General features: G+C 57.3%; 53 protein-coding genes (1 of these 53 cut by a window edge). 38 read left to right on the top strand and 15 right to left on the bottom strand.

The window, feature by feature from the left end:
• A protein-coding gene (folX, locus tag V1587_RS18030; RefSeq protein ID WP_023616057.1) for a dihydroneopterin triphosphate 2'-epimerase crosses the window boundary here: on the bottom strand, positions 1-155 show its 5' end (the start). It extends 214 nt beyond the left edge of the window; 155 of the gene's 369 nt are visible here — the first part of the coding sequence; it begins with the start codon at positions 153-155; its stop codon lies beyond the left edge, outside the window.
• Between the two features lie 75 nt (positions 156-230).
• Positions 231-860 carry a GSH-dependent disulfide bond oxidoreductase gene (gene yfcG / locus V1587_RS18025; RefSeq protein ID WP_032646621.1) on the bottom strand — a complete coding sequence of 210 codons (630 nt, stop codon included), beginning with the start codon at positions 858-860 and terminating at the stop codon, positions 231-233.
• A 140-nt stretch (positions 861-1,000) separates the two neighbouring features.
• Here yfcG and yfcF point away from each other — a divergent pair, with 140 nt between their 5' ends.
• Genes yfcF through yfcD form a run of 3 tightly spaced genes read left to right on the top strand, consistent with a single transcriptional unit; the run spans position 1,001 to position 2,863 of the window.
• A complete protein-coding gene (gene yfcF / locus V1587_RS18020) occupies positions 1,001-1,645 on the top strand; it encodes a glutathione transferase (protein ID WP_371897341.1) in 645 nt (214 codons plus the stop codon).
• Between the two features lie 56 nt (positions 1,646-1,701).
• Entirely contained in the window at positions 1,702-2,253 is a 552-nt protein-coding gene (yfcE, locus tag V1587_RS18015; protein WP_371897340.1) for a phosphodiesterase, read from the top strand.
• Positions 2,254-2,308: 55 nt separating this feature from the next.
• Positions 2,309-2,863, top strand: a complete 555-nt coding sequence (yfcD, locus tag V1587_RS18010) for an NUDIX hydrolase YfcD (protein ID WP_023312551.1) — start codon at positions 2,309-2,311, stop codon at positions 2,861-2,863.
• 3 nt (positions 2,864-2,866) lie between these two features.
• Here yfcD and V1587_RS18005 read toward each other — a convergent pair whose 3' ends face one another.
• On the bottom strand, positions 2,867-3,886 hold the full coding sequence (locus V1587_RS18005) for a LacI family DNA-binding transcriptional regulator (RefSeq protein WP_024908958.1): 1,020 nt from the start codon (positions 3,884-3,886) through the stop codon (positions 2,867-2,869).
• Positions 3,887-4,120: 234 nt separating this feature from the next.
• On the opposite strand from V1587_RS18005, the gene V1587_RS18000 reads away from it, so the two are divergent.
• From V1587_RS18000 to V1587_RS17980, 5 genes are all read left to right on the top strand, one after another.
• Positions 4,121-4,564: a PTS sugar transporter subunit IIA gene (locus V1587_RS18000; RefSeq protein ID WP_371897339.1), complete on the top strand. Its 444-nt coding sequence runs from the start codon at positions 4,121-4,123 to the stop codon at positions 4,562-4,564.
• An 80-nt stretch (positions 4,565-4,644) separates the two neighbouring features.
• The gene (locus tag V1587_RS17995) at positions 4,645-4,917 is read left to right on the top strand and encodes a PTS sugar transporter subunit IIB (RefSeq protein ID WP_023336413.1); all 273 of its coding nucleotides are present in this window, start codon (positions 4,645-4,647) and stop codon (positions 4,915-4,917) included.
• A gap of 21 nt (positions 4,918-4,938) precedes the next feature.
• A complete protein-coding gene (locus V1587_RS17990; RefSeq protein ID WP_023617386.1) occupies positions 4,939-6,330 on the top strand; it encodes a PTS ascorbate transporter subunit IIC in 1,392 nt (463 codons plus the stop codon).
• Positions 6,327-7,157 carry a transketolase gene (locus tag V1587_RS17985; protein WP_371897338.1) on the top strand — a complete coding sequence of 277 codons (831 nt, stop codon included), beginning with the start codon at positions 6,327-6,329 and terminating at the stop codon, positions 7,155-7,157. The genes V1587_RS17990 and V1587_RS17985 overlap by 4 nt, the downstream gene beginning before the upstream one ends.
• Positions 7,150-8,103, top strand: coding sequence for a transketolase family protein (locus V1587_RS17980; RefSeq protein WP_371897337.1), 954 nt, complete (start codon positions 7,150-7,152; stop codon positions 8,101-8,103). The genes V1587_RS17985 and V1587_RS17980 overlap by 8 nt, the downstream gene beginning before the upstream one ends.
• A gap of 117 nt (positions 8,104-8,220) precedes the next feature.
• Here V1587_RS17980 and pta read toward each other — a convergent pair whose 3' ends face one another.
• Both pta and ackA read right to left on the bottom strand, forming a co-directional pair.
• Positions 8,221-10,362, bottom strand: a complete 2,142-nt coding sequence (gene pta / locus V1587_RS17975) for a phosphate acetyltransferase (protein ID WP_047174245.1) — start codon at positions 10,360-10,362, stop codon at positions 8,221-8,223.
• A 76-nt stretch (positions 10,363-10,438) separates the two neighbouring features.
• Positions 10,439-11,641, bottom strand: a complete 1,203-nt coding sequence (ackA, locus tag V1587_RS17970; RefSeq protein WP_063145415.1) for an acetate kinase — start codon at positions 11,639-11,641, stop codon at positions 10,439-10,441.
• Positions 11,642-11,978: 337 nt separating this feature from the next.
• On the opposite strand from ackA, the gene yfbV reads away from it, so the two are divergent.
• The 4 genes from yfbV (at position 11,979) to V1587_RS17950 (ending at position 15,599) form a co-directional block, all read left to right on the top strand.
• On the top strand, positions 11,979-12,434 hold the full coding sequence (gene yfbV, locus V1587_RS17965) for a terminus macrodomain insulation protein YfbV (RefSeq protein ID WP_023312543.1): 456 nt from the start codon (positions 11,979-11,981) through the stop codon (positions 12,432-12,434).
• 91 nt (positions 12,435-12,525) lie between these two features.
• Positions 12,526-13,020, top strand: a complete 495-nt coding sequence (locus V1587_RS17960; RefSeq protein ID WP_008502874.1) for a YfbU family protein — start codon at positions 12,526-12,528, stop codon at positions 13,018-13,020.
• 11 nt (positions 13,021-13,031) lie between these two features.
• Positions 13,032-13,691 (top strand): sugar phosphatase, encoded by a 660-nt coding sequence (locus V1587_RS17955; RefSeq protein WP_371897336.1) that lies wholly within the window; start codon positions 13,032-13,034, stop codon positions 13,689-13,691.
• A gap of 75 nt (positions 13,692-13,766) precedes the next feature.
• On the top strand, positions 13,767-15,599 hold the full coding sequence (locus tag V1587_RS17950) for an SLC13 family permease (RefSeq protein WP_371897335.1): 1,833 nt from the start codon (positions 13,767-13,769) through the stop codon (positions 15,597-15,599).
• Positions 15,600-15,653: 54 nt separating this feature from the next.
• Here the strand turns inward: V1587_RS17950 and yfbR are convergent, their stop codons facing one another.
• Positions 15,654-16,253: a 5'-deoxynucleotidase gene (gene yfbR / locus V1587_RS17945; RefSeq protein WP_090419955.1), complete on the bottom strand. Its 600-nt coding sequence runs from the start codon at positions 16,251-16,253 to the stop codon at positions 15,654-15,656.
• A 118-nt stretch (positions 16,254-16,371) separates the two neighbouring features.
• A complete protein-coding gene (gene alaA, locus V1587_RS17940) occupies positions 16,372-17,586 on the bottom strand; it encodes an alanine transaminase AlaA (RefSeq protein ID WP_008500204.1) in 1,215 nt (404 codons plus the stop codon).
• A gap of 938 nt (positions 17,587-18,524) precedes the next feature.
• Here alaA and lrhA point away from each other — a divergent pair.
• The 14 genes from lrhA (at position 18,525) to nuoN (ending at position 35,034) form a co-directional block, all read left to right on the top strand.
• The gene (gene lrhA / locus V1587_RS17935; RefSeq protein WP_021241557.1) at positions 18,525-19,463 is read left to right on the top strand and encodes a transcriptional regulator LrhA; all 939 of its coding nucleotides are present in this window, start codon (positions 18,525-18,527) and stop codon (positions 19,461-19,463) included.
• A gap of 630 nt (positions 19,464-20,093) precedes the next feature.
• A complete protein-coding gene (nuoA, locus tag V1587_RS17930) occupies positions 20,094-20,534 on the top strand; it encodes an NADH-quinone oxidoreductase subunit NuoA (RefSeq protein WP_006176516.1) in 441 nt (146 codons plus the stop codon).
• 15 nt (positions 20,535-20,549) lie between these two features.
• Positions 20,550-21,224, top strand: a complete 675-nt coding sequence (gene nuoB / locus V1587_RS17925; RefSeq protein ID WP_003861482.1) for an NADH-quinone oxidoreductase subunit NuoB — start codon at positions 20,550-20,552, stop codon at positions 21,222-21,224.
• 89 nt (positions 21,225-21,313) lie between these two features.
• Entirely contained in the window at positions 21,314-23,116 is a 1,803-nt protein-coding gene (gene nuoC / locus V1587_RS17920; protein WP_023312537.1) for an NADH-quinone oxidoreductase subunit C/D, read from the top strand.
• Between the two features lie 2 nt (positions 23,117-23,118).
• Positions 23,119-23,619, top strand: coding sequence for an NADH-quinone oxidoreductase subunit NuoE (gene nuoE / locus V1587_RS17915; protein WP_006176513.1), 501 nt, complete (start codon positions 23,119-23,121; stop codon positions 23,617-23,619).
• A complete protein-coding gene (nuoF, locus tag V1587_RS17910; protein ID WP_023312536.1) occupies positions 23,616-24,953 on the top strand; it encodes an NADH-quinone oxidoreductase subunit NuoF in 1,338 nt (445 codons plus the stop codon). The genes nuoE and nuoF overlap by 4 nt, the downstream gene beginning before the upstream one ends.
• Before the next feature lie 55 nt (positions 24,954-25,008).
• Positions 25,009-27,732, top strand: coding sequence for an NADH-quinone oxidoreductase subunit NuoG (gene nuoG / locus V1587_RS17905; RefSeq protein WP_371897334.1), 2,724 nt, complete (start codon positions 25,009-25,011; stop codon positions 27,730-27,732).
• Entirely contained in the window at positions 27,729-28,706 is a 978-nt protein-coding gene (gene nuoH / locus V1587_RS17900) for an NADH-quinone oxidoreductase subunit NuoH (protein ID WP_008500211.1), read from the top strand. The genes nuoG and nuoH overlap by 4 nt, the downstream gene beginning before the upstream one ends.
• Before the next feature lie 13 nt (positions 28,707-28,719).
• The gene (nuoI, locus tag V1587_RS17895) at positions 28,720-29,262 is read left to right on the top strand and encodes an NADH-quinone oxidoreductase subunit NuoI (protein ID WP_003861491.1); all 543 of its coding nucleotides are present in this window, start codon (positions 28,720-28,722) and stop codon (positions 29,260-29,262) included.
• Between the two features lie 10 nt (positions 29,263-29,272).
• Entirely contained in the window at positions 29,273-29,827 is a 555-nt protein-coding gene (nuoJ, locus tag V1587_RS17890) for an NADH-quinone oxidoreductase subunit J (RefSeq protein WP_008500212.1), read from the top strand.
• Positions 29,824-30,126: an NADH-quinone oxidoreductase subunit NuoK gene (gene nuoK / locus V1587_RS17885; RefSeq protein ID WP_003861496.1), complete on the top strand. Its 303-nt coding sequence runs from the start codon at positions 29,824-29,826 to the stop codon at positions 30,124-30,126. Before nuoJ ends, nuoK begins: the two co-directional genes overlap by 4 nt.
• Positions 30,123-31,964 (top strand): NADH-quinone oxidoreductase subunit L, encoded by a 1,842-nt coding sequence (nuoL, locus tag V1587_RS17880; protein ID WP_023325763.1) that lies wholly within the window; start codon positions 30,123-30,125, stop codon positions 31,962-31,964. Before nuoK ends, nuoL begins: the two co-directional genes overlap by 4 nt.
• 76 nt (positions 31,965-32,040) lie before the next feature.
• Complete coding sequence (gene nuoM, locus V1587_RS17875) at positions 32,041-33,570, top strand: NADH-quinone oxidoreductase subunit M (RefSeq protein WP_008500214.1); 1,530 nt, start codon at positions 32,041-32,043, stop codon at positions 33,568-33,570.
• A 6-nt stretch (positions 33,571-33,576) separates the two neighbouring features.
• Positions 33,577-35,034, top strand: coding sequence for an NADH-quinone oxidoreductase subunit NuoN (gene nuoN, locus V1587_RS17870; protein WP_044597877.1), 1,458 nt, complete (start codon positions 33,577-33,579; stop codon positions 35,032-35,034).
• A gap of 92 nt (positions 35,035-35,126) precedes the next feature.
• On the opposite strand, the gene V1587_RS17865 is transcribed toward nuoN, so the two are convergent.
• Together V1587_RS17865 and rbn are read right to left on the bottom strand one after the other, a co-directional pair.
• The gene (locus V1587_RS17865; protein ID WP_032652809.1) at positions 35,127-36,131 is read right to left on the bottom strand and encodes a chemotaxis protein; all 1,005 of its coding nucleotides are present in this window, start codon (positions 36,129-36,131) and stop codon (positions 35,127-35,129) included.
• Positions 36,132-36,195: 64 nt separating this feature from the next.
• A complete protein-coding gene (gene rbn, locus V1587_RS17860; protein WP_371897333.1) occupies positions 36,196-37,113 on the bottom strand; it encodes a ribonuclease BN in 918 nt (305 codons plus the stop codon).
• Positions 37,114-37,185: 72 nt separating this feature from the next.
• Here rbn and V1587_RS17855 point away from each other — a divergent pair, with 72 nt between their 5' ends.
• From V1587_RS17855 to V1587_RS17810, 10 genes are all read left to right on the top strand, one after another.
• A complete protein-coding gene (locus V1587_RS17855; protein WP_371897332.1) occupies positions 37,186-37,647 on the top strand; it encodes a GNAT family N-acetyltransferase in 462 nt (153 codons plus the stop codon).
• A gap of 53 nt (positions 37,648-37,700) precedes the next feature.
• Positions 37,701-38,006 carry a stress response protein ElaB gene (gene elaB / locus V1587_RS17850; protein WP_008500219.1) on the top strand — a complete coding sequence of 102 codons (306 nt, stop codon included), beginning with the start codon at positions 37,701-37,703 and terminating at the stop codon, positions 38,004-38,006.
• Positions 38,007-38,092: 86 nt separating this feature from the next.
• Complete coding sequence (gene menF / locus V1587_RS17845; RefSeq protein WP_371897331.1) at positions 38,093-39,388, top strand: isochorismate synthase MenF; 1,296 nt, start codon at positions 38,093-38,095, stop codon at positions 39,386-39,388.
• Between the two features lie 88 nt (positions 39,389-39,476).
• Positions 39,477-41,147, top strand: a complete 1,671-nt coding sequence (gene menD, locus V1587_RS17840) for a 2-succinyl-5-enolpyruvyl-6-hydroxy-3-cyclohexene-1-carboxylic-acid synthase (RefSeq protein ID WP_371897330.1) — start codon at positions 39,477-39,479, stop codon at positions 41,145-41,147.
• Positions 41,144-41,920: a 2-succinyl-6-hydroxy-2,4-cyclohexadiene-1-carboxylate synthase gene (menH, locus tag V1587_RS17835; protein ID WP_371897329.1), complete on the top strand. Its 777-nt coding sequence runs from the start codon at positions 41,144-41,146 to the stop codon at positions 41,918-41,920. The genes menD and menH overlap by 4 nt, the downstream gene beginning before the upstream one ends.
• Positions 41,917-42,774: a 1,4-dihydroxy-2-naphthoyl-CoA synthase gene (gene menB / locus V1587_RS17830; RefSeq protein ID WP_008500223.1), complete on the top strand. Its 858-nt coding sequence runs from the start codon at positions 41,917-41,919 to the stop codon at positions 42,772-42,774. Before menH ends, menB begins: the two co-directional genes overlap by 4 nt.
• A complete protein-coding gene (gene menC / locus V1587_RS17825; RefSeq protein WP_371897328.1) occupies positions 42,774-43,739 on the top strand; it encodes an o-succinylbenzoate synthase in 966 nt (321 codons plus the stop codon). The genes menB and menC overlap by 1 nt, the downstream gene beginning before the upstream one ends.
• Positions 43,736-45,097 carry an o-succinylbenzoate--CoA ligase gene (menE, locus tag V1587_RS17820; protein WP_371897327.1) on the top strand — a complete coding sequence of 454 codons (1,362 nt, stop codon included), beginning with the start codon at positions 43,736-43,738 and terminating at the stop codon, positions 45,095-45,097. The genes menC and menE overlap by 4 nt, the downstream gene beginning before the upstream one ends.
• Positions 45,098-45,221: 124 nt before the next feature.
• Positions 45,222-45,761, top strand: coding sequence for a YfaZ family protein (locus V1587_RS17815; protein ID WP_257260627.1), 540 nt, complete (start codon positions 45,222-45,224; stop codon positions 45,759-45,761).
• Between the two features lie 93 nt (positions 45,762-45,854).
• On the top strand, positions 45,855-47,054 hold the full coding sequence (locus V1587_RS17810) for a nicotinamide mononucleotide deamidase-related protein YfaY (RefSeq protein WP_371897325.1): 1,200 nt from the start codon (positions 45,855-45,857) through the stop codon (positions 47,052-47,054).
• A gap of 33 nt (positions 47,055-47,087) precedes the next feature.
• On the opposite strand, the gene glpC is transcribed toward V1587_RS17810, so the two are convergent.
• Genes glpC through glpA form a run of 3 tightly spaced genes read right to left on the bottom strand, consistent with a single transcriptional unit; the run spans position 47,088 to position 51,110 of the window.
• Positions 47,088-48,278 (bottom strand): anaerobic glycerol-3-phosphate dehydrogenase subunit GlpC, encoded by a 1,191-nt coding sequence (gene glpC / locus V1587_RS17805; protein WP_371897324.1) that lies wholly within the window; start codon positions 48,276-48,278, stop codon positions 47,088-47,090.
• Positions 48,275-49,492 carry a glycerol-3-phosphate dehydrogenase subunit GlpB gene (glpB, locus tag V1587_RS17800; RefSeq protein ID WP_371897323.1) on the bottom strand — a complete coding sequence of 406 codons (1,218 nt, stop codon included), beginning with the start codon at positions 49,490-49,492 and terminating at the stop codon, positions 48,275-48,277. The genes glpC and glpB overlap by 4 nt, the downstream gene beginning before the upstream one ends.
• Positions 49,482-51,110 carry an anaerobic glycerol-3-phosphate dehydrogenase subunit A gene (gene glpA / locus V1587_RS17795; RefSeq protein WP_371897322.1) on the bottom strand — a complete coding sequence of 543 codons (1,629 nt, stop codon included), beginning with the start codon at positions 51,108-51,110 and terminating at the stop codon, positions 49,482-49,484. The genes glpB and glpA overlap by 11 nt, the downstream gene beginning before the upstream one ends.
• Before the next feature lie 251 nt (positions 51,111-51,361).
• Here glpA and glpT point away from each other — a divergent pair, with 251 nt between their 5' ends.
• Together glpT and glpQ are read left to right on the top strand one after the other, a co-directional pair.
• The gene (gene glpT, locus V1587_RS17790; RefSeq protein ID WP_045354273.1) at positions 51,362-52,714 is read left to right on the top strand and encodes a glycerol-3-phosphate transporter; all 1,353 of its coding nucleotides are present in this window, start codon (positions 51,362-51,364) and stop codon (positions 52,712-52,714) included.
• A gap of 11 nt (positions 52,715-52,725) precedes the next feature.
• Positions 52,726-53,784: a glycerophosphodiester phosphodiesterase gene (glpQ, locus tag V1587_RS17785; protein ID WP_371897321.1), complete on the top strand. Its 1,059-nt coding sequence runs from the start codon at positions 52,726-52,728 to the stop codon at positions 53,782-53,784.
• 105 nt (positions 53,785-53,889) lie between these two features.
• On the opposite strand, the gene yfaE is transcribed toward glpQ, so the two are convergent.
• The 3 genes from yfaE to nrdA all read right to left on the bottom strand — a co-directional run bounded on the left by yfaE (position 53,890) and on the right by nrdA (position 57,660).
• A complete protein-coding gene (gene yfaE / locus V1587_RS17780) occupies positions 53,890-54,144 on the bottom strand; it encodes a class I ribonucleotide reductase maintenance protein YfaE (protein ID WP_008500234.1) in 255 nt (84 codons plus the stop codon).
• Positions 54,144-55,274, bottom strand: coding sequence for a class Ia ribonucleoside-diphosphate reductase subunit beta (nrdB, locus tag V1587_RS17775; RefSeq protein WP_111965288.1), 1,131 nt, complete (start codon positions 55,272-55,274; stop codon positions 54,144-54,146). The genes yfaE and nrdB overlap by 1 nt, the downstream gene beginning before the upstream one ends.
• Before the next feature lie 100 nt (positions 55,275-55,374).
• Positions 55,375-57,660, bottom strand: a complete 2,286-nt coding sequence (gene nrdA / locus V1587_RS17770) for a class 1a ribonucleoside-diphosphate reductase subunit alpha (RefSeq protein WP_045908710.1) — start codon at positions 57,658-57,660, stop codon at positions 55,375-55,377.
• Positions 57,661-57,671 lie beyond the last annotated feature (11 nt).

Here is a 57,671-nt window from a genome sequence, read left to right as displayed (position 1 = left end):
TTGATGTCTTCGCTGGCCCGCGCTTTGTCTGCGGGGTAGTGAATCACCACGTTAATGACAATATCCTGACGGTTGGCGATCTCTTCCTCTTTGATACCGATAAAGGTACGCAGGCGTAAATTTTTTATACGAATAATGGCGTCTGGCTGTGACATTGCAGGTCTTCTCCGTGTCAGTATTTCCTGCCCATAATACATGAGTGCCTCACAGGCACCCAGCCTCATACCGGGTTAAATTTGCTGGATTTTTTGCATAGCCCGCTCGGTGGCCGGGCGGGTCCGGATGCGCTCGAACCAGTTGTTTACCGCCGGGTAAGAGGCCAGATCAATTCGGTGTTTTTCATGCGTATTCACCCATGGCCAGCAGGCGATGTCGGCAATACTGTAATGATCGCCCCCGAGCCACGGCGTTTTCTTCAGCCGGCGGTTCAGAACGTCATAGAGCCGCTGCGTCTCGACCTGATAGCGTTCTATCGCGTAAGGAATGGGCTGCGGGGCGTATGCGGTAAAGTGATGATTCTGACCCAGCATTGGGCCCAGCCCGCTCGCCTGCCAGAAAAGCCACTGCAGGGTATGATGACGCTCACGCAGCTCGCCGCTCAGCAGCTTGCCGGTTTTCTCCGCCAGATAGAGCAAAATCTCACCGGATTCAAACAGGCTCAGCGGTCTGCCCCCGTCCGCGGGCTGGTTATCAATAATGGCCGGGATTTTGTTATTCGGCGAGATAGCCAGAAAAAGGGGGCTGAACTGTTCGCCTTTGCTGATATCCACGCGAATGATCCTGTAATCCAGCTCGGCTTCTTCAAGAAAGAGGGTGATCTTATGGCCGTTTGGGGTAGGGGCGTAATAAAGGTCGATCATTCTCAACTCCTGTCCATGCGAAGAGTGGTGCCATGACAAATGAGTATAGGTGGTTGTTGTAAATCGTGAGTTTTCATCAAGTGACAGCGAGGCAAAGAGATTATATGTTGAGTAAAAACCGATCAGCCTATGAGGATGTTATGAACCAGCCCGTCATCACGTTGTGGTCCGATGCGAACTTCTTTTCTCCCTATGTTATGAGCGTATACGTTGCGCTGGCCGAAAAAGGGCTCACCTTTACGCTGAAGACCGTTGATCTTGACGGTGGTGAGCATCTTAAACCGCACTGGCAGGGCTACGATCTGACCCGACGCGTGCCGGTGCTGGAGATTGATGGATTTGCCCTGAGCGAATCGTCGGCGATCGATGAGTATCTGGAAGATCGGTTCGCCCCACCGGAGTGGGAACGTATCTATCCTCACGACCTGCAAAAACGCGCGCGGGCGCGGCAGATCCAGGCGTGGTTGCGAAGCGATCTGGTGCCGATTCGCGTGGAGCGCTCGACGGACGTTGTGTTTGCCGGGGTTAAAAAGCCAGCGCTCAGCGCAGAAGGCCGTGAAAGCGCGCAAAAACTGATTGAAACCGCCACCTCGCTCCTCGCACACGGCAACCCGAACCTGTTCGGCGAGTGGTGCATTGCCGATGCCGATCTGGCGTTGATGCTAAACCGCCTGATCCTCAACGGCGATGAGGTGCCGCAGCTGCTGGGGGATTATGCCGCGTTTCAGTGGCAGCGTGCCTCCGTGCAGCGCTATGTGGCACTCTCGGCTAAGCGCGCGGGCTGATAAGCCCTGCCGCTTCAGGTATGATGGGGGCAGTCTGTTTTCCCGAGGAGTGACTGATGAAACTGATGTTTGCGTCGGATATCCATGGATCGCTGCCCGCTACCGAGCGTGTCCTCTCCCTGTTTGCACAAAGCGGCACGCAGTGGCTGATTATTTTGGGCGACGTGTTGAATCACGGCCCGCGCAACGCGCTGCCGGAAGGCTACGCCCCTGCGCAGGTCGCGGAAAAGCTCAACCCGTATGCCTCGCGCATCATCGCCGTTCGCGGGAACTGCGACAGCGAAGTTGACCAGATGCTGCTGCATTTTCCCCTTACCGCACCGTGGCAACAGGTGCTGCTGGAACAAAGCCGCCTGTTCCTGACCCACGGGCATCTTTTTAGCCCGGATAATCTCCCGGCGCTCGCGGCTGGCGATGTGCTGGTTTACGGTCATACTCATATTCCGGTTGCTGAAAAGCGCGGTGAGATTTATCACTTTAACCCGGGTTCGGTCAGCATACCGAAAGGCGGTTATCCTGCGAGCTATGGCATGCTGGATGGACATACCCTGAGCGTTATCGCACTTAATGATCAGCAAGTTATTGCGCAGGTAGCGATTAATCCGTAAGTTACACCTCAACTGCAAACGCGCCGAAAGAGCGCTTAGAAGAGAAGGTTTCCCGATGGTGGAGCAGAGTCATTTGGCAAGTACAGAGTGGGTTGACATTGTCAGCGAAGAGAATGAAGTGATCGCGCAGGCCAGCCGCGAACAAATGCGTGCGGAGCGTTTACGCCACCGCGCAACGTATATCGTTGTGCATGACGGGATGGGCAAAATTCTGGTCCAGCGCCGCACGGACACCAAAGATTTTCTCCCGGGTATGCTGGATGCCACCGCAGGCGGTGTTGTCCAGGCTGATGAAGTGCTGCTGGATTCCGCGCGTCGAGAAGCAGAAGAAGAGTTAGGCATCGCCGGCGTGCCGTTTGCCGAGCACGGTCAGTTCTATTTTGAAGACGAAAACTGCCGCGTCTGGGGCGGGCTGTTTAGCTGCGTTTCTCACGGCCCGTTCGCCCTGCAGGAAGAAGAGGTGAGCGAAGTCAGCTGGATGACGCCGGAAGAGATCACCGCGCGCTGCGATGAGTTTACGCCGGATTCATTAAAAGCGTTGGCGCTGTGGATGACCCGCAACGCCAAAAACGAATCGACCAAATCAGAGAAAGAGGAAGAGGCTGAGTAAGCTTCAGCAACTCTCTCTCAGACACAGACTGGACGCGATGGGCTTTTGATCGCGCCAGTCTCCGCCATTCAGGCGCTCCAGTAACGCTTTCCCGGCTTCAATTCCGATCTTACGATGCGGCACCGCCATGGTCGTCAGCGGGGGCTGACAGACGCGGCTCACGTCGCTATCGCCAAAGCCTACTACCGCCAGATCGTCCGGCACCTTGATTCGCCTGCGCTGGCACTCGTACAGCGCGCCGCAGGCCAGCTCGTCAGAGACGCACACCAGCGCATCCAGCTCCGGCCAGGCCAGCAGGAACTCGGGCAGCTGCGCCGCGCCGGTCGAGAAGCTCGGCGGCATCGCCGCGTTAATGACCCGGTTCGGCGACATATGGTGGCGAAGCATGGCCTTGTACCAGCCCTGCAGATGCTGCTGGAAAATCCACTGCTCCTGGTTGGCACATAGCAGGCCAATATTTTGGTAGCCGCGCTTAATCACCATTTCCGTGAGTTCATACATGGCCGCCACGTTATCAATCCCGATATTCATATCAATCGGATCGGCGCGCATGGCACCCATCTCCATCACCGGAATTGAGGCGTTTTTCAGCCAGTGGCGAACGGTGTCGGTATGTTCAACGCTGAGCAGGATAGCGGCGGCAATATTCGACGCCAGCAGCGTCTCCAGCAGTTTCTCCTCCTGCTCAAGACGATGCTGGGATTCAGCCAGCATGATTTGATACCCGGCAGGCTGCAGTACCTGCTGTAGCCCGGCGAACATCTCCGAGCAGCCGGCTTCGGAGAGATTAGGCACCACCATGGCGATCGTCCATGACGACGCCGAGGCCAGCGCGCTGGCGGCAAGATTAGGCATATAACCCAGCTCCTGCACGGCAGCTTCAATTTTTTCTCGTAGTTTATCGGAAACCTGTTCGGGAGTGCGGAGTGCACGGGACACGGTCATCGTGCCTACACCGGCAAGCTGTGCGACATCGGCGAGTGTCACTTTACCAGTACTGCGCCGTTTTCGGGTTAGAGACATACACCTTCCTGCTGACCAGACGCGTTCTTCATTTCCTTCGCTTCACGTGACAGGCAGTATACGCCTTAAATCCCTTTTTTTGCTGTGATTTAGCGCCGTGATTGCAATTTGATAGCGCTATCACATTTCTGCATGATAACGATTGGTAGCGCTATCTTTGTGATCCCGATCGCAGTCATCCAGCGATGTGTTGAATAAAGTTTGCTCATCTTTAGCGTGTCGCGGGAGTGAAAAGTGCTCAAAAAATGGATATATGATACAACCATTACGCTGCAGGATAGCGTGGAAAACTGGCCGCAGGCGCTGGAGCTGTGCGCGAAGCCGCTGCTGGATATGCAGGTGATTGAGCCTGAATACGTCACGGCCATCATCCAGCAGCACCACACGTTAGGACCTTATTATGTGCTGGCACCAGGGCTGGCGATGCCGCATGCGCGGCCGGAGGAAGGCGCCAAAGGACTGGGGTTGTCGTTATTAAAACTAAAACAGGGCGTCTCGTTTGGTGCCGGTGAGTTTGACCCTGTCGATGTCATTATTATGCTCGCGGCACCGGACAAACATAGCCATATCGAAATGATATCCGCACTCGCAGAATTATTTTCCAGCGACGAGGATATGGAGAAACTGCATCAGGCGAATACCCTGGAGGAAATTAAAACGATTATTAACCGCTTCTGATTTAATTCTTTAATCCGGTTTTTCACAACATTACGCGTCGGCGTGATGGGGCGTACTCTACTCAAAATAAGGGGAAAACAATGAAAATCATGGCTATTTGCGGTTCTGGCCTGGGCAGTAGTTTTATGGTCGAAATGAATATTAAAAAGGTGCTCAAAAAGCTCGAGATTGAAGCTGAAGTTGAACACTCCGATCTCTCCTCAGCCACACCCGGCGCGGCCGATCTGTTCGTGATGGCAAAAGACATTGCCGCCAGCGCCAGCGTGCCGGAAAGCCAGCTGGTGGTGATTAACAACATCATCGACATCAACGAACTTGAAGCGCAGCTGCGCGCCTGGTTCGACAGACAATAACCCTGATAAGGCGAGGTGGATATGTTTATCCTTGAAACGCTGAATTTCGTTGTTGATATTTTAAAAGTCCCTTCGGTGCTGGTGGGTTTAATTGCGTTAATCGGTCTGGTTGCGCAGAAAAAAGCGTTTTCCGACGTGGTGAAAGGAACCATTAAAACCATCCTGGGCTTTATTGTACTGGGCGGCGGCGCCACGGTGCTGGTTGGGTCATTAAATCCATTAGGCGGTATGTTTGAACACGCCTTTACTATCCAGGGCATTATTCCAAACAATGAAGCGATAGTGTCCATTGCGCTGGAAAAGTACGGTGCAGCGACCGCGCTTATTATGGCCTTCGGGATGGTGGCGAATATTATCGTCGCCCGCTTTACCCGCCTGAAGTATATCTTCCTGACCGGACACCACACGTTTTATATGGCGTGCATGATTGGCGTGATCCTGACGGTGGCGGGCTTTGAGGGCGTGGGGCTGGTCTTTACCGGGTCACTGATCCTCGGCCTGATCATGGCCTTCTTCCCGGCGATTGCGCAGCGCTACATGAAGCGCATTACCGGCAACGATGAGATTGCCTTCGGCCACTTCGGCACGCTGGGCTACGTGCTGTCCGGCTGGATTGGCAGCAAGGTCGGCAAAGGCTCCCGCTCAACCGAAGAGATGAACCTGCCGAAGAACCTGAGCTTCCTGCGCGACAGTTCGATCTCCATCTCCCTGACTATGATGATTATCTACCTGATCATGGCGGTGAGCGCCGGGCGCGAGTACGTCGAGGCCACCTTCAGCGCCGGTCAGAACTATCTCGTCTACGCCATCATCATGGCGATCACCTTCGCGGCGGGCGTGTTCATTATCCTGCAGGGCGTACGCCTGATTCTTGCGGAAATCGTCCCGGCCTTTACCGGATTCTCGGAAAAACTGGTGCCGAACGCGCGTCCTGCGCTGGACTGCCCGGTGGTCTATCCCTATGCGCCAAACGCGGTACTGATTGGCTTTCTGTTCAGCTTCCTTGGCGGGATTGTGGGGTTGTTCATCTGCGGTCAGTTTAGCTGGGTGCTGATCCTCCCGGGCGTGGTGCCGCACTTCTTCACCGGCGCAACGGCGGGCGTGTTCGGTAACGCCACCGGCGGACGTCGCGGGGCAATGATTGGCGCCTTTGCCAACGGCCTGCTGATCACCTTCCTGCCGGTCCTGCTGCTGCCGGTACTGGGCGCCATTGGCTTTGCCAACACTACCTTCTCGGACGCCGACTTTGGCGCGGTCGGGATTGTCCTCGGCAACCTGGCGCGCTTCCTGTCGCCGCTTGCCATCACCGGGCTGGTTGTGGCGCTGTTCGCGCTGCTGGTGGCGTACAACGTCTTCGCGAAAAACAAACCTGCGGGCGGTAACGCGCAGGAAAACACCGGAGCCAAATCATGAATGAGAAAGAAATAACCGAACTCGCGCGTCAGATTCGTCTTGAGACGCTGAAATCCCTGACGCAGCTGGGCTTTGGGCACTACGGGGGCAGCATGTCGGTGGTTGAGACCCTGGCCGTGCTGTACGGCGCAGTGATGAAAATTGACCCGGCGGATCCGGACTGGCCGGAGCGAGACTACTTTGTCCTGTCGAAAGGCCATGCGGGCCCGGCGCTCTACAGCACGCTGGCGATCAAGGGCTACTTCCCGGTGGAAGAGCTGAGCACCCTGAACCAGAACGGCACGCGCCTGCCAAGCCACCCGGACCGTCTGAAAACACGCGGCGTGGATGCCACCACCGGTTCGCTGGGGCAGGGGATCTCAATTGCTGGCGGTATGGCGCTGTCGCACAGGCTGGCGGGGCGACCGAATCGCGTCTTCTGCATCGTCGGTGACGGCGAGCTGAACGAGGGACAGTGCTGGGAGGCGTTCCAGTTTATTGCCCACCATCGCCTGAACAACCTGACGGTATTTGTCGACTGGAACAAACAGCAGCTCGACGGCGAGCTGGACGAGATCATCAGCGCGTTTGACCTGGAGGGCAAATTCCGCGCCTTTGGCTTTGAGGTGGCGACGGTGAAGGGGGACGACATTCCGGGTCTGCTGGCAGTGACATCGCGGATCCCGGCAGCCGATGCGCGTCCGTTAGTCGTCATCCTCGACAGCATCAAAGGCCAGGGGGTGCCGTACCTGGAACAGCTCAGCAACTCGCACCACCTGCGGTTGACCGCGGAGAGCAAAGCGGCCCTCAACGAGACGATTCGCCAACTGGAGGCTTCACATGATTAAGGTTGCACCGGCAGGACAGAAAGACGCCGTTGAGATGCGTAAAGTCTACGCGGGCTTTGTGGCAAAGCAGATTGAGGCGGGAAGCGAGATTATCGCCCTGGAAGCGGATCTGATGAGCTCAATGGCGATGGACGGCGTGGCGCGCGATTATCCGCAGCACGTGATTAACTGCGGCATTATGGAAGCCAACGTCATCGGCACGGCAGCCGGGCTGTCGCTTACCGGACGCAAGCCGTTCGTACACACCTTCACCGCCTTTGCCAGCCGCCGCTGCTTTGACCAGCTGTTTATGTCCCTGGACTATCAGCGCAACAACGTGAAGGTGATTGCCTCAGACGCGGGCGTGACGGCCTGCCACAACGGCGGAACGCATATGTCGTTTGAGGATATGGGCATCGTGCGCGGTCTGGCGCATTCGGTGGTGCTCGAAGTCACCGACGCGGTGATGTTCGAGGACGTGCTGCGCCAGCTTATCGACCTCGAGGGCTTCTACTGGGTTCGTACCATCCGTAAGCAGGCGCCGAGCGTGTATGCCCCTGGCTCAACCTTCACCATTGGCAAAGGCAACGTGCTGCGCGAAGGAACCGATATCACCCTGATTGCCAACGGCATCATGGTGTCGGAAGCGCTGGAAGCGGCGCGCCAGCTTGAGCAGGAGGGCGTCAGCGCGGCGGTCATCGACATGTTTACCCTGAAGCCCATCGACCGGATGCTGGTGAAAAACTACGCCGAGAAAACCGGGCGCATCGTCACCTGTGAAAACCACAGCATTCACAACGGGCTGGGGTCGGCGGTGGCGGAAGTGCTGGTGGAAACCTGCCCGGTGCCGATGCGGCGGGTGGGCGTCAAGGAGCGTTACGGCCAGGTGGGGACACAGGATTTCCTGCAAAAAGAGTATGGCCTGACGGCACATGACATTGTATCGGCGGCGCGCGAGCTGCTGTAAATAAAAAAGGCGACCGGTTGAGTGGTCGCCTTTTTGTTGCCCGGTGGCGCTCGCGCTTACCGGGCCTACGGTCCTGTAGGCCGGATAAGCGAAGCGCAATCCGGCAAGACCTTACAATTACTGCTGCTGCGAAGACTGGATCGCCGTCAGCGCGATGGTGTAGACGATATCGTCTACCAGTGCGCCACGAGACAGGTCGTTCACAGGTTTACGCATGCCCTGCAGCATTGGCCCGATGGAGATCAGGTCGGCAGAACGCTGTACCGCTTTGTAGGTGGTGTTACCGGTGTTCAGATCCGGGAAGATGAACACGGTAGCGCGACCTGCAACCGGCGAGTTCGGCGCTTTGGATTTCGCAACGTCGGCCATGACAGCGGCGTCGTACTGCAGCGGGCCGTCGATCATCAGGTCAGGACGTTTTTCCTGAGCCAGACGGGTCGCTTCACGCACTTTCTCTACGTCGCTACCTGCACCAGAGGTGCCGGTGGAGTAGGAGAGCATCGCTACGCGCGGTTCGATACCGAAGGCAATCGCGGAGTCTGCGGACTGAATCGCGATCTCAGCCAGCTGTTCTGCAGTTGGATCCGGGTTGATCGCGCAGTCGCCGTAAACGTAAACCTGTTCAGGCAGCAGCATGAAGAACACGGAAGACACCAGAGAGCTGCCTGGCGCGGTTTTGATCAGCTGCAGCGGTGGACGGATGGTGTTCGCCGTGGTGTGAACCGCGCCGGAAACCAGACCGTCAACTTCGTCCTGCTCCAGCATCAGCGTACCCAGCACCACGTTGTCTTCCAGCTGCTCGCGCGCAACGGCTTCGGTCATGCCTTTGCTCTTACGCAGCTCAACCAGACGGGCAACGTAGCTTTCGCGAACCACTTCAGGGTCAACGATTTCGATGCCTGCGCCCAGCTCTACGCCCTGAGAGGCCGCTACGCGGTTGATCTCATCCGGGTTACCCAGCAGCACACAGGTCGCGATGCCGCGCTCTGCGCAGATGGCAGCCGCTTTAACGGTACGTGGTTCGTCGCCTTCTGGCAGAACAACGCGTTTGCCCGCTTTACGCGCCAGCTCGGTCAGCTGGTAACGGAATGCTGGAGGAGACAGACGGCGGCTGCGCTCGGAGGTCGCAGTCAGGGATTCGATCCAGTCTGCGTTGATGTAGCCCGCAACGTATTCCTGAACTTTCTCGATACGCTCGTGGTCATCAACCGGTACTTCCAGGTTGAAGCTCTGCAGGCTCAGGGAGGTCTGCCAGGTGTTGGTGTTCACCATGAAGACCGGCAGGCCGGTGGCGAAAGCGCGTTCGCACAGCTTGCTGACGCGCGGGTCCATCTCGTAGGCACCGGTCAGCAGGATCGCACCGATTTCCACGCCGTTCATTGCGGCCAGGCAGGCTGCAACCAGCACGTCAGGACGGTCTGCGGAGGTCACCAGCAGGGAACCTGCGCGGAAGTGTTCCAGCATGTGCGGAATGCTACGCGCACAGAAGGTCACGGACTTCACGCGGCGGGTGTTGATGTCGCCTTCGTTAACGATGGTGGCGTTCAGGTGACGCGCCATGTCGATTGCACGGGTGGCAATCAGATCGAAGCTCCATGGCACCGCGCCCAGAACTGGAAGCGGGCTGGATTCCTGCAGCTTAGCCGGGTCAACTTTGATGACTTTCGCTTTGGAAGAGTCGTCGAAGATCTCGGACAGGTCAGGGCGAGTACGGCCCTGCTCATCCACTGGCGCGTTCAGCTTGTTGACGATCACGCCGGTGATGTTGGTGTTTTTCGCGCCGCCGAAGCTGCTGCGCGTCAGCTCGATACGCTCGTTCAGCTGCTCTGGGGTGTCGGTGCCCTGAGACATCACGAAAACGATCTCTGCGTTCAGGGTTTTCGCGATTTCAAAGTTCAGAGACTGGGCAAACTGGTGTTTGCGCGTTGGGACCAGACCTTCAACCAGCACCACTTCCGCGTCTTGCGCGTTGGCATGGTAGTTGGCGATGATCTCTTCCATCAGCACGTCTTTCTGGTTGCTGGACAGCAGAGATTCAACGTGGCTCATCTTCAGCGGTTCAGCCGCTGGCAGATTGGAGTTCTTGCGAACGATGGTGGTGGTCTGGTCTGGCGCATCGCCACCGGCACGCGGTTGGGCGATTGGCTTAAAGACGCTCAGACGAACGCCTTTGCGTTCCATAGCACGGATAACGCCAAGGCTGACGCTGGTCAGGCCGACGCTGGTTCCGGTAGGGATCAGCATAATAGTACGGGACACGGTTTATCCTCTTTCGTTACCGCCCAAATGGGGCGGGTTACAAAACAGCACCGCCAGCATTGCTGGCGGTGTGGAATCAGGCAGTAAGGCGGTGCGCGTCTTGCGCGATGACCAGTTCTTCGTTAGTTGGGATAACGAGAGCAGGGCGGGTGCCTTCTTTGTTGATGAAGCCAGACTTGCCGAAGCGGGCAGCCAGGTTACGCTCGTGATCAACTTCGAAGCCCAGAACGCCCAGTTTGCCCAGGGACAGTTCACGAACCATTGCCGCGTTCTCACCGATACCACCGGTGAAGATAACCGCGTCCAGACGGCCTTCCATCAGCGCGGTATAAGAGCCGATGTATTTCGCCAGACGGTGGCAGTAAACGTCCATTGCACGTTTAGCGTCTTCTTTCTCTGCGTAGTTGTCTTCAACGTAACGGCAGTCGCTGGTGACTTCGGTCAGGCCCAGCAGGCCAGACTCTTTGGTCAGCATTTTGTTGATCTGGTCAACGCTCATGCCCAGGGTGTCGTGCAGGTGGAAGATGATCGCCGGGTCGATGTCACCGGAACGGGTACCCATCACCAGACCTTCCAGCGGGGTCAGACCCATGGACGTATCAACACATTTACCGTTGCGGATAGCAGAAACAGAACCACCGTTGCCCAGGTGGCAGGTGATGATATTCAGTTCTTCAACCGGCTTGTTCAGAACTTTTGCGGCTTCCTGAGTCACATAGAAGTGGCTGGTGCCGTGCGCGCCGTAACGACGTACGCCGTGTTCTTTGTACAGGCTGTACGGCAGGGCATAGAGGTAAGACTCTTCCGGCATGGTCTGATGGAACGCGGTGTCGAACACGGCCACGTTTTTGTCTTTCAGATTCGGGAAGGATTTCAGCGCTTCAGCGATACCGATCAGGTGAGCCGGGTTGTGCAGCGGTGCGAAAGAGGCAGAGTCTTTGATGCCCTGGATCACAGATTCGTCGATGACGACGGAGCTGGTGTATTTTTCGCCGCCGTGGACGATACGGTGACCAATCGCAGTCAGCTGAGCAGACAGTTCTGGTTTTTGTGCCAGAATAGTGTTAACGATAAAGTTCAGCGCTTCACTGTGAGCGGCGCCTGCACCTAAAGCCGCTTCTTGTTTGCTGCCGTCCATCTTCCACTTGATACGTGCTTCAGGCAGATGGAAACATTCGGCCAAACCAGAGAGGTATTCGTCACCGTTGAGCGCATCGATGATGGCGAATTTCAGTGAGGAGCTACCGCAGTTCAGAACCAGTACTAACTTACTCGACATGGAAGTACCTATTATTGATACGTGGCTAAAAAAACGTCAGTGAGTCTAACAGCGTAACGCATGACGACTCAGACATTTATGATTAACATCATGCCAAACGAACATTGTGGCATGATGAAAGAAATAACTATGATTTTATGCCATTTTGCACAATTTTCAGCCAATGGCATAATATGCAATAATTTGACGAGTTAATGATTCTCGTCTATGGCCCTATCAGGCTGGCACAGGATACCCGATACGGGGTAGAGATGACAAAATATTTTGAACGTTGTCATAGCTTGTTGTGGTTTTGCACGAAAATTTTAATTTTTATATGTGAAGTTGAGGTACAGCCATGTCGACACCAGAGAACCCGTCCGTAAATTTCTTCAGTCTGTTTCGTCGGGGACAGCATTACGCAAAGACGTGGCCGATGGAAAAGCGCCTTGCGCCTATGTTCATTGAGAATCGCACCATCCGCGCCACGCGCTACGCGATTCGCTTTATGCCGCCTGTCGCTGTCTTTACGCTGTGCTGGCAGATTGCGTTGGGCGGGCAGCTTGGTCCTGCAGTCGCGACGGCGCTCTTCGCGTTAAGCCTGCCGATGCAGGGCCTGTGGTGGTTAGGTAAACGGTCCATCACCCCACTTCCCCCTTCTATTTTACACTGGTTTTATGAAGTGCGCGGAAAACTGGAGGAGGCCGGACAGGCGCTCGCCCCGGTTGAAGGCAAGCCGGATTACCAGGCGCTGGCGGACACGTTAAAGCGTGCTTTTAAGCAACTGGATAAAACATTCCTCGATGATTTGTGATTGATCATCGAAACGACGACGAAAAGAAGGCACAGTAACAATCAGTTACCGTGTCTTTTTTTTAAGTGCAATGCGCTACAGGAGTCGAATGATGGAAATGACCCATGCTCAACGTCTGATTTTGTCCAATCAGTACAAAATGATGACTATGCTTGATCCCGATAACGCTGCGCGCTACAGCCGCCTGCAAACCATCGTCGAACGCGGTTTTGGTTTGCAAATGCGCGAACTGGACCGCGAGTTTGGCGAGCTGAAAGAAGAAACCTGCCGCATCGTGATCGACATAATGGAGATGTATCACGCCCTGCACGTGTCCTGGACGAATCTCAAAGATCAACAGTCCATTGACGAGCGCCGCGTGACCTTCTTAGGCTTTGATGCCGCAACGGAAGCGCGTTATCTGAGCTATGTTCGCTTTATGGTGAATACCGAAGGGCGCTATACCCACTTTGACGCGGGCACCCACGGCTTCAACGCGCAGACCCCAATGTGGGATAAATATCAGCGTATGCTCAGCGCGTGGCACGCCTGCCCGCGTCAGTACCATTTAAGCAGCAACGAAATTCAACAAATCATTAATGCCTGACGGAGGTGCGTGTGCAGTGTAGAGGTTTTCTGTTTGATCTGGACGGTACGCTGGTGGATTCGCTGCCGGTAGTGGAGCGTTCGTGGTGCCATTGGGCAGACAGACATGGCATCGACCATCAGGACGTGCTGAATTTTATCCATGGCAAACAGGCCATCACCTCGCTACGGCACTTCCTGGCCGGACGCTCTGAGGACGAAATTCAGGCGGAGTTCAAGTATCTTGAACACATTGAAGCCACGGACACGGACGGCATAACCGCGTTACCGGGCGCACGCGAGCTGCTTGAGCATCTGAACGAGGCGCAGATCCCGTGGGCTATCGTCACCTCAGGCTCTATTCCCGTCGCCCACGCCCGTCATAAGGCGGCGGGTTTACCGAAGCCGGAAGTGTTTATCACTGCGGAGCGCGTGAAGCGCGGTAAACCGGAGCCCGACGCTTTTTTACTGGGCGCTGAGCTGCTGGGCCTCGCTCCTGAAGAGTGCGTGGTGGTGGAAGATGCGGCAGCTGGCGTTCTGGCCGGGCTGAACGCAGGGAGCCACGTTATCGCTGTTAACGTTCCGGCCGGATCTCCCCGCCTGGAGGAGGCAGACTTTGTGCTGGATTCCCTGACGGCACTGGCTGTTTCGAAAGCCGCTGACGGAGTTGTAACCGTCTCGCTAAAAGTGTAATCCCATGATATGGCCCCACATTGCTGGGGCTTTTTTATGGCAAAATTCCTCATCTTCCACTGACAAGGATAGGTTGTGAACGGTGAACTGATTTGGGTCCTGAGCCTGCTTTTAATCGCCATTATTCTTTTTGCAACGGGCAAGGTACGCATGGACGCCGTCGCCCTGTTTGTTATCGTCGCGTTTGTGCTGAGCGGTACGCTCACGTTACCGGAAGCCTTCTCCGGATTTAGCGATCCCAACGTTATCCTGATTGCCGCTCTGTTTATCATCGGGGATGGGCTGGTGCGTACCGGCGTAGCGACCATCATGGGGTCGTGGCTGGTTAAGGTGGCGGGCAGCAGCGAAACCAAAATGCTGATCTATCTGATGGTGACCGTCGCCGGGCTGGGGGCGTTTATGAGCTCCACGGGCGTGGTCGCCATCTTTATCCCGGTGGTGCTTAGCGTTTCCATGCGGATGCAGAGCTCGCCGTCGCGCCTGATGATGCCCCTGAGTTTTGCCGGTTTGATCAGCGGGATGATGACGCTGGTAGCAACGCCGCCAAACCTGGTCGTCAACAGCGAACTGATCCGGGAAGGATTTGAGGGCTTCAGCTTTTTCAGCGTCACCCCGCTTGGGCTGGTTATTCTGGTCATGGGCGTGGTCTACATGCTGCTGACCCGGTTCGCCCTGAAAGGTGAAAAACAGGACAAAAACAAAGAAGGATGGAAGCGACGCACCTTCCGCGATCTGATTAAAGAGTACCGCCTTACCGGGCGGGCGCGCCGTCTGGCTATTCGCCCCGGCTCGCCGATGGTAGGACAGCGCCTTGACGACCTGAAGCTGCGTGAGCGGTATGGCGCGAACGTGATCGGCGTAGAGCGCTGGCGTCGTTTTCGTCGGGTGATCGTCAACGTCAACGGGGTGTCGGAATTCCGCGCGCGGGACGTCCTGCTGATTGATATGTCCACCGCCGATGTGGACCTGCGCGAGTTCTGCAGCGAACAGCTGCTGGAGCCGATGGTGCTACGCGGGGAGTATTTCTCCGATCAGGCGCTGGATGTCGGCATGGCCGAAGTATCGCTCATCCCTGAATCGGAGCTGTTGGGCAAAACCGTGCGGGAAATGGGGTTCCGAACCCGCTATGGCCTGAACGTCGTGGGGCTGAAGCGCGATGGTGTAGCGATGGAAGGGGCGGTGGTGGATGAGCCGATCCTGCTGGGCGATATTTTTCTCGTCGTCGGTAACTGGAAGCTGATTAGCCAGCTAGGGCAAAAAGGGCGTGATTTTGTGGTGCTCAACATGCCTGTTGAGGAGAGCGACGCGTCGCCAGCGCACAGCCAGGCGCCCCATGCGATTTTTTGTCTGGTGCTGATGGTGGCGCTGATGCTGACCGATGAGATCCCCAATCCGGTCGCCGCAATTATCGCCTGCCTGTTGATGGGCAAATTCCGCTGCATTGACGCCGAAAGCGCCTATAAAGCCATTCACTGGCCGAGCATAATTCTCATTGTCGGAATGATGCCCTTCGCCCTGGCTCTGCAAAAAACCGGCGGGGTGGATCTGATCGTTAAAGGCTTAATGGACGTTGGCGGCGGGTATGGGCCGTACATGATGATGGTCTGTTTATTTATCATGTGCGCCACCATCGGTCTGTTTATCTCGAATACCGCGACGGCGGTTCTGATGGCGCCTATCGCGCTGGCGATGGCCAAAACCATGGGCGTGTCGCCATACCCGTTTGCGATGATGGTGGCGATGGCGGCCTCCGCGGCATTTATGACGCCGGTCTCTTCACCGGTAAACACGCTGGTGCTGGGGCCGGGGAACTATCGATTTAGCGATTTCGTGAAGCTGGGCGTGCCGTTCACCGTGCTGGTGATGGTGGTGTGCGTGGTATTGATACCGGTCCTGTTTCCGTTTTAAGCGTGAGCATAGAAACGTAGGCCGGGTAAGGCGAAGCCGCCACCCGGCGAAAAATTACAACGGCGAATCCTGGCTGATCTCATCCAACGATAAATGGAAGCTCGGTACAAACACCTGCATAAAGTAATCCATCTCTTCGCTGCGGCGGGATTCCAGCGTTTTTTCCAGGCGCGTTTTCGCCAGCAAAAATTCGTTATTCCCTGCGGACAGCTCTTCGAGACACTTCAGATAGGCACAAAGCGCGTCCGCCTGCTTGACCAGCGACTTTTCATCTTCCGTGTACTGATGCTCATCGATGAGCGGCTCAAAGATGTCGCGCAGCTCTTCCGGCACCATCTCAATCAGCTTCTGCTGGGCAATTTTCTCGATGGCCTTATATTCCTGCGCAATCTGCGAGTTGAAATATTTCACCGGCGTAGGCAGATCGCCGGTCAGCACTTCTGACGCATCATGGTACATCGCCAGCAGTGCAATGCGCTCTGGATTGACCTGACCGTTGAACTTGCGGTTTTTAATGGCGGCCAGCGCGTGAGCAACCATCGCAACCTGCAGGCTGTGCTCTGACACATTTTCCGTGCGGACATTGCGCATCAGCGGCCAGCGGTTGATGAGTTTCAGGCGGGATAGGTGGGCAAAGAAATGACTCTGACTCATAGGTTACCTTTTGTCTTCACTGCGACAGGCGTTCATTGTGCGGGGAGGGGAGGGAAGATGCAAATTTGCAGGTTTTGAAGGCCGGGTAAGCGCAGCGCCACCCGGCCGAAAGACAACGTTACTGATGGTATCCGGAGAGGAAGCGCCCGAAGCGGCTGATGGCCATTTCGAGGTCATCTTCGCGCGGCAGCGTCACGATACGCACGTGATCCGGCCACGGCCAGTTAAACGCCGTCCCCTGAACCAGCAGCACTTTTTCCTGCAGCAGGAAATCGAGCACCATTTTCTGGTCGTCGTGAATATTGAAGCGCTTCGCGTCAATTTTCGGGAACATATAGAGCGCCCCGTTCGGCTTCACGCAGGAGACGCCCGGGATATCGTTGATCAGTTCCCACGCGCGGTTACGCTGTTCGTACAGGCGACCACCGGGCACGATAAACTCGCTAATGCTCTGATAGCCGCCGAGTGCGGTCTGGATCGCGTGCTGTGCCGGAACGTTGGCGCATAAACGCATGGAAGCCAGCATCTCCAGCCCTTCAATATAGCCTTTGGCGTGCTTTTTCGGACCGTTCAGTACCATCCAGCCCTGACGGAAACCGGCCACGCGGTAGGTTTTGGACAGGCCGTTAAAGGTGACGGTCAGCAGGTCCGGGGCCAGCGCGGCGATGGAGTGGTGCTGCGCCGCGTCGTACAGAATCTTGTCGTAAATTTCGTCGGCGAAGATGATCAGGTTGTGCTGACGCGCCAGCTCGACGATCTCCATCAGCAGCTCTTTTGAGTAGACCGCGCCCGTCGGGTTGTTCGGGTTAATAATGACGATACCGCGCGTGCGGGGCGTAATTTTTGCGCGAATATCATCGAGGTCCGGGAACCAGTCGGAGGATTCGTCGCACAGATAGTGCACCGCTTTACCGCTGGACAGCGACACGGCAGCCGTCCATAGCGGATAGTCCGGCGCAGGGACCAGCATTTCGTCCCCGCTGTTCAGCAGCGCCTGCATCGCCTGCACGATCAGTTCGGAGACGCCGTTGCCGATATAGATATCTTCAACGGTAACATCACGCATACCGCGTGCCTGGTAGTGCTGCATGATGGCCTTACGTGCAGAGTAAAGTCCTTTTGAATCGCAATAGCCTTGTGCAGTGGGAAGGTTGCGGATCACATCAACCAGAATTTCATCCGGCGCTTCAAAACCAAATGGCGCAGGGTTACCAATGTTGAGTTTCAGAACCTTGTTGCCTTCTTCTTCAAGGCGTTTTGCCTCTTTCAGAACCGGGCCGCGGATGTCATAACAGACGTTATCTAGCTTGCTGGATTTTTCGATAGGGGACATGAACCTTTAACCTTTTCGCTATTATTGCCGCTCCCTGCCGTGGAAGTCAGCACGGAATAATGTACTCCCCCCTCGCTTCGTTTTGAAGGGTGTGCAGTAGAAGATTTTGTGCGGGGTACAAATTTTTGATGAATCTTTTTCGCTGCGGGTACGCTTTTTCACTGTCTTAAAGTTGTGCGCATGGCGAGAGCTTAGGTTAAATGTGCTATTCATTTACCAAAATACTGTATAATGTGCTGTTGAAAATAAGTGGTGAGCCAGACAGCGGTGGCAGTCACCCTGAGTGATTTTTCGTAAAACCTGAATGCTCGATACCTGTTTCTGTAATAGCATACTGTGGATAAAAGTTACCCATGTGAAATTAATGTTAAGTGGCATTAATGAATGGTCTTAATCTAAATTAAAATTTATTTATTATTAACCTATAAAATGCAACTTTAGTTAATTTTAATAAAATTAGTTTAGAAGCTTAACATTCTTCTTTAATCCTTAATATTGCAATAAGACTTATAAATAAAGTGGATTTGGGTTAAGATGTCTTCCAGGAAAGCAGAGGGCAGATGCACGTTTTTTGTATATCTGACCCTGGTTTTCCGTATTAATTGATTGTTATTGTTAGAGTTATCTCTGGCTGGAATGTGTCGCACATCTCCTGCTACGTTGACAGCGCTGCGATACAGATGGCAGAAAAGGTGTTATACCTTTAATGTAATTTACATAAACCTGCGAACATCTAAATATCCTGAACGTTTAAGAGAATAAAAATAACGTCATGAAACGTGCTTTCTGACTGTTGATATAAAGCAGCACAATAACTATCTGTCAGGCAGTCTGCCGGGCCGGGATGCGAGGGAAAATCTTCAGAGGGAATTGCTTAACTGTACACACACAGCTTCAACCCGGGCAGCTCCGCACGAGCAACCTGAAAGTGAATAGATATGATAAATGCAAATCGTCCGATAATGAATCTCGACCTCGATCTGCTGAGAACGTTTGTTGCGGTCGCCGATCTCAACACTTTTGCAGCAGCTGCTGCCGCCGTTTGCCGAACTCAGTCCGCCGTCAGCCAGCAAATGCAGCGGCTGGAGCAACTGGTTGGTAAAGAGCTTTTTGCGCGTCATGGGCGTAATAAGCTTTTAACGGAACACGGTATTCAGCTTCTGGGTTATGCCAGGAAAATTCTTCGCTTTAATGATGAAGCATGTATGTCATTAATGTTTAGCAACCTACAAGGGGTGCTAACGTTAGGTGCATCTGATGAGTCGGCGGATACTATATTGCCGTTTCTTCTCAATCGAATTAGCTCGGTTTATCCGAAGCTTGCGCTGGACGTGAGCGTAAAGCGCAATGCTTTTATGGTTGAGATGTTAAATGAGAATAAAGTCGACCTGGTGGTGACTACGCATCGTCCCGGGCAGTTTGATTGCCTGACGCTGCGCACATCGCCTACGCACTGGTATTGCGCAGCCGAATACGTGCTGCAAAAAGGCGAGCCGGTTCCCCTGGTCTTACTGGATGATCCGAGCCCTTTCCGCGATATGGTGCTCACGGCGCTGAATGAGGCCAATATTCCGTGGCGTCTGGCGTATGTGGCGTCCACGCTGCCAGCGGTCCGTGCCGCCGTGAAGGCTGGTCTGGGTGTAACGGCCCGTCCGGTAGAGATGATGAGCCCCGATCTGCGCGTTCTTGGCAAATCCGATGGCCTGCCTGCGCTGCCGGATACTGAGTATCTGCTCTGCCATAATTCGTCCAGTCATAACGAGTTGGCCAAAGTGGTGTTCGAGGCGATGGAAAACTACCATAACCCTTGGCAGTTCGAGCGCGTTACCTCCGAAGGGGGGGATGACTCCCTGATCGTTGAAGGGGATTTTGAGTGATCGCCAGCTCAGAATTCTGGTAACAAAATGTAAGTGTAAAAAAAAGCCACTCGTGTGATTTTCACATGCAGTGGCTTTTTTTTAGCAGAAATATCCGCTTATGGCGTATGGGTTTTCAGGATACTTCATATTTATCAACATGCTAAATGCTTTTGCTTAAATCTTGTCCATTTTCCGTTCTAACTTCATCCACATCCCTCCTATGTTAAAAAAACAGGAAATATGTTGCCGTTTTCCTGGTTGAATTAACAAAAGCGTGTCACAGATCAAGAAAATACTCCTATTTGGGGGGAGGAATCGTTGGCAAATCCTGTCAAAATAGGAGGGTTATTTTTTTTACTTCCGAAACGGACACGATTCAACAACATACATTTGACGGAAAGTCATGCACCCACCAGGGTTAAAGGGCACCAAATGTTAATGAGAATCGCTCGATGTAATTTAATGTGAAGAAACCTTTGTTAAAGTTGACAATAGGTTATAGAAAGGAGTAAAAAACCCCATCATTTTGCTGTCTACGTCTCATTTCTGACAGTTAGTGTAAGGTTATTTGTTCCTCCCCATGAATCGATGTGATGCCCATCTGCCAGCAAGAGCAGTGTCGTTGGTATCACTTTTGATGAGTAAGCAATGAGTATGTCAACATCCACAGAAGTCATCGCTCATCACTGGGCATTCGCAATCTTTCTTATTGTAGCCATTGGCCTGTGCTGCCTGATGTTAGTCGGCGGCTGGTTCCTGGGCGGTCGCGCCCGTGCAAGGCACAAAAACACACCTTTCGAATCAGGTATTGATTCAGTAGGTACCGCTCGCTTACGCCTGTCTGCCAAGTTTTACCTGGTAGCCATGTTCTTCGTCATCTTCGACGTGGAAGCGCTTTACCTTTTCGCATGGTCAACGTCCATACGCGAAAGTGGTTGGGTGGGCTTTGTCGAGGCCGCAATTTTCATTTTAGTGCTACTGGCCGGTCTGGTTTATCTGGTGCGTATTGGCGCGCTTGACTGGACGCCTGCGCGTTCACGTCGTGAACACATCAACCCGGAAAACAGTATCTCTAATCGTCAGCAGTAACAGCGAGGCAATAAGATGGATTATACGCTCACCCGCATAGATCCTAACGGTGAGAATGACCGTTACCCCCTACAAAAACAGGAGATCGTAACCGACCCCCTGGAGCAAGAAGTCAATAAAAGCGTGTACATGGGCAAACTCGAACATGCCATGCACGATATGGTCAACTGGGGTCGTAAGAACTCCATCTGGCCTTACAACTTTGGCCTTTCTTGCTGCTACGTTGAAATGGTGACGTCATTCACTGCGGTGCATGACGTTGCGCGTTTTGGGGCAGAGGTACTGCGTGCTTCCCCACGTCAGGCTGACCTGATGGTGGTAGCCGGTACCTGCTTTACCAAGATGGCACCTGTTATTCAGCGTCTTTATGACCAGATGCTGGAGCCAAAATGGGTTATCTCCATGGGCGCATGTGCTAACTCTGGCGGTATGTACGACATCTATTCCGTCGTACAGGGCGTAGATAAATTTATCCCAGTGGATGTGTACATCCCGGGTTGTCCGCCTCGTCCGGAAGCCTACATGCAGGCGCTGATGCTGCTGCAGGAGTCCATCGGTAAAGAACGTCGCCCACTGTCGTGGGTCGTTGGCGATCAGGGTGTGTATCGCGCGAACATGCAGTCTGAGCGCGAGCGTAAACGTGGTGAACGTATTGCCGTCACCAATCTGCGTACGCCTGACGAAATTTAATTTGCGCCTGTAGGCCTGGAGAACACCTTCGCATATCACTACTCAAATAGCGCGAAGCCAGGCTCAACAGTCACCACGGACCATTTGCAATGGTGAACAATATGACCGACTTAACCGCGCAAGAAGCCGCCTGGCAGACCCGGGATCATCTGGATGACCCAGTCATTGGCGAACTGCGCAACCGTTTTGGGCCGGATGCCTTTACTGTTCAGGCTACCCGCACCGGGGTACCCGTTGTTTGGGTGAAGCGTGAACAATTGCTGGAAGTTGTCGATTTCCTCAAGAAATTGCCAAAACCGTACGTCATGCTGTTTGACTTACACGGCATGGACGAACGTCTCAGAACACACCGCCAGGGTCTCCCTGCTGCGGATTTTTCCGTTTTCTACCACCTGATCTCAATAGACCGTAATACGGATATCATGCTCAAGGTGGCATTGTCTGAAAACGACATGCATCTGCCGACGATCACCAAACTTTTCCCGAACGCCAACTGGTACGAGCGTGAAACCTGGGAAATGTTCGGCATGACATTTGACGGCCACCCGCACCTGACGCGCATCATGATGCCGCAGACCTGGACAGGCCACCCGCTGCGTAAAGATTACCCGGCACGTGCGACCGAATTCGATCCGTTTGAGCTGACCAAAGCCAAGCAGGATCTGGAGATGGAAGCGCTGACCTTCAAACCGGAAGACTGGGGCATGAAGCGCGGCACCGACAACGAGGACTTCATGTTCCTCAACCTCGGTCCAAACCACCCGTCTGCGCACGGTGCATTCCGTATTATTCTTCAGCTCGATGGCGAAGAGATTGTCGACTGCGTGCCTGACATCGGTTACCACCACCGTGGTGCTGAGAAGATGGGCGAGCGTCAGTCCTGGCACAGCTACATTCCGTATACCGACCGTATCGAGTACCTCGGCGGCTGCGTCAACGAAATGCCATACGTGCTGGCCGTTGAGAAACTGGCGGGTATCGTTACGCCGGATCGCGTTAACGTGATTCGCGTTATGCTGTCAGAACTGTTCCGTATCAACAGCCACCTGCTGTACATCTCCACGTTCATTCAGGACGTCGGCGCGATGACCCCGGTCTTCTTCGCCTTTACCGACCGTCAGAAAATCTACGATCTGGTAGAAGCCATTACCGGTTTCCGTATGCACCCGGCCTGGTTCCGTATCGGCGGTGTGGCACACGATCTGCCGCGCGGCTGGGACCGTCTGCTGCGTGAATTCCTCGACTGGATGCCGAAACGTCTGGCGTCTTACGAGAAAGCCGCGCTGCGCAACACCATCCTGAAAGGCCGTTCCCAGGGCGTTGCTGCCTACGGCGCGAAAGAAGCGCTGGAGTGGGGGACGACAGGTGCAGGTCTGCGTGCGACCGGTATTGATTTCGACGTGCGTAAAGCCCGTCCTTACTCTGGCTATGAGAACTTCGACTTTGAAGTCCCGGTGGGCGGCGGTGTTTCCGACTGCTACACCCGCGTGATGCTAAAAGTAGAAGAGCTGCGCCAGAGTCTGCGCATCCTTGAGCAGTGCCTCAACAACATGCCGGAAGGCCCGTTCAAGGCGGATCACCCGCTGACGACGCCGCCGCCGAAAGAGCGCACGCTGCAACATATCGAAACCCTGATCACCCACTTCCTGCAGGTTTCCTGGGGTCCGGTCATGCCGGCGCAAGAATCCTTCCAGATGATTGAAGCGACCAAGGGTATTAACAGTTACTACCTGACCAGTGACGGCAGCACCATGAGCTACCGTACCCGCGTGCGTACGCCGAGCTTTGCGCACCTGCAGCAGATCCCGTCCGCCATCCGCGGCAGTCTGGTCTCCGACCTGATTGTGTATCTGGGTAGTATCGATTTTGTTATGTCAGATGTGGACCGCTAATTATGCACGAGAATCAACAACCACAAACCGAGGCTTTTGAGCTGAGTGAAGCAGAACGTGCCGCTATTGAGCACGAGATGCACCACTACGAAGACCCGCGTGCGGCGTCCATTGAAGCGCTGAAAATCGTACAGAAACAGCGTGGTTGGGTGCCGGATGGGGCGATCTATGAGATCGCGAAAGTGCTGGGTATTCCGGCAAGTGACGTAGAAGGCGTAGCCACGTTCTACAGCCAGATCTTCCGTCAGCCGGTTGGCCGCCATGTGATCCGCTACTGTGACAGCGTTGTCTGCCACATCACCGGTTATCAGGGCATTCAGGCTGCGATTGAGAAGAAGCTCAATATCAAGCCGGGCCAGACCACGTTCGATGGACGCTTTACTCTGCTGCCAACCTGCTGCCTGGGTAACTGCGACAAGGGGCCGACCATGATGATTGATGAGGACACTCACAGCCATCTGACGCCGGAAGCGATTCCTGACCTGCTGGAGCAGTACAAATGAAAACTGTAATTCGTACTGCTGAGACGCATCCGCTGACCTGGCGTCTGCGCGATGACAAACAGCCGGTATGGCTCGACGAATACCAGAGCAAAAACGGCTATGCCGGTGCGCGTAAAGCCCTCGGCGGTATGGCGCCGGATGACATCGTTAATGCGGTGAAAGACTCCGGCCTGAAAGGGCGCGGCGGTGCGGGCTTCTCCACCGGTCTGAAGTGGAGCCTGATGCCGAAAGACGAATCCATGAACATCCGTTACCTGCTGTGTAACGCCGATGAAATGGAGCCGGGCACCTACAAAGACCGCCTGCTGATGGAGCAGCTGCCGCACCTGCTGGTGGAAGGCATGCTAATCTCCGCGTTTGCGCTGAAAGCGTACCGTGGCTACATCTTCCTGCGCGGTGAGTACATCGAAGCGGCGGAAAACCTGCGTCGCGCGATTGCCGAAGCCACCGAAGCGGGCCTGCTGGGTAAAAACATCCTGGGCACCGGGTTTGACTTCGAACTGTTCGTGCACACCGGGGCAGGGCGTTATATCTGCGGTGAAGAAACCGCGCTGATTAACTCCCTGGAAGGTCGCCGCGCGAACCCGCGTTCCAAGCCACCGTTCCCGGCAAGCTCCGGCGTATGGGGTAAACCGACCTGCGTAAACAACGTTGAAACCCTGTGTAACGTTCCGGCTATCCTCGCGAACGGCGTGGAGTGGTATCAGGGCATCTCCTCAAGCAAAGATGCCGGTACCAAGCTGATGGGCTTCTCCGGTCGCGTTAAAAATCCTGGCGTCTGGGAACTGCCGTTCGGTACCACCGCACGCGAAATTCTTGAAGATTATGCCGGCGGCATGCGCGATGGCCTGAAATTCAAAGCCTGGCAGCCGGGTGGGGCAGGGACAGACTTCCTGACCGAAGCCCACCTTGATCTGCCAATGGAATTCGAAAGCATTGGTAAAGCAGGCAGCCGTCTTGGTACGGCGCTGGCGATGGCCGTCGACCACGAGATCGGCATGGTCTCGCTGGTGCGTAACCTGGAAGAGTTCTTCGCCCGTGAGTCCTGCGGCTGGTGTACACCGTGCCGCGATGGTCTGCCGTGGAGCGTGAAGATTCTGCGTGCAATCGAACGTGGCGAAGGCCAGCCTGGCGATATCGAAACACTTGAGCAACTGTGTCGATTCTTAGGCCCGGGTAAAACCTTCTGTGCCCACGCACCGGGTGCCGTCGAACCTCTGCAGAGCGCGATCAAATATTTCCGCGACGAGTTCGAAGCAGGCATCAAGCAGCCGTTCAGCAATACCCATGCGATTAATGGGATTCAGCCGAACCTGCTTAAAGCGCGCTGGTAACGACAAGAATTTTGATTAACGCTCGGTTTCGACCGAGCCAACTGGAAGCATGCTAATGGCTACGATTCATGTAGACGGCAAAGAATACGAAGTCAACGGGGCGGACAACCTGCTGGAAGCTTGTCTGTCTCTTGGCCTCGATATTCCGTACTTTTGCTGGCATCCGGCGCTGGGCAGCGTCGGTGCTTGCCGCCAGTGTGCGGTGAAGCAATATCAAAACGCGGAAGACACGCGTGGTCGCCTGGTGATGTCCTGTATGACGCCAGCCACCGAAGGCACCTTTATTTCGATTGATGACGAAGAAGCCAAACAGTTCCGCGAAAGCGTGGTGGAGTGGTTGATGACCAACCACCCGCACGACTGTCCGGTTTGTGAAGAGGGCGGTAACTGCCACCTTCAGGATATGACCGTGATGACCGGTCACAGCTTCCGTCGCTATCGCTTTACCAAGCGTACCCACCGTAACCAGGATCTGGGGCCGTTCATCTCTCACGAAATGAACCGCTGCATCGCCTGCTATCGCTGCGTGCGTTACTACAAAGACTATGCAGACGGTCAGGATCTGGGCGTGTATGGCGCGCATGACAACGTCTACTTCGGTCGTCCGGAAGACGGCGTGCTGGAGAGCGAATTCTCCGGTAACCTGGTAGAAATCTGCCCGACCGGCGTCTTCACGGATAAAACCCACTCCGAGCGTTACAACCGTAAATGGGACATGCAGTTTGCGCCAAGCATCTGCCAGCAGTGTTCCCTCGGCTGTAACACCAGCCCGGGTGAGCGTTACGGCGAACTTCGTCGTATCGAAAACCGCTACAACGGTACCGTTAACCACTACTTCCTGTGCGACCGCGGTCGTTTCGGCTATGGCTATGTGAACCTGAAAGACCGTCCGCGTCAGCCGGTTCAGCGCCGTGGCGACGACTTCATTACCCTGAACGCTGAACAGGCGATGCAGGGCGCGGCAGATATTCTGCGCCAGTCGAAGAAGGTTATCGGTATCGGCTCCCCGCGCGCCAGCATCGAAAGCAACTTCGCGCTGCGCGAGCTGGTCGGGGCGGAAAACTTCTATACCGGCATCGCCCAGGGCGAGCAGGAACGTCTGCAGCTGGTACTGAAAGTGCTGCGTGAAGGCGGTATCCATTCCCCTGCGCTGCGCGAAATCGAATCCTATGATGCGGTCCTGGTGCTGGGTGAAGACCTGACCCAGACCGGCGCACGCGCGGCTCTGGCGGTTCGTCAGGCGGTGAAGGGTAAAGCACGTGAAATGGCGGCGGCGCAGAAAGTGGCTGACTGGCAGATTGCGGCGATCCTGAACATCGGTCAGCGCGCGAAGCATCCTCTGTTTGTGACCAACGTCGACAATACCCGTCTGGACGATATCGCGGCGTGGACCTACTGCGCACCGGTTGAAGATCAGGCGCGTCTTGGTTTTGCCATTGCCCACGCGCTGGACAACAACTCACCGGCCGTTGAGCTGGATCGCGACCTGCAAAACAAGGTCGACGTGATTGTTCAGGCCCTGGCCGGTGCGAAGAAACCGCTGATTATTTCCGGTACCAACGCCGGTAGCGCAGAGATCATTCAGGCCGCAGCCAACGTGGCCAAAGCCCTGAAAGGCCGCGGTGCGGACGTCGGTGTGACCATGATTGCCCGTGCGGTAAACAGCATTGGCCTGGGCATGATCGGCGGCGGCTCGCTGGAAGCCGCGTTAAGCGAACTGGAATCCGGTGCCGCTGACGCCGTGGTGGTGCTGGAAAACGACCTGCATCGCCACGCCTCTGCCGCTCGCGTTGACGCCGCGCTCTCCAAAGCGCCGCTGGTGATGGTGATTGACCATCAGCGCACCGCGATTATGGACAAAGCGCACCTGGTGCTCTCTGCGGCAAGCTTCGCAGAAAGCGACGGTACCGTTATCAACAACGAAGGCCGCGCGCAGCGTTTCTTCCAGGTTTATGACCCGGCTTACTACGACAGCAACACCGTGATGCTGGAAAGCTGGCGCTGGCTGCACTCCCTGCACAGCACCGTGCAGAGCCGTGAAGTGGACTGGACGCAGCTCGACCACGTTATCGACGCGGTGGTGGAAAAACTGCCTCAGCTGGCAGGCATTAAAGATGCCGCGCCTGAAGCAAGCTTCCGCATTCGCGGTCAGAAACTGGCACGTGAACCGCACCGTTACAGCGGCCGTACCGCAATGCGCGCCAATATCAGCGTGCACGAACCGCGCCAGCCGCAGGATAAAGACACCATGTTCGCCTTCTCCATGGAAGGGAACAACCAGCCGTCTGCACCGCGTTCGCAAATCCCGTTCGCATGGGCACCGGGCTGGAACTCCCCGCAGGCATGGAACAAGTTCCAGGCTGAAGTGGGCGGCTCCCTGCGCCACGGCGATCCGGGCGTGCGTCTGATTGAAGCTTCCGAAACCGGTCTGGACTTCTTCACCACCGTACCGGCAAGCTTCCAGGCGCAGGACGGTAGCTGGCGTATTGCCCCGTACTACCATCTGTTCGGTAGCGACGAGCTCTCCCAGCGTTCACCGGTCTTCCAGACCCGTATGCCGCAGCCGTACATCAAGCTTAACCCGGCAGATGCCGCGAAGCTTGGCGTTAACGCGGGTGCGAACATCGCCTTCAGCTATGACGGCCAGACCATCAGCCTGCCGCTGATTATTTCTGAAAGTCTGACAGCAGGGCAGGTCGGTCTGCCGATGGGTATGCCTGGCATCGCGCCGGTTCTGGCGGGTGCGCGTCTTGATAATCTGCAGGAGGCAAAAGCATGAGTTGGTTAACGCCGGATCTTATCGACATCCTGCTGAGCATTCTGAAAGCGATTGTTATCCTGCTGGTGGTGGTCACCTGCGGCGCGTTCATGAGCTTTGGTGAACGTCGTCTGCTCGGTCTGTTCCAGAACCGTTACGGACCGAACCGCGTGGGCTGGGGTGGTTCACTCCAGCTGGTCGCGGACATGATCAAGATGTTCTTTAAAGAGGACTGGATCCCGCGCTTCTCGGATCGCGTGATCTTTACTCTGGCACCGATGATCGCCTTCACCTCGCTGCTGCTGGCGTTTGCTATCGTGCCGGTCAGCCCGACCTGGGTGGTCGCTGACCTGAACATCGGCATTCTGTTCTTCCTGATGATGGCAGGCCTCGCGGTTTACGCGGTCCTGTTCGCAGGCTGGTCCAGTAACAACAAATACTCGCTGCTGGGTGCGATGCGTGCTTCCGCGCAGACCCTGAGCTACGAAGTGTTCCTGGGTCTCTCCCTGATGGGCGTGGTGGCGCAGGCCGGTTCATTCAACATGACCGACATCGTCAACAACCAGGCCGACATCTGGAACGTTATTCCGCAGTTCTTTGGGTTTATTACCTTTGCCATCGCGGGCGTGGCAGTGTGTCACCGTCATCCGTTTGACCAGCCAGAAGCCGAACAGGAACTGGCCGACGGTTACCACATCGAATATTCCGGTATGAAATTCGGTCTGTTCTTCGTGGGCGAGTACATCGGTATCGTCACCATTTCCGCGTTGATGGTAACGCTGTTCTTCGGTGGCTGGCATGGCCCGTTCTTACCGCCGTTCATCTGGTTCGCGCTGAAAACCGCGTTCTTCATGATGATGTTCATTTTGATTCGCGCAGCGTTACCGCGTCCGCGTTATGACCAGGTAATGTCCTTCGGCTGGAAAGTGTGCCTGCCGCTGACGCTCGTCAACTTGTTGGTAACGGCCGCTGTCATTCTCTGGCAGCAGCCATAAGGGGCTATAGACCATGACCTTAAAAGAATTACTGGTAGGCTTCGGTACCCAGGTTCGCAGTATCTGGATGATCGGCCTGCACGCGTTTGCCAAACGCGAAACCCGGATGTACCCGGAAGAGCCGGTATATCTGCCGCCGCGCTACCGTGGCCGTATCGTGTTGACGCGCGACCCGGACGGTTCCGAGCGCTGCGTTGCCTGTAACCTGTGTGCGGTAGCGTGTCCGGTAGGCTGTATCTCTCTGCAGAAAGCCGAGACGGTAGACGGCCGCTGGTACCCTGAGTTCTTCCGCATCAACTTCTCACGCTGCATCTTCTGCGGTCTGTGTGAAGAAGCGTGCCCAACCACGGCGATTCAGCTGACTCCAGACTTCGAGCTGGGTGAGTACAAGCGTCAGGACCTGGTGTACGAGAAAGAGGATCTGCTGATTTCCGGTCCGGGCAAATACCCGGAATATAACTTCTACCGGATGGCGGGTATGGCAATCGACGGCAAAGATAAGGGCGAAGCAGAGAACGAAGCTAAGCCTATCGACGTCAAGAGCCTGTTACCGTAAGGAGAGGGCAATGGAATTCGCTTTTTATATCTGTGGCCTTATCGCCATCCTGGCTACGCTGCGAGTGATCACGCACACCAACCCGGTGCATGCGCTGCTGTACTTAATCATCTCGCTGCTGGCCATTTCCGGGGTGTTCTTCGCACTGGGCGCGCACTTCGCCGGTGCGCTGGAAATCATCGTCTACGCCGGGGCCATTATGGTGCTCTTCGTGTTCGTGGTGATGATGCTGAACCTGGGCGGCTCTGAAATTGAGCAGGAACGTCAGTGGTTAAAACCGCAGGTGTGGATCGGCCCGGCAATTTTGTCGGCCATCATGCTGGTGGTGATCGTTTACGCCATTCTGGGCGTTAACGATCAGGGCATCGACGGCACGCCGATTGGCGCGAAAGAGGTGGGTATCACGCTCTTTGGCCCATACGTTCTGGCAGTGGAACTGGCCTCAATGCTGCTGCTGGCAGGTCTGGTTGTGGCTTTCCACGTTGGCCGCGAAGAGCGTGCTGGCGAGGTGCTGAGCAACCGCACTGACGACCGCGCGAAAAGAAAAACGGAGGAGCGCGCATGATCCCCTTAACACATGGACTGATCCTCGCTGCGATTTTATTCGTTCTGGGTCTGACCGGTCTGGTTATCCGCCGCAATCTGCTGTTTATGCTGATCGGGCTGGAAATCATGATTAACGCCTCCGCGCTGGCCTTCGTGGTCGCCGGAAGCTACTGGGGCCAGACCGATGGTCAGGTGATGTACATTCTCGCCATCAGCCTCGCGGCTGCTGAAGCGAGTATTGGCCTGGCGCTGTTGCTGCAGCTCCATCGTCGCCGCCAGAATCTGAACATCGATTCAGTAAGTGAGTTGCGTGGATGAACATGCTTGCCTTAACCATTATTTTTCCGCTGATTGGCTTCGTGCTGCTGGCGTTTTCTCGTGGCCGCTGGTCTGAGAATCTGTCTGCAACCGTCGGCATGGGCTCTGTTGGCCTGGCCGCGCTGGTGACAGCGTATGCGGGTATCGACTTCTTTAACAACGGGCGTCAGCCTTTCAGCGTGCCGCTGTGGACCTGGATGTCGGTCGGTGATTTCAACATCGGTTTCAACCTGGTGCTGGATGGTCTGTCCCTGACCATGCTCTCCGTGGTTACCGGCGTCGGCTTCCTGATCCACATGTTCGCCTCCTGGTATATGCGCGGTGAAGAGGGTTACTCCCGCTTCTTCGCCTACACCAACCTGTTTATCGCCAGCATGGTGGTTCTGGTCCTGGCCGATAACCTGCTGCTGATGTATCTGGGCTGGGAAGGCGTGGGTCTGTGTTCTTACCTGCTGATCGGTTTCTACTATACCGATCCGAAGAATGGCGCAGCGGCCATGAAAGCGTTCGTCGTGACCCGCGTGGGTGACGTCTTCCTCGCTTTCGCGCTGTTCATTCTTTACAACGAACTGGGCACGCTGAACTTCCGCGAAATGGTGGAACTGGCGCCGGCGCACTTCGCCGCAGGCAACAACATGCTGTGGTGGGCAACGCTGATGCTGCTGGGTGGTGCCGTGGGTAAATCCGCACAGCTGCCATTGCAGACATGGCTGGCAGACGCGATGGCGGGTCCAACCCCTGTCTCCGCGCTGATCCACGCTGCGACCATGGTCACCGCCGGTGTCTACCTGATTGCGCGTACCCATGGCCTGTTCCTGATGACCCCGGAAATTCTGCATCTGGTGGGTATCGTCGGTGCGGTTACGCTGGTGCTGGCAGGCTTTGCCGCGCTGGTGCAGACCGACATCAAACGCGTTCTCGCGTACTCAACCATGAGCCAGATTGGTTACATGTTCCTCGCGCTGGGCGTTCAGGCGTGGGACGCGGCCATTTTCCACCTGATGACGCACGCGTTCTTTAAAGCGCTGCTGTTCCTCTCGTCTGGTTCCGTGATTCTGGCCTGCCATCACGAGCAGAACATCTTCAAAATGGGCGGACTGCGTAAGTCCATCCCGCTGGTCTATGTCTGCTTCCTGGTGGGCGGCGCGGCGCTGGCGGCACTGCCGCTGATCACCGCGGGCTTCTTCAGTAAGGACGAAATCCTTGCGGGTGCCATGGCGAATGGTCATATCAATCTGATGGTTGCGGGTCTGGTCGGTGCGTTCATGACCTCCCTGTATACCTTCCGTATGATTTTCATCGTATTCCACGGTAAAGAACAAATTCACGCTCACGCAGGGAAGGGGATTACCCATCACCTGCCGCTGATTGTGCTGCTGGTACTGTCCACCTTCGTTGGCGCGATGATTGTGCCTCCGCTGCAGGGCGTACTGCCAGACACCACCGAGCTTGAGCACGGTCGCGTTCTGACGCTTGAAATCACCTCCGGTGTGGTCGCTATCGCGGGCATCCTGATCGCAGCATGGCTGTGGCTGGGCAAACGTACGCTGGTCACTGCCGTGGCCAACAGTGCGCCGGGCCGCCTGCTGGGCACCTGGTGGTACAACGCGTGGGGCTTCGACTGGCTGTACGACATGATCTTCGTTAAGCCGTTCCTGGGCATCGCGTGGCTGCTGAAGCGCGACCCGCTGAACAGCCTGATGAATATCCCGGCGATCCTTTCCCGCTTTGCAGGCAAAGGCCTGCTGTACAGCGAGAACGGTTACCTGCGCTGGTATGTGGCGTCCATGAGCATCGGTGCGGTTGTCGTGCTGGCGCTGCTGATGGTGTTGCGTTGATCGTTAAGTGAATTTTATTCGAATTCGTTGAAAATCAGGCCCCTGCTGGGGGCCTTAAAAAGGAATGTAAATCGCCATGTTACTACCCTGGCTAATATTAATTCCCTTCATCGGCGGCTTCCTGTGCTGGCAGACTGAACGCTTTGGCGTGAAGATGCCGCGCTGGATCGCGCTGATCACCATGGGATTGACGCTCGCGCTTGGCCTGCAACTGTGGTTGCAGGGCGGTTACTCACTGACACAGTCTGCGGGCATTCCGCAGTGGCAGTCTGAGTTCATCCTGCCGTGGATCCCACGTTTCGGCATTACGATCCACCTGGCGATTGACGGTCTCTCACTGCTGATGGTGGTGCTGACCGGTCTGCTCGGCGTTCTGGCGGTACTCTGCTCCTGGCGTGAAATCGAAAAATACCAGGGCTTCTTCCACCTGAACCTGATGTGGATCCTGGGCGGCGTGATCGGCGTGTTCCTTGCCATCGACATGTTCCTGTTCTTCTTCTTCTGGGAGATGATGCTGGTGCCGATGTACTTCCTGATCGCGCTGTGGGGCCACAAGGCGTCCGACGGTAAAACGCGTATCACGGCGGCAACCAAGTTCTTCATCTATACCCAGGCGAGTGGTCTGGTGATGTTGATTGCCATTCTGGCGCTGGTGTTTGTTCACCACAACGCGACCGGCACCTGGACCTTCAACTACGAAGACCTGCTGAAGACCCCAATGTCTCACGGCGTGGAATACCTGCTGATGCTGGGCTTCTTCATCGCCTTCGCGGTGAAAATGCCGGTGGTTCCGCTGCACGGCTGGCTGCCAGACGCGCACTCTCAGGCACCAACGGCGGGTTCCGTTGACCTGGCGGGAATCTTGCTGAAAACGGCGGCTTACGGTCTGCTGCGTTTCGCCCTGCCGCTGTTCCCGAACGCCTCCGCAGAGTTCGCACCGATTGCCATGTGGCTGGGTGTCATCGGTATCTTCTACGGTGCCTGGATGGCCTTCACCCAGTACGACATCAAGCGTCTGATTGCTTATACCTCCGTTTCCCACATGGGCTTCGTGCTGATTGCCATCTACACCGGCAGCCAGCTGGCGTACCAGGGGGCGGTGATCCAGATGATTGCGCACGGTCTGTCCGCAGCCGGTCTCTTCATCCTGTGCGGCCAGCTGTATGAACGTCTGCATACCCGCGACATGCGTATGATGGGCGGCCTGTGGAGCAAAATTAAGTGGCTGCCAGCGCTCTCCATGTTCTTCGCGGTGGCGACTCTGGGGATGCCGGGCACCGGTAACTTCGTCGGCGAATTTATGATTCTGTTCGGCAGCTTCAAAGTTGTACCGGTGATCACCGTGATCTCCACCTTTGGTCTGGTGTTCGCTTCCGTGTACTCGCTGGCGATGCTGCACCGCGCTTACTTCGGTAAAGCGAAGAGCGAAATTGCTGCACAAGAACTGCCGGGGATGTCGCTGCGTGAGCTGTTCATCATCCTGCTGCTGGTCGTACTGCTGGTGCTGCTGGGCTTCTTCCCGCAGCCGATTCTGGATACCTCGCACAGCGCGATGGGCAATATCCAGCAGTGGTTTGTTAATTCTGTTTCTACTACAAGGCCGTAATTCGCCATGACAATAACTCCACAACAACTGATCGCGCTGCTACCGCTGCTGATCGTCGGATTGACGGTGGTGGTTGTGATGCTCTCCATTGCGTGGCGACGCAATCACTTCCTGAATGCCACGCTGTCGGTCATCGGCCTGAACGCCGCGTTAGTCTCTCTCTGGTTTGTTGGCCAGGGCGGAGCGATGGACGTCACTCCGCTGATGCGCGTTGACGGTTACGCCATGCTGTATACCGGTCTGGTGCTGCTGGCGAGCCTGGCAACCTGTACCTTTGCGTACCCGTGGCTCGAAGGCTACAACGACAACAAAGAAGAGTTTTACCTGCTGGTTCTGATTGCCGCGCTGGGCGGCATTCTGCTGGCGAATGCGAACCACCTGGCCGCGCTGTTCCTCGGTATTGAGCTGATCTCTCTGCCGCTGTTCGGTCTGATTGGTTACGCCTTCCGCCAGAAGCGCTCGCTGGAAGCAAGCATCAAGTACACCATCCTGTCTGCGGCGGCGTCCTCGTTCCTGCTGTTTGGTATTGCGCTGGTGTACGCACAGTCCGGTAACCTCTCCTTCATGGCGCTCGGCAAGAGCCTCGGTGACGGCATGCTGCATGAGCCGCTGCTGCTGGCGGGTCTGGGCATGATGATTGTTGGCCTCGGCTTCAAACTCTCTCTGGTTCCGTTCCACCTGTGGACGCCAGACGTATACCAGGGCGCTCCGGCTCCGGTGTCGACCTTCCTGGCGACGGCGAGCAAAATCGCTATCTTCGGGGTGGTCATGCGTCTGTTCCTGTACGCTCCGGTGGGTGACAGTGAAGCGGTTCGCGTGGTGCTGGGCATTATCGCGTTCGTCTCCATCATCTTCGGTAACCTGATGGCGCTGAGCCAGACCAACATCAAGCGTCTGCTGGGCTACTCGTCTATCTCTCATCTGGGCTACCTGATGGTGGCGCTGATTGCGCTGCAGAGCGGTGAGATGTCGATGGAAGCCGTGGGCGTGTATCTGGCCGGCTACCTGTTCAGCAGCCTCGGCGCCTTCGGCGTGGTGAGCCTGATGTCCAGCCCGTACCGTGGTCCGGATGCCGATTCACTGTTCTCTTACCGTGGTCTGTTCTGGCACCGTCCGATCCTGTCCGCCGTGATGACGGTGATGATGCTCTCTCTGGCGGGTATCCCGATGACGCTCGGCTTTATCGGTAAGTTCTACGTGCTGGCCGTCGGTGTGCAGGCGAACCTGTGGTGGCTGACTGCGGGCGTGGTGATCGGTTCCGCGATTGGTCTCTACTACTATCTGCGCGTGGCCGTGAGCCTGTACCTGAGCGCGCCTCAGCAGCTCAACCGTGATGCCCCAACCAACTGGCAGTACAGCGCTGGCGGTATTGTGGTTCTCATCTCCGCGCTGCTGGTGCTGATCTTCGGTATCTATCCGCAGCCGCTGATTGATATCGTGCAGCGAGCGATGCCATTAATGTAAAAACAAAAAACCCGCTTCGGCGGGTTTTTTTATGGTTTGCGCCCTCTCCCTGTGGGAGAGGGATGGGGTGAGGGCACCAGCCCGCACAGGACCTAAGCTAGCTGCTTCCGGCTAATCAACGGCCCGTCAATCTTCTTCATCGAGCGGTCCAGCACTTCCTCAATCACTGACGACAGCTCGTTCAGCTCAAACTTCGCCACATACCCGTCCGCCTTCACCTTGCGAATATGGTCTTCGTTGGCGTTGCCGGAAAGGGAAGAGTGGATCACGACCGGAATATCTTTCAGTACCGGATCGGTTTTGATTTTGCGCGTCAGCGTAAAACCGTCCATCTCCGGCATTTCGAGGTCGGTCAGCACCAGCGCGATCTTATCGGTGATGGGAACTCCTTCAGCCTGCGCCTGCGCGGCCAGAACCCCAATTTTCTCCCACGCCTCTTTGCCGGTGATATGCAGCTGCGCCGGGATCTCCATCGCCTGCAGGCCTTTCTCCAGCATTGAGCGCGCCACTTTGGAGTCTTCCGCGACGATGGCGACCGCGCCCGGCTTGATATGGAATTTGGTGGTTTTCAGATTGGTGGCGTGCAGATCGTGGTTGGCCGGAGTGATGTCATACAGGATCTGCTCAACGTCCAGCACCATCGCCAGATCGTTGGTATCGCTCTTCTCGTCAAGACACGCAATGCTGGTGATGTAGCGACCGCTGACGGCGGTTTCCGCCGCGTGCACCTGCTTCCAGTCCAGACGCATGATGTTCTCAACCGACTCCACGGCAAACGCCTGCACGCTGCGCGCATATTCGGTGATCAGCAGGATATTCAGCCCGGTGGTGGGCTTACAGCCCGCCACGGCGGCCAGGTCGATCACCGGGATCACCTGATCGCGAATATTCACCATTCCCATCAGCGGTGACTTCATCCCGGCGGGTTTCGTGAACTCCGGCATCGGCACAATTTCACGCAGCTTAAAGACGTTAATGCCAAACAGCTCAGATTTATTTTCGTTAAGAGAGGTGCCAAGACGGAACAGCAACAGTTCAAAACGGTTCGACAGGGTCAGATTCGCCCTGTCATCAATATCTTTCTGGAAATTATCCATTCTACCCTCGAGAGAAATGCTGACCTTTTAATCGTTATCGGCATCCTGAAGGAAAAATGAAGGACTAAACGCTGACCTGAGCGAAATCTTCGGCCAGCTCACATTCCGGGAACAGCGCGCGGCACTCGGCCAGCAGGCCTGCACAGCCCCGCGCGTCGTAGCGCGAGCTGACGTGGGTGACGATGAGCCTCCCGACGCCCGCGTCACGGGCAAGCTGCGCCGCCTGACGCGTGGAGCTGTGGCCCCGGCTGTTGGCTTTCTCTTCCATCGCCGTTTCAAGCGTTGCTTCATGCACCATTACGTCCACGCCCTGAGCCAGCGTGAGCGCCGCCGCGCAAGGGGCCGTATCGCCAAAAATCGCCAGCTTCTTGCCGGGCTGCGGTGCGGCGAGATAATCCTGGCCGTTGATGACGCGACCGTCCTCCAGCGTGACGGTCTCTCCGTGCTTCAGACGCTGGAACAGCGGCCCGGGTTTTACGCCATCGGCCATCAGCGCGGCGGCGTCCAGCGCGCCGGGTTTGTCATGCGCTTCAATGCGGTAACCATAGCACTCGACAGGATGATTGAGCGGCTGAGCGCTCACCTTATAATCGCCGTCATCGAAAACCAGGCCTTCGCTAATCTCAACGACCTCCAGCGGATAATCCGTCCACGACCCGCTCAGGCGTAGCGTGGTTTCAACAAATTCACGAATACCCGCAGGCCCGTAAATCGTTAGCGTGTTGGCGTTACCGGCCATCGAGCGGCTGCACAGCAGGCCGGGAAGGCCAAACAGATGGTCGCCATGCAGATGGGTGATAAAAATTTTATCCAGCTTGCTGGGGTGATAAGCGGTGTGCAACAGCTGATGCTGCGTCCCTTCACCACAGTCAAACAGCCACAGCCCGCCGCGGGTGGGGTGTTTAAGATCCAGCAGTATCGCCGTCACGTTCCGTGAGCGGGTTGGCACGCCAGCGGACGTACCCAGAAAAATCAGTTCCATAACGCAATCAGCCCTTTGCCGAACGGGGAGGGGTTTAGTATAACGTGATGAACCCCCAGGAAGGAGACTGACATGATCCAGTGGCAAGATTTACACCATAGTGACCTCACCGTTCGTTCACTTTACGCCCTGCTGAAACTGCGCTGCGAAGTGTTTGTGGTTGAACAGACCTGCCCGTATCAGGATATCGACGGAGACGATCTCGTCGGCGAGAACCGCCATATCCTCGGCTGGCGGAATAACGAGCTGGTGGCGTATGCGAGGATTCTGAAAAGCGAAGACGATTTTGAGCCTGTCGTCATTGGCCGCGTCATCATCAGCGGTAGCGCGCGTGGTGAAAAACTGGGCTATCAGCTGATGGAGAAAACGCTCGAGGCGTGCCAGAAACAGTGGCCGAACAAGGCGTTATACCTGGGCGCGCAGGCGCACCTGCAGTCGTTCTATGCCCACTTTGGCTTCACGCCGGTAACGGAAGTGTATGACGAAGACGGCATTCCCCACATCGGCATGGCGCGGGAAGCGAAGCAGGCGTAATGGCGAGTCGTTGGCTATAGTTAGCGGACTGGTGTACTAACATGGAGAAAAATATGTCATTTCAATCCTGGGATACCCGTATCGACGACGACCTGGCCTTACTGAGCGAAACGCTGGAAGAGGTGTTACGTTCCTCGGGCGACCCTGCCGATCAGAAATATATTGAGCTAAAAGCCCGCGCCGAGCAGGCGCTGCATGAAGTGAAAAACCGCGTCAGCCATGCGTCTGATACCTACTACTATCGTGCCAAAAAAGCGGTGTATCGTGCCGATGATTACGTGCATGAAAAACCGTGGCAAGGTATTGGCGTGGGCGCTGCCGTAGGCCTGGTACTGGGGCTGCTGCTGGCCCGACGTTAAGCCGCTTAACCACTCCCTATACGTGGGTACTGCTATTTATTGTCGGTACCCCGTATAATACGAGGTTTTAACAGGGAGAGGTTCGCGTGAATTCGATTTTCCTCGCGCTGGAGCAACTGCGTACCCAGCTTTCGCAAGCGTTACCCGCAGCACCCGGCATACGTCATTTCGACGTCTCTTTCCCGTTAAACGACGCCTTCGATCCCCTCGCCTGGCTTGGCGAGCAGCAGTGTTATCCGCAGTTTTACTGGCAGCAGCGTAACGGCGATGAAGAGCTTGCCGCGCTGGGGGCGGTTATCCCCTTTGCCTCTCTGGCGTTAGCCACGCAGTTTTTGCGCGAGCAAAACGTGGCTGGTGATACCCGCATCTACGGCCTGAACGCCTTTAATCCGGAGCAGGGCAGCCTCTTTTTACCGCGACTGCTCTGGCGACGTACCGCCGGCACCGCTACGCTGCGCCTGCAGCTGTGGAGCGATTATTCGCTTCAGGAAGATGCCCACGCCGCGCGGCATTTTTTACAGCAGCTCCGTCCTGCGAGATCTATCCGCCCGCTGTCCGTTCAGGTTGAGCACGAAACCCATCAGCCGCAGCAGGCCGAATGGCTGAAGCTTATTCGCAGAGCGACAGAGACCATCGCACGCGGTGACTTTGAAAAGGTGGTTCTCGCCCGGGCAACCGATATCCAGTTCACACAGCGCGTTAACCCCGTCGCGCTGATGGCGGCCAGCCGCGCCCTGAATTTACACTGCTACCACTTCTGCATGGTATTCGACGCCAGCAACGCGTTTCTTGGCTCGACCCCCGAGCGTCTCTGGCGGCGGCGCGGCACGCTGCTGCGCACGGAAGCGCTGGCGGGCACCGTTGCCAGCCATACCGATGATAGCCAGGCGCAGCGTCTCGGCGAATGGTTGCTGAACGATGATAAAAACCAGCGCGAAAATATGCTGGTCGTGGAAGATATTTGCCAGCGTCTTCAGCACTATACGCAGACGCTTGAGGTACTGCCCCCTCAGGTGGTGCGCCTGCGTAAAGTGCAGCACTTGCGCCGCTGTATCTGGACTGAGCTCAAACAGGCCGATGATGAGCAGTGTTTGCTCATGTTACAGCCGACCGCGGCCGTTGCCGGATTACCCCGACAGCCAGCGCGCGAGTTTATCCAGAAGGTTGAGCCCTTTAACCGCGAGTGGTACGCCGGTTCGGCCGGGTATTTATCTCCCGAACAGAGTGAATTTTGCGTGGCGTTGCGCTCCGCCCGCGTCCAGGATGACTCCCTGCGGCTTTATGCCGGTGCTGGTATTGTCAGCGGGTCTGACCCGGAGCAGGAGTGGCAGGAGATTGAAAACAAAGCCGCCGGATTGCGCTCTCTGCTCCTAAGGGATTAATACTGAATCGCGCAATCCCGATTCATATCAAAATTCCAATTTTTTCTATTATTTATACTGTGTCGCATTCTTGATACCGGACAATCTCATGTCAGTAAGTTCTTTTAACCGACGCTGGGCGGCGGTGATCCTTGAAGCCCTGACGCGCCACGGCGTCAGGCACGTGTGTATTGCACCGGGTTCTCGCTCAACGCCGCTGACGCTGGCGGCCGCCGAAAACCGGGCGTTTATTCACCACACCCACTTTGATGAGCGTGGCCTCGGGCATCTCGCGCTGGGTCTGGCGAAGGTTAGCAAAGAACCCGTGGCGGTGATTGTCACTTCCGGTACTGCCGTGGCGAACCTCTATCCGGCTCTGATTGAAGCCGGGTTAACCGGTGAAAAGCTGATTCTGCTGACGGCCGATCGTCCCCCTGAGCTTATCGACTGCGGCGCCAATCAGGCCATCCGTCAGCCGGGACTCTTTTCTTCGCATCCTTCGCAGACGATTTCGTTACCCCGTCCCACCCAGGATATCCCGGCAAGCTGGCTGGTCTCCACCGTCGATCACGCCATGGAGACGCTGCGCAGCGGGGCGTTGCATATCAACTGCCCGTTTGCCGAGCCGCTGTACGGCGAGCTGGACGATACGGGTCTTGACTGGCAGCAGTCCCTTGGCGACTGGTGGCAGAGTGAAAAACCGTGGCTGCGCGAGCAGACGCATCTTGAGAGCGTGAAGCAGCGCGACTGGTTCTTCTGGCGGCAGAAGCGCGGCGTGGTGATCGCCGGGCGCATGAGCGCCGCCGAAGGCAAGCTGGTTGCCGAATGGGCGCAAACCCTGGGCTGGCCGCTGATAGGCGACGTACTTTCTCAGACCGGTCAGCCGCTGCCGTGCGCGGATCTCTGGCTGGGTAATGCCAAAGCGGTCACCGAGCTTGCGCAGGCGCAGATTGTTGTCCAGCTTGGATCGAGTTTAACCGGCAAACGCTTACTCCAGTGGCAGGCCACCTGCACGCCGGAAGAGTACTGGCTGGTGGACGCGCTGGAAGGGCGGCTTGACCCGGCGCACCACCGCGGTCGTCGTCTCGTCAGCAGTATCGACGCCTGGCTGACGCTTCATCCGGCTGAAAAACGCAAGCCCTGGGCGGTAGCCATCCCGGACCTTTCGCGCCAGGCGTGGGAGCTGACCAAAGCGCACTGTGAAGCGTTTAGCGAGGCCGGGCTGGCGCACCGTATTCGCCAGTACCTGCCCGAGCAGGGGCAATTGTTTGTCGGCAACAGCCTGGTGGTGCGCCTGATTGACGCTTTTTCGCAGCTGCCAGCAGGCTACCCGGTGTACAGCAACCGTGGCGCCAGCGGCATCGACGGGCTGATCTCCACGGCGGCGGGCGTGCAGCGCGCCAGCGCAAAGTCGACGCTGGCGATTGTGGGCGATCTCTCCGCACTCTACGATCTCAACGCGCTGGCGCTGCTGCGTCAGGCGTCAGCCCCGTTCGTGCTGATTGTGGTCAACAACAACGGCGGGCAGATTTTCTCCCTGCTGCCTACGCCGCAGAGCGAGCGCGAGCGCTTCTATCTGATGCCGCAAAACGTGCAGTTCGAACACGCCGCGGCGATGTTCAGCCTGAAATATCATCGCCCGGAAAGCTGGGAACAGCTGGATGCCGCGCTCGGTACAGCCTGGAAACAGCCCGGCGCGACGCTGATTGAGCTGGCGGTGAATGAGGCTGACGGTGCGCAGACCCTGCAAAGCCTGCTGGCGCAGGTGAGCCAGCTGTGATCCTCTCGGGCGTGCAGCAGGCCGGAAATCCAGGCTATCCCTGGCTGGTCTTTTTGCACGGGTTTTCCGGAGATTGCCGCGAGTGGCAGGCTATTGGTGAGCGATTCCGTGACTACCCCCGGCTGTATCTGGATCTGCCGGGTCACGGTGGATCCCGGCACCTGGGCGTCGCGGGCTTCGACGAGATGAGCGCGTTGCTCACCCGCACCCTGATTAGTTACAACATACTTAATTTCTGGCTCGTCGGGTACTCCCTCGGCGGCCGCATTGCGATGTTCCATGCCTGCCAGCAGCCAAAGGGGCTACTGGGCGTGACGGTAGAAGGCGGACATCCGGGCCTGCAGGATGCCGATGCGCGACAGGCGCGGCTGGCATCTGACCGCCGCTGGGCAACGCGTTTTCGCAGCGAACCGCTGGAGAAGGTGTTCGCTGACTGGTATCAACAGCCCGTGTTCGCCTCCCTCACGGACGCCCAGCGCGAGGCGCTGATTACCCTGCGCAGCCAGAACGACGGCGCGATGCTGGCGATGATACTCGAGGCAACGTCGCTGGCCGTGCAGCCCGACCTGCGTGCCGCCCTGAGCGCGCGCGATTTCTCTTTTGATTATCTCTATGGCGAACGTGATGAGAAGTTTGCGGCCCTTGCCGAGGAGCTGAACGCCGTCCGTCATGAAATTCCCAACGCCGGACACAACGCCCACCGGGAAAACCCCGATGCGGTTGCGGCAAGTCTGGCTCAGATACTGCGTCTTCGAATAAAGGACACTCTATGATCTACCCTGATGAACACATGCTTTACGCCCCGGTTGAATGGCAGGACTGCTCCGAAGGCTACACCGACATTCGTTACCACAAGTCCACCGACGGTATTGCCAAAATCACCATCAACCGTCCGCAGGTGCGTAACGCCTTCCGTCCGCTGACCGTAAAAGAGATGATCCAGGCCCTGGCGGATGCGCGCTATGACGACAACATTGGCGTGATTGTCCTGACCGGCGAAGGCGAGAAAGCGTTCTGCTCCGGTGGCGATCAGAAAGTGCGCGGCGACTACGGCGGATACCAGGACGACGCGGGTACGCACCACCTGAACGTCCTCGATTTTCAGCGTCAGATCCGCACCTGTCCAAAACCGGTGGTGGCGATGGTGGCGGGCTACTCCATCGGCGGCGGCCACGTCCTGCACATGATGTGCGACCTGACCATTGCCGCCGAGAACGCCATCTTCGGCCAGACTGGCCCGAAAGTGGGATCCTTCGACGGCGGATGGGGAGCCTCCTACATGGCGCGCATCGTCGGACAGAAAAAAGCCCGCGAAATCTGGTTCCTGTGCCGTCAGTACAACGCGCAGGAAGCGCTGGATATGGGCCTGGTGAATACCGTGGTGCCGCTTGCCGATCTCGAAAAAGAGACCGTGCGCTGGTGCCGTGAAATGCTGCAAAACAGCCCAATGGCGCTGCGCTGCCTGAAGGCCGCGCTCAATGCCGACTGTGACGGTCAGGCGGGTCTGCAGGAGCTGGCGGGCAACGCCACCATGCTGTTCTACATGACCGAAGAGGGTCAGGAAGGGCGCAACGCGTTTAACGAAAAACGCCAGCCGGACTTCAGCAAATACAAACGGAATCCGTAATGCGTCGCGCGCAGGTTTACCGCTGGCAGATACCGATGGACGCGGGCGTGGTGCTGCGTGAACGGCGGTTAAAAACCCGTGACGGCTTCTTCGTGCATCTGCAGCAGGGCGAGCGGGAAGGCTGGGGCGAGATTTCGCCTCTGCCGGGCTTTAGCCTGGAGTCGCTGGATGTCGCGCAGACGGCCTTGCTGGCGTGGGCGGACGCGTGGCGCGAGGGTGCAAATCCGGCGCTGCCGGAGGTGCCTTCCGCGGCCTTTGGTATCAGCTGCGCGCTGGCCGAGCTGGAAGGCAGCCTGCCGGAAGCAGGGAATTACCGCGCGGCGCCGCTCTGCACGGGCGATCCTGACGAGCTGTTCGCGCTGCTCTCCGCCATGCCGGGGGAGAAAGTGGCGAAAATTAAAGTCGGTCTCTATGAAGCCGTGCGCGACGGCATGGTCGCCAACCTGCTGCTGGAGGCGATCCCCGATCTGCATCTGCGTCTGGACGCCAACCGCGCCTGGACGCCGCTCAAGGCGCAGCAGTTTGCGAAGTACGTCAACCCGGCGTACCGCAGCCGCATTGCCTTCCTCGAAGAGCCGTGCAAAACCCGCGACGAGTCGCGCGCGTTTGCCCGCGAAACGGGGATAGCCATCGCCTGGGATGAAAGCCTGCGCGAGGACGATTTTGAATTTGTTGCCGAGCCCGGCGTCAGCGCGGTGGTGATTAAACCGACGCTGACCGGCAGCCTGGCGAAGGTGCGCGAGCAGGTCGCGGCGGCGCACGCCTCAGGGCTGACGGCGGTCATCAGCTCGTCGATTGAGTCCAGCCTTGGGCTGACCCAGCTGGCGCGCATTGCCGCCTGGCTAACGCCGGATACGGTTCCTGGCCTCGACACGCTGAACCTGATGCAGGCTCAGCTTATCCGTACGTGGCCGGACAGCGCGCTGCCGTGCCTCGACGTCGCGGCGCTGGAGCCGTTGCGATGAGTTTTAACGACTGGCCGTGGCGACACTGGTGCGCACAGTTTGCCGATAAACCGGCCCTCAGGCTGAACGACGAGGTGCTCAGCTGGCAACAGCTGTGCGCGCGCATCGACAGCCTTGCGGCGGGCTTTCACCGGCAGGGGGTGGAGGAGGGCTGCGGCGTGCTGCTGCAGGCCCATAATCATCCGCAAACCCTGCTGGCGTGGCTGGCGCTGCTCCAGTGCGGGGCGCGTATTCTTCCCGCTAATCCACAGCTGCCGCGCCCGCTGCTGGACGTGCTGCTCCCGCAGATGACGCTGCGCTTTGCGCTGGTGCTGGACGGCAGCTACGACGCTCTTCCTGCCCTGCGCATGCACGAGACAGCCGATGCGTATTGCGCTGCGTGGCAACCGGCGCGGCTGGCCTCCATGACGCTGACCTCCGGCTCCACCGGGCTGCCAAAAGCGGCGGTCCATACCTGCGAGGCCCATCTTGCGAGCGCACGCGGCGTTTTGTCGCTGATACCCTACGGTGAAGACGACAACTGGCTGCTTTCGCTGCCGCTGTTCCACGTTTCCGGCCAGGGGATTTTATGGCGCTGGCTGCAGGCCGGCGCGCGGTTAACCGTACGCGAGAAACAGCCTCTGGAGCAGGCGCTGTGTGGCTGCACACACGCCTCGCTGGTGCCAACCCAGCTCTGGCGTCTGCTTAATGCCCACCAGCCTGTCACACTGAAAGCGGTGCTGCTGGGTGGGGCGGCCATCCCTGTTGAATTGACCGAACAGGCGAGAGAACAGGATATACGCACCTTCTGCGGCTACGGTCTGACCGAGTTTGCCTCTACCGTCTGTGCGAAAGAGGCGGACGGCGAGCCGGACGTGGGCTGTGCGCTGCCGGGCAGAGAGGTGCAGGTCGTTAACGGGGAAGTCTGGATCAGGGCGCAAAGCATGGCCTCAGGCTACTGGCGGGATGGCGAACTGATTCCGCTGATCAACGCGCAGGGATGGTTCGCCACACGCGATCGCGGCGAATGGCATGACGGCCGCCTGACGATCCTCGGCCGCATGGATAACCTCTTTTTTAGCGGCGGAGAAGGGATCCAGCCGGAATCGCTGGAGCGCGTTATCGCCACGCACCCGCAGGTTAACCAGGTGTTTATCATTCCGCTGGACGACACTGAATTCGGGCAACGTCCGGTGGCGGTAGTGGAGTGCGAGCCGGGAACGGATATCACCTGTTTACCTGACTGGGTGCGGGATAAGGTGGCGCGTTTTGAGCACCCCGTCCGCTGGCTGCTGTTGCCGACCGAACTCAAAAATGGCGGCATTAAAGTCTCGCGCCGCGCGTTGCAGGAATGGGTGAACGCATCGCTGAAGGGATAATAGCCGTTTCAAATAGTTACAATCTACCGTTCTGCCGCACGCAGAGTGCTTGATCCCCGGGAGACTCCGGTTAAAATCTCGCGGTTTTGGGACTTCTTTATAATAATTGTGCGGGATCACGACAATGAAAAAAGTGGCATTACTGGGCCTCGGCCTGATGGTTGTATCTGCGGCGGCTAACGCCATCAGCATTAACGGCTCGGCGGGTCAGGATTATACCCACCTGGGCTTTGGCATGGGGACCGAGACTTCCGGTCTGGCGATGACCGGCGGCTGGACGCATAACGATGACGACGGCGACGCTGCCAGCCTCGGCCTGGGTCTGAACGTTCCTCTTGGCCCGTTCCTGGCAACCGTCGGCGGTAAAGGTATCTATACCAACCCAAATGACGGTGACGAAGGGTACGCGGCGGCAGTGGGCGGCGGCCTGCAGTGGAAAATTGGCGACAGCTTCGGCCTGTTTGGTGAGTACTACTATTCGCCGGATTCCCTCTCAAGCGGTATCGAAAGCTATGAAGAGGCCAACGCCGGCGCGCGCTGGACCATCATGCGTCCGATTACCATCGAAGCGGGTTATCGCTATCTGAACCTGGCCGGCAAAGACGGCAACCGCGACAACGCGCTGGCCGACGGCCCGTACGTGGGCGTCAGCGCAGGCTTCTAATCACTCCGGCGCGGCATTCTGTCGCGCCAGTTTCTCTCTTCTCCACCCCGCGTTTGCGCTATAGTGTTTTGACCAAATAAGCGGGAGAACATAATGATTAACGTGGAGATGTTATCCACCGGCGACGAAGTGCTGCATGGACAAATTATTGATACCAATGCTGCCTGGCTTGCCGATCTTTTCTTTGAGCAAGGATTACCGTTAACGCGCCGCAATACGGTGGGCGACAATCTTGAGTCGCTGGTCGCTATTCTGCGCGAGCGCAGTGAACGCTGCGACGTGCTGATTGTGAACGGCGGGCTCGGCCCCACCAGTGACGATCTCAGCGCGCTGGCCGCCGCGACCGCAAAAGGTGAAGGGCTGGTGCTTCACGAGGCGTGGCTCTCGCAGATGGAGCGCTTTTTCTCCGAACGTGGCCGCGTCATGGCCCCAAGCAACCGCAAACAGGCTGAAATTCCCGCCAGTGCTGAACTGGTCGATAACCCGGTCGGTACCGCGTGTGGATTTGCCATGCAGCTGAACCGCTGCCTGATGTTCTTCACGCCGGGCGTACCCTCAGAATTTAAAGTGATGGTCGAGCAGCAGATCCTGCCGCGCCTTCGCGATCGTTTTACCCTGCCTGAACCGCCGCTGTGCCTGCGTCTGACCACCTTTGGCCGCTCGGAAAGCGATCTGGCCCAGAGCCTCGATCACCTTCCGCTGCCGCCGGGCGTGTCCATGGGCTATCGCTCCTCCATGCCGATCATTGAACTTAAGCTGACAGGCCCGGCCGAACAGAAAGAGGCGATGCTGGCGTTGTGGCCCGAGGTGCAGCGCGTGGCGGGCGAAAGCCTGATCTTTGAAGGTACGGAAGGGTTGCCCGCGCAGATTGCGAAGCAACTGCAGGCGCGTCAGCTCAGCGTGACCTTAAGCGAGCAGTTCACCGGTGGCCTGCTGGCGCTGCAGCTGTCTCGCGTCAACGCGCCGCTGCTGGCGAGCGAAGTGGTGCCGTTCCAGCAGGAGACTCTCGCGCAAACCGCCCGCTGGGCTTCCGAGAGAAGGGTGAAGCATTTTGCCGGTCTGGCGCTGTTTGTCGGGGGGCTGGACGAGGAATACCTTAACTTCGCGCTGGCGACGCCGGAAGGCACCTGGGCTCTGCGGGTTAAAATGAGCATCACCCGCCACAGCCTGGCGGTGCGTCAGGAGGTTTGCGCGATGATGGCGCTGAACATGCTGCGCCGCTGGCTGAATGGCAAAGAGGTTGCCAGCGAGCACGGCTGGATCCATGTGGTCGAGTCGCTGTTCATCGAGTAACACCTGTGCCGGGGCCTTTCGCCCCGGCCATGTTCACCCCAGCGCCTTTGCCAGCAGCGTAATCGGATGTTCGCAGCGCTTGCTGGTGGACATCTCAATCTGCCACTTGCAGGTTTCGCAGTCCGTTACCACGATATCCGCGCCGCTCTCCTCAATCTGACGGAACAGAGGGGCGCCGATCGCCTGCGACGTTTCGTAGTTTTCACGCTTAAAGCCGTAGGTTCCCGCAATCCCGCAGCAGCGCGAGTCCAGCACCGTCAGCTCCAGCCCCGGGATTAACCGCAGCAGCTCCAGCGTATAGAGCGACCAGCCCATCTTCTCCATATGACACGGCGTGTGATAGACCACTTTCAGCGGCAATTTCCCCAGCGGCAACGTCTGCCCGCTGTCGAGCTTGCGCCACAGGAAGCGTGTCGCCAGCTCGATGTGCTCGCGCAGGCCGGTGTTGTCCACGTCCAGCAGATGCGGATACTCATCGCGCAGGGTGAAGGTACAGGTGGAAGAGGTCGCCAGCACCGGAATGCCTTTATCGACAATCGCTTCGCGCAGGGAGGTGACATTGCTTTGAGCCTGCCTGCGCGCTTTATCGGTAAACCCGTTGGCAATCAGCGGTACGCCGCAGCACTTCTCTTTGTTCAGTAACTGAACGCCTGTGCCCATGGCGTTTAGCACTTTCAGCAGGTCTTTACCCAGCTGCGGGTGGTTGTAATTCACATAGCAGCCGTGGAAAAAGGCCACCTGCTCGTCGTACTGCGCTTGCTCCGCCGCCACGGATTTATACCAGCGGCGGAAGGTGCCGTGAGAATATTTCGGCAGGCTGCGATGATGGTCTATCTTCAGCGTGGCATCCAGCAGCTGGCGCACCGGTTTGAGAGAGGTCGCGGCATTCACCAGCGGGGCAAACGGTGTAGAGACGCTGCCCATCAGATCGGTATGGCTCAGAATCGCGTCTCGCAGCGACGGCTTTTGCGTGCTGTAGCGAGCCCGGGCGCGCTGGATGATATCACCGATTTTCACATCCGACGGGCAGGCGACTTCGCAGCGTTTGCAGTTGATGCAGTATTTCAGCGCCTCGTCGTACAGCTTGCCGTCCTTCAGGCGCAGACGCTCGCCGTCCGGCCCGGCCTGCTTTGGCCCGGGATAGCGTGGATTCACGCCGCTGACCGGGCAGACGGTGGTACACACCGTGCATTTGATGCAGCTTTCAAAACGGGTGTCGTTCATTGTTCAGCCTCCGTGCGCTGGCTAATCTGCTCTGCCACATACAGCGCCGTGACGGCGCAGACTCCGCCACCGCATCCCTGGGCAATGGGATCGTACCCGCCCAGCAGCGAACCGATGGCAAAGAGATTTCTGACGGGCCTACCGGAAAGCTGCGGATGCAGGTGGTTATCGACAATCACGCCGAACTGCTGCCAGGGCTGCGGCGAGAAGAAATCACTCTGATACCAGTCCGCGCGGGAGGCTCGCTGGCGAACGTCCAGCCCCATAATGGCTTCCCGAATGCCCTCCCGGCTGCTCAGCAGCCCGTTGCTGAAGAAACTGCCGCTTGCCAGCACCGTATAGCGGGCGCGAAGCGGAATATCCTCGTGGTTTCGCGTCCAGATTTCGCTTACCGCGTCGTCCACCAGCGTAATTTTCTTCACCTCATCCCCCGCCATCCACACCCCGCCCTGGGCAACAAACTGGCGCTGGAGCTGGGTGTGCAGGCGGATGCCGGGCACGGACGGGGGCAGCGTCGGCAGCAGGCCGAGCGAGCAGGGCAGACGATCCGAGAGCCAGCGCCAGAGCCGGTTGTCGCGTAAACCGAAGCAGGCGGGCATCAGCAGGGCGTCACAGCTGTCGCTAAGCGGCCTGAGGGCGTCATACAGCAGCGGCCATTTCTCTTCGTTATCCAGAAAACGGGCGATATTCACCGCGCGAAACTCGCTCGGGTTGTCGCGCAGGACATCCAGCTCAGGCAGTTCTATCTCTGCCGTTTCGGCATTGATGCCCTGGCGGCAAAGTGATGCCGCCGCGAGATGGGGCTGGAAATCCAGAAAGCCACTAATCCCTACCACCCGCACGCGTCCCGCGCGAATGGGGGCAACGGGCACCTCCTCCGGGCTGAGCCACGCGGAACGCAGGGTGCCGAGCGGCGTTACGCGCTGATGATTGAGCCGGGCGCTGCCCTGCAGACGTGCGCCGCAGTCCGCCAGCAGCGCTTCGGTCTCCAGCGCAAAGCGGTCAATATGCTGCGCGCCAATCAGGTGATACGGGTGCTCCGGCGGCAGCTTATCGCGGTACGCTTCGTCTATCAGATCCAGCGAGCCCGACGAGAAGTGCAGGGCGCTCTGGCCCCGGGTGATAATGGCGCAGCGCAGACCCTGCTTCGTGAGCCTGATGCCGCAGAGCAGGCCCGCCAGCCCGCCGCCGACAATCACGGTATCAAATTTCATCGCGTTGCTCCTTCTCAAGACCGCAAAGCCCCTGGTAGACCCAGCGGGTAAATTCGCTTTCGCGCAGCGCATCGCCCCAGGCGACGGGCTGAATGCCTTTCCAGCGCTCGTTTAAAAATGCGCTGAGCTGATCGAGCGACTGGGTGGCGGTGGTAGTGTGAAAACGCTGCAATAATCCAGCGGCACGACAGGCGCACAGCTCGCCCTGACAGGTACCCATTCCAACGCGGGTGCGGCGGCGGAGATCGAGCAGGCTGGTGACCGTCAGATTCTCCACCGCGTACTGCACCTCACCGGCGGTGACGGCTTCGCACTCGCACACCAGGCTGCGGCTCAGTCGTCCTTCACCAAGCCACAGTGGCGTTCTGTCGCCGTGGCGGTAAATAGCGGACCCGCGCAGCGGCGCGGGCAGGGAGATGATTTTCTGCAGCCTTTTTTCGGTGGACTGCCGCGATCCCGGCAGCGGCTGTTCCGCCGTCACGCACGGCTCGGTATTGCCCAGCTTACGGCAGACGGCATCGGTTGCCCACTCGGCCATCAGGCGATAGGTCATCAGCTTGCCGCCGGTGATGGTGATAAACCCGTCCATGCCGTCGCGTTCGGCGTGATCGAGCAGCACGATGCCCCGGCTGACGTTACGTCCGCTCGGGTCGTTGTCGCTGGCGACCAGCGGACGCACGCCCGCGTAGGCGCGCAGAATGCGCGTCTGCGCCATCACCGGCGCCAGTTTTTCCCCTTCGCGCAGCAGGATATCCACCTCTTCAGCGGTAACGCGGTTGTAGTCAATCTCGCTGTAGTCCACGTGGGTTGAGGTCGTCCCGATTAACGAAATGGTATCTCCCGGCACGAGGATATCGGCGTCAGACGGTTTGCGGCAGCGGTTGATCACGTGGTTATTAATGCGGTGGTCGAGGATCAGCAGCGAGCCTTTCGCCGGGAACATGCGCACCGACAGGTCAGCGTATTCCGCAATGCGCTGCCCCCAGATCCCCGCCGCGTTGACCACCACGGTGGCATACAGCTCGCTGTGTTCATTGTATTGCGCATTAAAAAGCCGCACGCCGCAGATGCGGTGGCCTTCGCGGATAAGACCGGTCACTTCATGTCCGGTGAGGATATGCGCGCCATGCTCCCGGGCGTCCAGCATGTTGGCGGCGGTCAGGCGGAACGGATCGACGGTACCGTCAGGGACTTTCACCGCGCCGATGAGCGCCGGGTTAACCGACGGTTCCAGCCGCCGCGCCAGCGCAGGATCTATGGCCTCAGCCCGGATGCCTGCTGCAGTGCAGGCGGTAATAAAGGTGTCCTGAAAAGCGAGATCATCTTCGGGAAGGGTAATAAAGAGGCCGTCGGTCGGCTCAATGCAGTGGAGGGCGATACGCTTGAGGATCTGGTTTTCAGCAATACATTCGCGCGCGGATTCCGCGTCGGTGACCGCATACCGGGCGCCGCTGTGCAGCAGGCCGTGGTTACGCCCGGTTGCGCCCGTGGCGATATCATGGCGTTCCAGAAGCGTGACGCTTAAGCCGCGAAGGGCGCAGTCGCGCGCGATCCCGGCGCCGGTTGCGCCACCACCAATGATTATCACATCACTATAACGAGGATCGTGACTGGTCATTGTTTACCCTCTATGTTCGTTTTTTATCATTTAGCCATATTAATTTTGTGGTTTGTTTGATTTCGAACATAAACGCGCGGAATTCGAAAGTGAAACGTGATTTCATGCGCTTTTTTGCGCATTCTGTCATATTTCTGTAACAATCTGTGCGTTGATTCACAGTAACAATCACCGTGATTTCTTAACATCCCCGCCTCTGGAATTCAGGTGCGAGCCACCTGCTCATTCATTTCAAGGCCACGGAGGCTGTTATGCTCAGTATCTTCAAACCTGCGCCGCACAGGGCGCGTCTGCCAGAGGCAGAAATAGATCCGCTCTATCGCCGTCTGCGTTGGCAAATCTTCCTGGGGATCTTCTTCGGGTACGCGGCGTACTACCTTGTACGTAAAAACTTCGCGCTCGCCATGCCGTATCTGGTGGAGCAGGGCTTTTCCCGCGGCGATCTGGGGTTCGCGCTGTCGGGGATCTCCATCGCCTACGGTTTTTCCAAATTCATCATGGGCTCCGTGTCGGATCGCTCGAATCCACGCGTGTTCCTGCCCGCCGGTCTGATCCTGGCGGCCGCGGTCATGCTGTTCATGGGCTTTGTGCCGTGGGCTACCTCCAGCATTGCCATCATGTTCGTGCTGCTGTTCCTCTGCGGCTGGTTCCAGGGGATGGGGTGGCCGCCGTGCGGGCGTACCATGGTGCACTGGTGGTCGCAGAAAGAGCGCGGCGGCATCGTGTCGGTGTGGAACTGCGCCCATAACGTGGGCGGCGGTATTCCGCCGCTGCTGTTCCTGCTGGGGATGGCCTGGTTCAACGACTGGCATGCGGCGCTCTATATGCCTGCCTTTGGCGCCATTCTGGTGGCGATTATTGCCTTTGCCCTGATGCGCGACACGCCGCAGTCCTGCGGCCTGCCGCCGATTGAAGAGTACAAAAACGACTATCCGGATGATTACAGCAAGGAGCATGAAGAAGAGCTGACCGCAAAACAGATCTTCATGAAGTACGTGCTGCCGAACAAGCTGCTGTGGTACATCGCGGTGGCGAACGTGTTCGTTTACCTGCTGCGCTACGGCATCCTCGACTGGTCGCCAACCTACCTGAAAGAGGTGAAGCACTTCGCGCTGGATAAATCCTCCTGGGCCTATTTCCTGTATGAATACGCCGGGATCCCAGGCACGCTGCTTTGCGGCTGGATGTCGGACAAAGTGTTTAAAGGTAACCGCGGCGCGACGGGCGTGTTCTTTATGACCCTGGTGACCATTGCTACCGTGGTGTACTGGCTCAACCCGCCGGGCAACCCATCAGTAGATATGGCCTGCATGATCGTCATCGGCTTCCTGATTTACGGTCCGGTGATGCTGATCGGTCTGCATGCCCTGGAGCTGGCGCCGAAAAAAGCGGCGGGCACGGCGGCGGGCTTTACCGGCCTGTTCGGCTACCTCGGCGGTTCGGTTGCGGCGAGCGCCATCGTCGGCTACACCGTTGACTTCTTCGGCTGGGACGGCGGCTTTATGGTGATGATCGGCGGTAGCGTGCTGGCGGTACTGCTGCTGATTGTTGTGATGATCGGTGAGAAACGTCACCACGCTGAAGTGCTGGCACGTCGTCAATAAGGAGCTTTGCGATGAAATTAACTCAGTTAGCGACAGGCCTGCTGCTGGCGGGCCTGATGACCGGGTCCGCGCTGGCGGCGGATAAAATCGTTATTGCCCACCGCGGCGCGAGCGGCTATCTGCCAGAGCATACGTTGCCGGCAAAAGCGATGGCCTATGCGCAGGGCGCGGATTACCTGGAGCAGGATCTGGTTATGACGAAGGACGACCAGCTGGTCGTCCTGCACGATCACTATCTTGACCGCGTGACGGACGTGGCGGAGCGCTTCCCGGACCGCGCCCGTAAAGATGGCCGCTTCTATGCCATCGACTTCACGCTGGCGGAGATCCGCGCTCTGAAGTTTACCGAAGGCTTCGAGATTGAAAACGGCAGGAAGGTGCAGGTCTATCCGGGACGTTTCCCGATGGGCAAATCTGACTTCCGCATTCATACCTTCCAGGAAGAGATTGAGTTTGTTCAGGGGCTGAACCACTCCACCGGTAAAAACATCGGCATCTACCCGGAAATCAAAGCGCCGTGGTTCCACCATCAGGAAGGGAAGGACATTGCCGCGAAGACGCTGGAAGTGCTGAAACGGTACGGTTACACCAGCAAGAAGGACAAGGTCTACCTGCAGTGTTTTGATGCCGCCGAGCTGAAGCGCATCAAAACAGAGCTGGAGCCGAAGATGGGGATGGATCTCAATCTGGTACAGCTGATTGCCTACACCGACTGGAACGAAACCCAGGAGAAGCAGCCGGACGGGAAGTGGGTTAACTACAACTACGACTGGATGTTTAAGCCGGGGGCGATGAAGCAGATTGCGCAGTATGCCGACGGCATCGGGCCGGATTATCACATGCTGGTGGCGGAGGGCTCAGCGCCGGGCCACGTGAAGCTGACGGCGATGGTGAAAGAGGCGCATGCCAGCAAGATGCAGGTGCATCCGTATACGGTGCGTGCCGACCAGCTGCCGCCGTATGCCACGGATGTGAATCAGCTTTATGAGGTGTTGTATAACCAGGCGGGCGTAGACGGACTGTTTACGGATTTCCCGGATAAAGCGGTCGAATTCATTCACCGGAAGTAGGTTTGGCAGGTCGGGTAAGGCGAAGCCGCCACCCGACAATCAGGCTCTGCGGCCTGATGCCCTCACCCTAACCCTCTCCCACCGGGAGAGGGGATAAGGACAACATCACATCTCGATTTCGATATCGCCTTTTGCCCGGCAGCAGCAGGGCAAAATTTCCCCTTCGTTGATAAAGGCCAGCGGTTCGGTCAGCCAGTCCACCTGGCCGGCGACCAGACGGCAGCGGCAGGAGCCGCAGTAGCCGGAACGACACTGGTACTCTACTTCTACCTGATGCGCCTCAAGCGCTACAAGCAGAGAAGGATGCTCTTCCCGACACAGCACCTCAGTGCCGGAAAGACTTAACGTGACGCGTGACATCAGAGCTGGAAGTTGCTCAGGTCGTCGGTGTTGACTTCAGAATCAATCTGACCGACCAGATAAGAACTCACTTCCACTTCCTGCGGCGCGACCTGCACGTTATCGGACACCAGCCAGGTGTTGATCCACGGAATCGGGTTAGAGCGCGTCTGGAACGGCAGGTCGAGACCGACAGCCTGCATGCGGATGTTGGTGATGTACTCAACGTACTGGCACAGAATATCTTTGTTCAGGCCAATCATGGAGCCGTCGCGGAACAGGTAGTCTGCCCACTCTTTCTCCTGCTGAGCGGCCAGCACGAACAGGTCGTAGCACTCCTGCTTGCACTCTTCAGCGATTTCCGCCATCTCAGGATCGTCCGTGCCGCTGCGCAGCAGGTTCAGCATGTGCTGGGTACCGGTCAGGTGCAGGGCTTCATCACGGGCAATCAGACGGATAATCTTGGCGTTGCCTTCCATCAGCTTGCGCTCGGCAAAGGCGAAGGAGCAGGCGAAGCTGACGTAGAAGCGGATCGCTTCCAGCGCGTTGACGCTCATCAGGCACAGGTACAGCTGCTTTTTCAGCGCGCGCAGGTTCACGGTGATGGTTTTACCATCCACGTGGTGGGTGCCTTCGCCCAGCAGGTGCCAGTAGCTGGTCATCTCGATCAGCTCGTCGTAGTAATGGGCGATGCCTTCCGCGCGCTTCTGGATCTGCTCGTTGGTGACGATATCGTCAAACACCACCGCCGGATCGTTCACGATGTTGCGGATAATGTGCGTATAAGAGCGGGAGTGGATCGTCTCGGAGAACGCCCAGGTTTCCACCCAGGTTTCCAGCTCTGGAATCGAAATCAGCGGCAGCAGCGCCACGTTCGGGCTACGGCCTTGGATGGAGTCCAGCAGCGTCTGGTACTTCAGGTTGCTGATGAAGATATGTTTTTCGTGATCCGGCAGCGACTGGTAGTCAATACGGTCGCGGGAGACGTCCACTTCTTCGGGACGCCAGAAGAAGGAGAGTTGCTTTTCAATCAGCTTTTCGAAGATGTCATATTTTTGCTGATCGTAGCGTGCCACGTTGACCGGCTGGCCGAAGAACATCGGCTCTTTGAGCTGGTCGTTTTTCGTCTGTGAAAAGGTGGTATATGCCATTGCGGTGAGTCCTGTTGAGATTTTATTGCCCGGCGGCACTGCGTTTGCCGGGCCTACAAAACCGTAGGCCGGGTAAGCGTAGCGCCACCCGGCGAAGTGCTTAGATCTTACATGCGCCGCTTTCGCAGCCATCGTCCTGAATTGACGGTACCAGGTCATCCTGCGCGTCTTCCGCACCATCACGGGTGTTGTGATAGTACAGGGTTTTCACGCCAAATTTGTAGGCTGTGAGCAGGTCTTTCAGCAATTGCTGCATCGGAACCTTGCCTGACGGGAAGCGCGTCGGGTCATAGTTCGTATTGGCAGAGATCGACTGGTCGATAAACTTCTGCATGATACCCACCAGCTGCAGGTAGCCGTCGTTGTTTGGCATTTCCCACAGCAGCTCGTAGTTGTCACCCAGCGTCTCGTAATCCGGTACAACCTGACGCAGCACGCCGTCTTTCGAGGCTTTGATGCTGACGTGGCCGCGCGGTGGCTCAATACCGTTGGTGGCGTTAGAGATCTGCGAAGAGGTCTCGGACGGCATCAGGGCAGAGAGCGTGGAGTTACGCAGACCGTGAGTCTTGATGGACTCGCGCAGGCCTTCCCAGTCGAGATGCAGCGGCTCGCTGACGATCGCATCAAGGTCTTTCTTGTAGGTGTCGATCGGCAGAATGCCTTTCGCGTAGGTGGTTTCGTTGAACCACGGGCACGCGCCTTGCTCTTTCGCCAGCTCGTTAGAGGCTTTCATCAGGTAGTACTGAATGGCTTCGAACGTCTGGTGCGTCAGGTTGTTGGCGCTGCCGTCAGAATAACGCTTGCCGTTTTTCGCCAGCCAGTAGGCGAAGTTGATCACGCCGATACCCAGGGTACGACGGCCCATCGCACCGCGTTTCGCTGCCGGGATTGGGTAATCCTGGTAATCCAGCAGGGCGTCGAGGGCACGAACCGCCAGCACGGCCAGCTCTTCCAGCTCGTCCAGGCTCTTAATCGCGCCCAGGTTGAACGCAGACAGCGTACACAGCGCGATTTCACCGTTTTCGTCGTTGACGTCTTCCAGCGGCTTGGTTGGCAGGGCGATCTCCAGGCACAGGTTAGACTGGCGCACTGGCGCAACCACCGGGTCAAACGGGCTGTGGGTGTTGCAGTGGTCAACGTTCTGGATGTAGATACGGCCGGTAGAGGCACGTTCCTGCATCATCAGGGAGAACAGATCGACCGCCTTCACGCGCTGCTTGCGGATGCTGTCGTCTTTTTCGTATTTGGTGTACAGACGCTCGAACTCGTCCTGATCGGCGAAGAACGCGTCATACAGGCCCGGGACGTCGGACGGGCTGAACAGGGTGATGTCTTCGCCCTTCAGCAGACGGGTGTACATCAGCTTGTTGATCTGCACGCCGTAGTCCATGTGGCGCACGCGGTTGCCTTCGACGCCACGGTTGTTTTTCAGGACCAGCAGGCTTTCCACTTCGAGGTGCCACATCGGGTAGAACAGGGTTGCAGCGCCGCCGCGCACGCCGCCCTGAGAGCAGGATTTTACTGCCGTCTGGAAGTGCTTATAGAACGGGATACAGCCGGTGTGGAACGCTTCACCGCCGCGAATCGGGCTGCCCAGCGCACGGATACGTCCGGCGTTGATGCCGATACCGGCGCGCTGGGAAACGTATTTCACTATAGCGCTGGAGGTGGCGTTGATGGAATCCAGGCTGTCACCACACTCGATCAGCACGCAGGAGCTGAACTGACGAGTAGGGGTACGCACGCCAGACATGATTGGCGTAGGCAGAGAAATCTTGAACGTCGATACCGCATCGTAGAAACGCTTCACGTAATCCAGACGGGTATCACGCGGGTAGTTTGAGAACAGGCAGGCAGCCACCAGAATGTAGAGGAACTGGGCGCTTTCGTAGATCTCACCGGTTACACGGTTCTGAACCAGGTATTTGCCTTCGAGCTGCTTCACCGCCGCATAGGAGAAGTTCATGTCGCGCCAGTGATCGATAAACCCGTTCATCTGCTCGAACTCTTCTTCCGTATAGTCTTCCAGCAGATGCGTGTCGTATTTGCCCAGCTCAACCATTTTCACCACGTGATCGTAAAGCTTCGGCGGCTCAAACTGGCCGTAGGCTTTTTTACGCAGGTGGAAAATCGCCAGACGTGCAGCGAGGTACTGATAATCCGGTGCTTCGCGGGAGATGAGGTCTGCCGCTGCTTTAATGATCGTTTCGTGGATATCAGACGTTTTGATGCCGTCGTAGAACTGAATGTGAGAACGCAGTTCAACCTGGGAGATAGATACGTTGTTCAGTCCTTCTGCTGCCCAGTCGAGAACTCGATGGATTTTGTCCAGATTGATACGCTCGGTAGTACCGTCGCGCTTTGTCACCAGCAGACTCTGATTCATGTGGGTTTTAC

This window comes from Enterobacter sp. ECC-249, assembly GCF_043965265.1.
GTDB lineage: Bacteria > Pseudomonadota > Gammaproteobacteria > Enterobacterales > Enterobacteriaceae > Enterobacter > Enterobacter quasiroggenkampii.
The sequence above is the reverse complement of the archived record's forward strand: the minus strand, read 5'-3'. Positions and strand labels throughout refer to the sequence as shown.

Bases quoted from the DNA above. Each gene is read 5' to 3' on its own strand.
- ackA (WP_063145415.1), bottom strand. From the start codon at position 11,641: ATGTCGAGTAAGTTAGTACTGGTTCTGAACTGCGGTAGCTCCTCACTG.
- nuoB (WP_003861482.1), top strand. From the start codon at position 20,550: ATGGATTATACGCTCACCCGCATAGATCCTAACGGTGAGAATGACCGT.
- V1587_RS17980 (WP_371897337.1), top strand. From the start codon at position 7,150: ATGATTAAGGTTGCACCGGCAGGACAGAAAGACGCCGTTGAGATGCGT.
- menD (WP_371897330.1), top strand. From the start codon at position 39,477: ATGTCAGTAAGTTCTTTTAACCGACGCTGGGCGGCGGTGATCCTTGAA.
- V1587_RS17985 (WP_371897338.1), top strand. From the start codon at position 6,327: ATGAATGAGAAAGAAATAACCGAACTCGCGCGTCAGATTCGTCTTGAG.
- V1587_RS17990 (WP_023617386.1), top strand. From the start codon at position 4,939: ATGTTTATCCTTGAAACGCTGAATTTCGTTGTTGATATTTTAAAAGTC.
- yfaE (WP_008500234.1), bottom strand. From the start codon at position 54,144: ATGTCACGCGTCACGTTAAGTCTTTCCGGCACTGAGGTGCTGTGTCGG.
- V1587_RS17810 (WP_371897325.1), top strand. From the start codon at position 45,855: ATGATTAACGTGGAGATGTTATCCACCGGCGACGAAGTGCTGCATGGA.
- nuoM (WP_008500214.1), top strand. From the start codon at position 32,041: ATGTTACTACCCTGGCTAATATTAATTCCCTTCATCGGCGGCTTCCTG.
- menB (WP_008500223.1), top strand. From the start codon at position 41,917: ATGATCTACCCTGATGAACACATGCTTTACGCCCCGGTTGAATGGCAG.
- nuoJ (WP_008500212.1), top strand. From the start codon at position 29,273: ATGGAATTCGCTTTTTATATCTGTGGCCTTATCGCCATCCTGGCTACG.
- glpB (WP_371897323.1), bottom strand. From the start codon at position 49,492: ATGAAATTTGATACCGTGATTGTCGGCGGCGGGCTGGCGGGCCTGCTC.
- yfcD (WP_023312551.1), top strand. From the start codon at position 2,309: ATGGTGGAGCAGAGTCATTTGGCAAGTACAGAGTGGGTTGACATTGTC.
- V1587_RS17995 (WP_023336413.1), top strand. From the start codon at position 4,645: ATGAAAATCATGGCTATTTGCGGTTCTGGCCTGGGCAGTAGTTTTATG.
- elaB (WP_008500219.1), top strand. From the start codon at position 37,701: ATGTCATTTCAATCCTGGGATACCCGTATCGACGACGACCTGGCCTTA.
- glpT (WP_045354273.1), top strand. From the start codon at position 51,362: ATGCTCAGTATCTTCAAACCTGCGCCGCACAGGGCGCGTCTGCCAGAG.
- nrdB (WP_111965288.1), bottom strand. From the start codon at position 55,274: ATGGCATATACCACCTTTTCACAGACGAAAAACGACCAGCTCAAAGAG.
- glpC (WP_371897324.1), bottom strand. From the start codon at position 48,278: ATGAACGACACCCGTTTTGAAAGCTGCATCAAATGCACGGTGTGTACC.
- V1587_RS17855 (WP_371897332.1), top strand. From the start codon at position 37,186: ATGATCCAGTGGCAAGATTTACACCATAGTGACCTCACCGTTCGTTCA.
- nuoL (WP_023325763.1), top strand. From the start codon at position 30,123: ATGAACATGCTTGCCTTAACCATTATTTTTCCGCTGATTGGCTTCGTG.
- rbn (WP_371897333.1), bottom strand. From the start codon at position 37,113: ATGGAACTGATTTTTCTGGGTACGTCCGCTGGCGTGCCAACCCGCTCA.
- glpA (WP_371897322.1), bottom strand. From the start codon at position 51,110: ATGACCAGTCACGATCCTCGTTATAGTGATGTGATAATCATTGGTGGT.
- nuoG (WP_371897334.1), top strand. From the start codon at position 25,009: ATGGCTACGATTCATGTAGACGGCAAAGAATACGAAGTCAACGGGGCG.
- nuoI (WP_003861491.1), top strand. From the start codon at position 28,720: ATGACCTTAAAAGAATTACTGGTAGGCTTCGGTACCCAGGTTCGCAGT.
- nuoF (WP_023312536.1), top strand. From the start codon at position 23,616: ATGAAAACTGTAATTCGTACTGCTGAGACGCATCCGCTGACCTGGCGT.
- V1587_RS17960 (WP_008502874.1), top strand. From the start codon at position 12,526: ATGGAAATGACCCATGCTCAACGTCTGATTTTGTCCAATCAGTACAAA.
- V1587_RS17815 (WP_257260627.1), top strand. From the start codon at position 45,222: ATGAAAAAAGTGGCATTACTGGGCCTCGGCCTGATGGTTGTATCTGCG.
- yfcF (WP_371897341.1), top strand. From the start codon at position 1,001: ATGAACCAGCCCGTCATCACGTTGTGGTCCGATGCGAACTTCTTTTCT.
- nuoC (WP_023312537.1), top strand. From the start codon at position 21,314: ATGGTGAACAATATGACCGACTTAACCGCGCAAGAAGCCGCCTGGCAG.
- alaA (WP_008500204.1), bottom strand. From the start codon at position 17,586: ATGTCCCCTATCGAAAAATCCAGCAAGCTAGATAACGTCTGTTATGAC.
- lrhA (WP_021241557.1), top strand. From the start codon at position 18,525: ATGATAAATGCAAATCGTCCGATAATGAATCTCGACCTCGATCTGCTG.
- yfbR (WP_090419955.1), bottom strand. From the start codon at position 16,253: ATGAGTCAGAGTCATTTCTTTGCCCACCTATCCCGCCTGAAACTCATC.
- yfcE (WP_371897340.1), top strand. From the start codon at position 1,702: ATGAAACTGATGTTTGCGTCGGATATCCATGGATCGCTGCCCGCTACC.
- menE (WP_371897327.1), top strand. From the start codon at position 43,736: ATGAGTTTTAACGACTGGCCGTGGCGACACTGGTGCGCACAGTTTGCC.
- yfcG (WP_032646621.1), bottom strand. From the start codon at position 860: ATGATCGACCTTTATTACGCCCCTACCCCAAACGGCCATAAGATCACC.
- nuoE (WP_006176513.1), top strand. From the start codon at position 23,119: ATGCACGAGAATCAACAACCACAAACCGAGGCTTTTGAGCTGAGTGAA.
- yfbV (WP_023312543.1), top strand. From the start codon at position 11,979: ATGTCGACACCAGAGAACCCGTCCGTAAATTTCTTCAGTCTGTTTCGT.
- menC (WP_371897328.1), top strand. From the start codon at position 42,774: ATGCGTCGCGCGCAGGTTTACCGCTGGCAGATACCGATGGACGCGGGC.
- V1587_RS17865 (WP_032652809.1), bottom strand. From the start codon at position 36,131: ATGGATAATTTCCAGAAAGATATTGATGACAGGGCGAATCTGACCCTG.
- nuoN (WP_044597877.1), top strand. From the start codon at position 33,577: ATGACAATAACTCCACAACAACTGATCGCGCTGCTACCGCTGCTGATC.
- nrdA (WP_045908710.1), bottom strand. From the start codon at position 57,660: ATGAATCAGAGTCTGCTGGTGACAAAGCGCGACGGTACTACCGAGCGT.
- glpQ (WP_371897321.1), top strand. From the start codon at position 52,726: ATGAAATTAACTCAGTTAGCGACAGGCCTGCTGCTGGCGGGCCTGATG.
- nuoK (WP_003861496.1), top strand. From the start codon at position 29,824: ATGATCCCCTTAACACATGGACTGATCCTCGCTGCGATTTTATTCGTT.
- V1587_RS18005 (WP_024908958.1), bottom strand. From the start codon at position 3,886: ATGTCTCTAACCCGAAAACGGCGCAGTACTGGTAAAGTGACACTCGCC.
- nuoH (WP_008500211.1), top strand. From the start codon at position 27,729: ATGAGTTGGTTAACGCCGGATCTTATCGACATCCTGCTGAGCATTCTG.
- nuoA (WP_006176516.1), top strand. From the start codon at position 20,094: ATGAGTATGTCAACATCCACAGAAGTCATCGCTCATCACTGGGCATTC.